This window comes from Galbibacter sp. (assembly GCF_035306585.1).
GTDB lineage: Bacteria > Bacteroidota > Bacteroidia > Flavobacteriales > Flavobacteriaceae > Galbibacter.
On sequence record NZ_DATGNU010000129.1, the window covers coordinates 1 to 57,671 of the forward strand.

56 protein-coding genes (1 of these 56 running past the window's edge) are annotated in these 57,671 nt (G+C 38.2%); 28 read left to right on the plus strand and 28 right to left on the minus strand.

Annotation, left to right across the window (positions count from 1 at the left end; genetic code table 11):
• Positions 1-97: 97 nt before the first annotated feature.
• The 3 genes from VKY50_RS11520 to VKY50_RS11530 all read left to right on the plus strand — a co-directional run bounded on the left by VKY50_RS11520 (position 98) and on the right by VKY50_RS11530 (position 3,288).
• Positions 98-577, plus strand: a complete 480-nt coding sequence (locus tag VKY50_RS11520; RefSeq protein ID WP_324301974.1) for an IPExxxVDY family protein — start codon at positions 98-100, stop codon at positions 575-577.
• The gene (pyk, locus tag VKY50_RS11525; RefSeq protein ID WP_324301975.1) at positions 570-1,997 is read left to right on the plus strand and encodes a pyruvate kinase; all 1,428 of its coding nucleotides are present in this window, start codon (positions 570-572) and stop codon (positions 1,995-1,997) included. Before VKY50_RS11520 ends, pyk begins: the two co-directional genes overlap by 8 nt.
• A gap of 130 nt (positions 1,998-2,127) precedes the next feature.
• On the plus strand, positions 2,128-3,288 hold the full coding sequence (locus VKY50_RS11530) for a beta-ketoacyl synthase N-terminal-like domain-containing protein (protein ID WP_324301976.1): 1,161 nt from the start codon (positions 2,128-2,130) through the stop codon (positions 3,286-3,288).
• A gap of 58 nt (positions 3,289-3,346) precedes the next feature.
• Here VKY50_RS11530 and tyrS read toward each other — a convergent pair whose 3' ends face one another.
• Positions 3,347-4,660 (minus strand): tyrosine--tRNA ligase, encoded by a 1,314-nt coding sequence (tyrS, locus tag VKY50_RS11535; protein WP_324301977.1) that lies wholly within the window; start codon positions 4,658-4,660, stop codon positions 3,347-3,349.
• A 135-nt stretch (positions 4,661-4,795) separates the two neighbouring features.
• Between tyrS and VKY50_RS11540 the strand changes: the two genes are divergently transcribed.
• A complete protein-coding gene (locus tag VKY50_RS11540) occupies positions 4,796-5,800 on the plus strand; it encodes an NAD-dependent epimerase/dehydratase family protein (protein WP_324301978.1) in 1,005 nt (334 codons plus the stop codon).
• On the opposite strand, the gene VKY50_RS11545 is transcribed toward VKY50_RS11540, so the two are convergent.
• From VKY50_RS11545 to VKY50_RS11555, 3 genes are read right to left on the minus strand one after another with little or no spacing between them, the layout of a single operon-like run.
• The gene (locus VKY50_RS11545) at positions 5,797-6,180 is read right to left on the minus strand and encodes a DUF4296 domain-containing protein (RefSeq protein ID WP_324301979.1); all 384 of its coding nucleotides are present in this window, start codon (positions 6,178-6,180) and stop codon (positions 5,797-5,799) included. The two genes, VKY50_RS11540 and VKY50_RS11545, sit on opposite strands and share 4 nt — an antisense overlap.
• Positions 6,181-6,206: 26 nt before the next feature.
• Positions 6,207-7,541, minus strand: a complete 1,335-nt coding sequence (locus tag VKY50_RS11550; protein ID WP_324301980.1) for a dihydroorotase — start codon at positions 7,539-7,541, stop codon at positions 6,207-6,209.
• 1 nt (position 7,542) lies between these two features.
• On the minus strand, positions 7,543-8,277 hold the full coding sequence (locus VKY50_RS11555; protein WP_324301981.1) for a polyprenol monophosphomannose synthase: 735 nt from the start codon (positions 8,275-8,277) through the stop codon (positions 7,543-7,545).
• A 234-nt stretch (positions 8,278-8,511) separates the two neighbouring features.
• Between VKY50_RS11555 and VKY50_RS11560 the strand changes: the two genes are divergently transcribed.
• From VKY50_RS11560 to VKY50_RS11580, 5 genes are all read left to right on the plus strand, one after another.
• Positions 8,512-10,125 (plus strand): ArnT family glycosyltransferase, encoded by a 1,614-nt coding sequence (locus tag VKY50_RS11560; protein ID WP_324301982.1) that lies wholly within the window; start codon positions 8,512-8,514, stop codon positions 10,123-10,125.
• A gap of 55 nt (positions 10,126-10,180) precedes the next feature.
• The gene (locus VKY50_RS11565; RefSeq protein WP_324302044.1) at positions 10,181-10,783 is read left to right on the plus strand and encodes a DUF4271 domain-containing protein; all 603 of its coding nucleotides are present in this window, start codon (positions 10,181-10,183) and stop codon (positions 10,781-10,783) included.
• A 15-nt stretch (positions 10,784-10,798) separates the two neighbouring features.
• Complete coding sequence (locus VKY50_RS11570) at positions 10,799-11,545, plus strand: uroporphyrinogen-III synthase (RefSeq protein WP_324301983.1); 747 nt, start codon at positions 10,799-10,801, stop codon at positions 11,543-11,545.
• A gap of 142 nt (positions 11,546-11,687) precedes the next feature.
• Positions 11,688-13,466 (plus strand): 1-deoxy-D-xylulose-5-phosphate synthase, encoded by a 1,779-nt coding sequence (locus VKY50_RS11575; RefSeq protein WP_324301984.1) that lies wholly within the window; start codon positions 11,688-11,690, stop codon positions 13,464-13,466.
• Positions 13,467-13,520: 54 nt separating this feature from the next.
• Positions 13,521-14,540: a DUF3078 domain-containing protein gene (locus VKY50_RS11580; RefSeq protein ID WP_324301985.1), complete on the plus strand. Its 1,020-nt coding sequence runs from the start codon at positions 13,521-13,523 to the stop codon at positions 14,538-14,540.
• Here VKY50_RS11580 and VKY50_RS11585 read toward each other — a convergent pair.
• Positions 14,537-15,880, minus strand: coding sequence for a deoxyguanosinetriphosphate triphosphohydrolase (locus VKY50_RS11585; RefSeq protein ID WP_324301986.1), 1,344 nt, complete (start codon positions 15,878-15,880; stop codon positions 14,537-14,539). The genes VKY50_RS11580 and VKY50_RS11585 overlap by 4 nt on opposite strands.
• 411 nt (positions 15,881-16,291) lie before the next feature.
• Between VKY50_RS11585 and VKY50_RS11590 the strand changes: the two genes are divergently transcribed.
• Positions 16,292-17,494: a porin gene (locus VKY50_RS11590; protein ID WP_324301987.1), complete on the plus strand. Its 1,203-nt coding sequence runs from the start codon at positions 16,292-16,294 to the stop codon at positions 17,492-17,494.
• Positions 17,495-17,537: 43 nt separating this feature from the next.
• On the plus strand, positions 17,538-19,829 hold the full coding sequence (locus tag VKY50_RS11595; RefSeq protein ID WP_324301988.1) for an inorganic phosphate transporter: 2,292 nt from the start codon (positions 17,538-17,540) through the stop codon (positions 19,827-19,829).
• Positions 19,830-19,981: 152 nt separating this feature from the next.
• Here the strand turns inward: VKY50_RS11595 and VKY50_RS11600 are convergent, their stop codons facing one another.
• The gene (locus VKY50_RS11600) at positions 19,982-20,551 is read right to left on the minus strand and encodes a DUF3109 family protein (protein ID WP_324301989.1); all 570 of its coding nucleotides are present in this window, start codon (positions 20,549-20,551) and stop codon (positions 19,982-19,984) included.
• A 253-nt stretch (positions 20,552-20,804) separates the two neighbouring features.
• Between VKY50_RS11600 and VKY50_RS11605 the strand changes: the two genes are divergently transcribed.
• From VKY50_RS11605 to VKY50_RS11615, 3 genes are read left to right on the plus strand one after another with little or no spacing between them, the layout of a single operon-like run.
• Positions 20,805-21,377 (plus strand): MarC family protein, encoded by a 573-nt coding sequence (locus tag VKY50_RS11605; protein ID WP_324301990.1) that lies wholly within the window; start codon positions 20,805-20,807, stop codon positions 21,375-21,377.
• A gap of 11 nt (positions 21,378-21,388) precedes the next feature.
• The gene (locus tag VKY50_RS11610) at positions 21,389-21,598 is read left to right on the plus strand and encodes a hypothetical protein (protein WP_324301991.1); all 210 of its coding nucleotides are present in this window, start codon (positions 21,389-21,391) and stop codon (positions 21,596-21,598) included.
• Positions 21,591-22,199 carry an FAD-dependent oxidoreductase gene (locus VKY50_RS11615; protein WP_324301992.1) on the plus strand — a complete coding sequence of 203 codons (609 nt, stop codon included), beginning with the start codon at positions 21,591-21,593 and terminating at the stop codon, positions 22,197-22,199. Before VKY50_RS11610 ends, VKY50_RS11615 begins: the two co-directional genes overlap by 8 nt.
• Positions 22,200-22,214: 15 nt before the next feature.
• Here VKY50_RS11615 and VKY50_RS11620 read toward each other — a convergent pair whose 3' ends face one another.
• From VKY50_RS11620 to VKY50_RS11635, 4 genes are all read right to left on the minus strand, one after another.
• The gene (locus VKY50_RS11620; protein WP_324301993.1) at positions 22,215-23,834 is read right to left on the minus strand and encodes a S41 family peptidase; all 1,620 of its coding nucleotides are present in this window, start codon (positions 23,832-23,834) and stop codon (positions 22,215-22,217) included.
• Positions 23,835-24,269 carry a deoxycytidylate deaminase gene (locus VKY50_RS11625; protein ID WP_324302045.1) on the minus strand — a complete coding sequence of 145 codons (435 nt, stop codon included), beginning with the start codon at positions 24,267-24,269 and terminating at the stop codon, positions 23,835-23,837. It lies immediately after the preceding gene.
• Positions 24,270-24,419: 150 nt separating this feature from the next.
• Positions 24,420-25,007 carry a HupE/UreJ family protein gene (locus VKY50_RS11630; RefSeq protein ID WP_324301994.1) on the minus strand — a complete coding sequence of 196 codons (588 nt, stop codon included), beginning with the start codon at positions 25,005-25,007 and terminating at the stop codon, positions 24,420-24,422.
• A gap of 138 nt (positions 25,008-25,145) precedes the next feature.
• Positions 25,146-25,874: a TerB family tellurite resistance protein gene (locus VKY50_RS11635; RefSeq protein WP_324301995.1), complete on the minus strand. Its 729-nt coding sequence runs from the start codon at positions 25,872-25,874 to the stop codon at positions 25,146-25,148.
• Between the two features lie 205 nt (positions 25,875-26,079).
• On the opposite strand from VKY50_RS11635, the gene VKY50_RS11640 reads away from it, so the two are divergent.
• The 4 genes from VKY50_RS11640 (at position 26,080) to VKY50_RS11655 (ending at position 28,399) form a co-directional block, all read left to right on the plus strand.
• A complete protein-coding gene (locus VKY50_RS11640; RefSeq protein WP_324301996.1) occupies positions 26,080-26,490 on the plus strand; it encodes a BrxA/BrxB family bacilliredoxin in 411 nt (136 codons plus the stop codon).
• A gap of 64 nt (positions 26,491-26,554) precedes the next feature.
• Positions 26,555-26,989, plus strand: coding sequence for an arsenate-mycothiol transferase ArsC (locus VKY50_RS11645; protein WP_324301997.1), 435 nt, complete (start codon positions 26,555-26,557; stop codon positions 26,987-26,989).
• 16 nt (positions 26,990-27,005) lie between these two features.
• On the plus strand, positions 27,006-27,740 hold the full coding sequence (locus VKY50_RS11650; protein ID WP_324301998.1) for a lysophospholipid acyltransferase family protein: 735 nt from the start codon (positions 27,006-27,008) through the stop codon (positions 27,738-27,740).
• Between the two features lie 2 nt (positions 27,741-27,742).
• On the plus strand, positions 27,743-28,399 hold the full coding sequence (locus VKY50_RS11655; protein ID WP_324301999.1) for an HD domain-containing protein: 657 nt from the start codon (positions 27,743-27,745) through the stop codon (positions 28,397-28,399).
• Positions 28,400-28,406: 7 nt separating this feature from the next.
• Here VKY50_RS11655 and VKY50_RS11660 read toward each other — a convergent pair whose 3' ends face one another.
• The 7 genes from VKY50_RS11660 to VKY50_RS11690 all read right to left on the minus strand — a co-directional run bounded on the left by VKY50_RS11660 (position 28,407) and on the right by VKY50_RS11690 (position 35,410).
• A complete protein-coding gene (locus VKY50_RS11660) occupies positions 28,407-29,183 on the minus strand; it encodes an enoyl-CoA hydratase/isomerase family protein (protein WP_324302000.1) in 777 nt (258 codons plus the stop codon).
• A gap of 11 nt (positions 29,184-29,194) precedes the next feature.
• Entirely contained in the window at positions 29,195-30,631 is a 1,437-nt protein-coding gene (locus VKY50_RS11665; RefSeq protein WP_324302046.1) for a sensor histidine kinase, read from the minus strand.
• Positions 30,632-30,716: 85 nt separating this feature from the next.
• Positions 30,717-31,262 (minus strand): CopD family protein, encoded by a 546-nt coding sequence (locus tag VKY50_RS11670; protein WP_324302001.1) that lies wholly within the window; start codon positions 31,260-31,262, stop codon positions 30,717-30,719.
• A 5-nt stretch (positions 31,263-31,267) separates the two neighbouring features.
• A complete protein-coding gene (locus VKY50_RS11675; protein WP_324302002.1) occupies positions 31,268-32,626 on the minus strand; it encodes an MATE family efflux transporter in 1,359 nt (452 codons plus the stop codon).
• A gap of 4 nt (positions 32,627-32,630) precedes the next feature.
• Complete coding sequence (hemH, locus tag VKY50_RS11680; protein WP_324302003.1) at positions 32,631-33,659, minus strand: ferrochelatase; 1,029 nt, start codon at positions 33,657-33,659, stop codon at positions 32,631-32,633.
• 140 nt (positions 33,660-33,799) lie between these two features.
• Positions 33,800-34,543, minus strand: coding sequence for a ThuA domain-containing protein (locus VKY50_RS11685; protein WP_324302004.1), 744 nt, complete (start codon positions 34,541-34,543; stop codon positions 33,800-33,802).
• A 12-nt stretch (positions 34,544-34,555) separates the two neighbouring features.
• Positions 34,556-35,410, minus strand: coding sequence for an AraC family transcriptional regulator (locus VKY50_RS11690; RefSeq protein WP_324302005.1), 855 nt, complete (start codon positions 35,408-35,410; stop codon positions 34,556-34,558).
• A 235-nt stretch (positions 35,411-35,645) separates the two neighbouring features.
• Here VKY50_RS11690 and hemA point away from each other — a divergent pair, with 235 nt between their 5' ends.
• From hemA to hemB, 7 genes are all read left to right on the plus strand, one after another.
• A complete protein-coding gene (gene hemA, locus VKY50_RS11695; protein ID WP_324302006.1) occupies positions 35,646-36,896 on the plus strand; it encodes a glutamyl-tRNA reductase in 1,251 nt (416 codons plus the stop codon).
• The gene (gene hemC, locus VKY50_RS11700; protein WP_324302007.1) at positions 36,893-37,813 is read left to right on the plus strand and encodes a hydroxymethylbilane synthase; all 921 of its coding nucleotides are present in this window, start codon (positions 36,893-36,895) and stop codon (positions 37,811-37,813) included. Before hemA ends, hemC begins: the two co-directional genes overlap by 4 nt.
• Before the next feature lie 80 nt (positions 37,814-37,893).
• Positions 37,894-38,544, plus strand: coding sequence for a uroporphyrinogen-III synthase (locus tag VKY50_RS11705; protein WP_324302008.1), 651 nt, complete (start codon positions 37,894-37,896; stop codon positions 38,542-38,544).
• A 12-nt stretch (positions 38,545-38,556) separates the two neighbouring features.
• Positions 38,557-39,585, plus strand: a complete 1,029-nt coding sequence (gene hemE / locus VKY50_RS11710) for a uroporphyrinogen decarboxylase (protein WP_324302009.1) — start codon at positions 38,557-38,559, stop codon at positions 39,583-39,585.
• A complete protein-coding gene (locus VKY50_RS11715) occupies positions 39,586-40,101 on the plus strand; it encodes a DUF6973 domain-containing protein (RefSeq protein WP_324302010.1) in 516 nt (171 codons plus the stop codon).
• Between the two features lie 33 nt (positions 40,102-40,134).
• The gene (hemF, locus tag VKY50_RS11720; protein WP_324302011.1) at positions 40,135-41,037 is read left to right on the plus strand and encodes an oxygen-dependent coproporphyrinogen oxidase; all 903 of its coding nucleotides are present in this window, start codon (positions 40,135-40,137) and stop codon (positions 41,035-41,037) included.
• Positions 41,038-41,076: 39 nt separating this feature from the next.
• Entirely contained in the window at positions 41,077-42,072 is a 996-nt protein-coding gene (gene hemB / locus VKY50_RS11725) for a porphobilinogen synthase (protein ID WP_324302012.1), read from the plus strand.
• Between the two features lie 68 nt (positions 42,073-42,140).
• Here hemB and VKY50_RS11730 read toward each other — a convergent pair whose 3' ends face one another.
• Both VKY50_RS11730 and VKY50_RS11735 read right to left on the minus strand, forming a co-directional pair.
• Positions 42,141-44,648 carry a S8 family serine peptidase gene (locus tag VKY50_RS11730; RefSeq protein WP_324302013.1) on the minus strand — a complete coding sequence of 836 codons (2,508 nt, stop codon included), beginning with the start codon at positions 44,646-44,648 and terminating at the stop codon, positions 42,141-42,143.
• Positions 44,649-44,862: 214 nt separating this feature from the next.
• Positions 44,863-45,846, minus strand: a complete 984-nt coding sequence (locus tag VKY50_RS11735; protein WP_324302014.1) for an endonuclease/exonuclease/phosphatase family protein — start codon at positions 45,844-45,846, stop codon at positions 44,863-44,865.
• A gap of 51 nt (positions 45,847-45,897) precedes the next feature.
• On the opposite strand from VKY50_RS11735, the gene hflX reads away from it, so the two are divergent.
• Positions 45,898-47,109 (plus strand): GTPase HflX, encoded by a 1,212-nt coding sequence (gene hflX / locus VKY50_RS11740; RefSeq protein WP_324302015.1) that lies wholly within the window; start codon positions 45,898-45,900, stop codon positions 47,107-47,109.
• Between the two features lie 118 nt (positions 47,110-47,227).
• Here the strand turns inward: hflX and VKY50_RS11745 are convergent, their stop codons facing one another.
• The 5 genes from VKY50_RS11745 to VKY50_RS11765 all read right to left on the minus strand — a co-directional run bounded on the left by VKY50_RS11745 (position 47,228) and on the right by VKY50_RS11765 (position 50,827).
• The gene (locus VKY50_RS11745; RefSeq protein WP_324302016.1) at positions 47,228-48,136 is read right to left on the minus strand and encodes a DUF3078 domain-containing protein; all 909 of its coding nucleotides are present in this window, start codon (positions 48,134-48,136) and stop codon (positions 47,228-47,230) included.
• A gap of 93 nt (positions 48,137-48,229) precedes the next feature.
• A complete protein-coding gene (locus tag VKY50_RS11750; protein ID WP_324302047.1) occupies positions 48,230-48,736 on the minus strand; it encodes a DUF2480 family protein in 507 nt (168 codons plus the stop codon).
• 39 nt (positions 48,737-48,775) lie between these two features.
• Positions 48,776-49,099 (minus strand): SUF system Fe-S cluster assembly protein, encoded by a 324-nt coding sequence (locus VKY50_RS11755; RefSeq protein ID WP_008990008.1) that lies wholly within the window; start codon positions 49,097-49,099, stop codon positions 48,776-48,778.
• A gap of 6 nt (positions 49,100-49,105) precedes the next feature.
• Positions 49,106-49,528, minus strand: a complete 423-nt coding sequence (locus tag VKY50_RS11760) for a SufE family protein (protein ID WP_324302017.1) — start codon at positions 49,526-49,528, stop codon at positions 49,106-49,108.
• Positions 49,529-49,612: 84 nt separating this feature from the next.
• The gene (locus VKY50_RS11765) at positions 49,613-50,827 is read right to left on the minus strand and encodes an aminotransferase class V-fold PLP-dependent enzyme (RefSeq protein WP_324302018.1); all 1,215 of its coding nucleotides are present in this window, start codon (positions 50,825-50,827) and stop codon (positions 49,613-49,615) included.
• 191 nt (positions 50,828-51,018) lie between these two features.
• Between VKY50_RS11765 and VKY50_RS11770 the strand changes: the two genes are divergently transcribed.
• Positions 51,019-52,374 carry a serine hydrolase domain-containing protein gene (locus VKY50_RS11770; RefSeq protein ID WP_324302019.1) on the plus strand — a complete coding sequence of 452 codons (1,356 nt, stop codon included), beginning with the start codon at positions 51,019-51,021 and terminating at the stop codon, positions 52,372-52,374.
• Here the strand turns inward: VKY50_RS11770 and bioA are convergent.
• The 3 genes from bioA to VKY50_RS11785 all read right to left on the minus strand — a co-directional run bounded on the left by bioA (position 52,371) and on the right by VKY50_RS11785 (position 55,577).
• Positions 52,371-53,639, minus strand: a complete 1,269-nt coding sequence (bioA, locus tag VKY50_RS11775) for an adenosylmethionine--8-amino-7-oxononanoate transaminase (RefSeq protein WP_324302020.1) — start codon at positions 53,637-53,639, stop codon at positions 52,371-52,373. The genes VKY50_RS11770 and bioA overlap by 4 nt on opposite strands.
• Before the next feature lie 112 nt (positions 53,640-53,751).
• The gene (gene bioD / locus VKY50_RS11780; protein ID WP_324302021.1) at positions 53,752-54,402 is read right to left on the minus strand and encodes a dethiobiotin synthase; all 651 of its coding nucleotides are present in this window, start codon (positions 54,400-54,402) and stop codon (positions 53,752-53,754) included.
• Between the two features lie 44 nt (positions 54,403-54,446).
• On the minus strand, positions 54,447-55,577 hold the full coding sequence (locus VKY50_RS11785) for an aminotransferase class I/II-fold pyridoxal phosphate-dependent enzyme (protein WP_324302022.1): 1,131 nt from the start codon (positions 55,575-55,577) through the stop codon (positions 54,447-54,449).
• 90 nt (positions 55,578-55,667) lie between these two features.
• Between VKY50_RS11785 and VKY50_RS11790 the strand changes: the two genes are divergently transcribed.
• Positions 55,668-57,449, plus strand: coding sequence for a M61 family metallopeptidase (locus VKY50_RS11790; RefSeq protein WP_324302023.1), 1,782 nt, complete (start codon positions 55,668-55,670; stop codon positions 57,447-57,449).
• A gap of 86 nt (positions 57,450-57,535) precedes the next feature.
• Here the strand turns inward: VKY50_RS11790 and VKY50_RS11795 are convergent, their stop codons facing one another.
• A protein-coding gene (locus tag VKY50_RS11795) for a F0F1 ATP synthase subunit delta/epsilon (protein ID WP_324302024.1) crosses the window boundary here: on the minus strand, positions 57,536-57,671 show its 3' portion. It continues 143 nt past the right edge of the window; only the last 136 of its 279 coding nucleotides appear in the window; its start codon lies beyond the right edge, outside the window; its stop codon occupies positions 57,536-57,538.

A 57,671-nucleotide genomic window follows, 5' to 3' on the forward strand; every position in this document is an offset into this window, starting at 1 on the left:
CTATATCGTTTTCGTATTAAAATCAATAGAATCAGTGTTCTAAAAGTTGTGAAGTCATAGTTATAATCATATATTTACATTCCTGTGCACATATGATATGGCAGTCTATAAACTATTAGATGAAGATTTTGAACATGCATACACCTTAATCGCTATTCACGCATCTTTAGAGGATTACAGGTTAGCATATTTTATAAATTCAGTTTTAAATTTAAGACTAAAGCGAATGGATCGCCGAGATGTGGCGTCCTATAATGCGAACGTAATTGCTTTTGAATGGTATGATGAAATTCATCAAGTTTTCTGGGGGTTGTTAAAAAACAAAACGACCGAAAAAACACTACCGTCAAATTCAGGACTGTTCGAGGATAATGAAACCACACGTACGGAATATGTAGTACCGGAATATAATCGTGCTGATTATTTATTAAAAATTGATGACCAGCAAGGTGCCTATAATGCGACAGAAGAAGTAGTACGTGAATTAAAAAAAATACCAGGTATAATAACGACCTATACCATTGAAGTACAAGAATTAAAATCAAAAAATAATTTAATTTTTCTTACGAATGCCTAACAGGAAAAAGACAAAGATTGTTGCAACGCTTGGCCCCGCAACAAGCACCAAAGAAATCATAAAACAGATGATGGAAGCGGGTGTGAATGTATTTAGAATTAATTTTTCACATGCCGATTATGATGATGTAAAGGAACGAATCCAAATAATCCGTTCGCTTAATAAAGAATACAATTACAACACTGCTATTCTCGCTGACTTACAAGGCCCGAAACTTCGTGTAGGGGTTATGAAGGAAGATGTAATAGTGAGTAAAGGTGATCAGATCACCTTTGTTACTGGAGAACCTTTTGAGGGAAATCTCGAAAGAGTTTATATGAATTACAAGGAGTTCCCTAGGGATGTAAATCCAGGAGAACGCATTTTACTTGATGATGGAAAGTTAATTTTTGAAGTTGTATCCACCGATAAAAAAACAGAAGTTAAAGCAAAAGTTCTACAAGGAGGGCCTTTGAAATCTAAAAAAGGAGTCAACCTTCCTAATACAAACATCTCTTTACCTGCTTTAACGAATAAGGATATTGCAGATGCTATTTTTGCCATAGAGCAAGAGGTCGATTGGATCGCTTTATCATTTGTTCGCCACAGCGAAGATTTGATGGATCTTCAAAACCTTATTAAGGAACATTCGAAATACAAAATTCCGATTGTAGCCAAGATTGAGAAACCAGAAGCAGTGGAGAATATCGACAAAATAGTTGCGCATTGTGATGGACTTATGGTGGCTCGTGGTGATTTAGGGGTGGAAATTCCAGCCCAAGAAGTACCACTAGTACAAAAACAATTGGTTCTTAGAGCTAAGAAAGCAAGAATACCTGTTATTATTGCTACCCAAATGATGGAGACCATGATCTCTAGCTTAACTCCAACAAGAGCAGAAGTAAACGATGTGGCAAACTCCGTTATGGATGGAGCTGATGCCGTAATGTTATCTGGGGAAACCTCCGTCGGTGCTTATCCAGTTCAGGTAATCGAAAAGATGACCAGCATTATCAATAGTGTAGAGCACTCTCATCTGATTAAAGTTCCTCAAGAGCCCCCACATATTAAAACTAAAAGATATATTACCAAGTCGGTTTGTTTTCACGCAGCTAGTATGGCCAATGAAATCAATGCAAAGGTTATTACTACCCTTACCAATAGCGGCTATACCGCTTTTCAGATTTCAGCATGGAGACCGAAGGCGCACATCTTAGTATTTACTTCTAACCAAAGAATAATGACTCAGCTCAGCCTTTTATGGGGGGTTAAAACTTTTCATTATGATCGTTTTGTAAGTACGGATCAAACCATTGAGGATGTCACTGAAATGGCTTGTGATAAGGGATTCTTAGTCAAAGGAGATATGATGATCAGTCTTGCCGCCATGCCGATCCAACAAAAAGGGATGGTCAATACACTAAGGGTAACCGAAATCTAATGAAGAACCCTTTGAAATGAATATAAAACAAAAGACCTCTACAGCAATGATGAGGTTTTTTGTTTTAAACACCTTTATTAAATTACATCGAAGTATCAAATGCTACTTTTGCCATTTATAAAAATACGCTATGAATACAAAAATAGCCATTAGCGCCCTGTCCTCACTATCAGCACTCGGGAGTGATCCAAAAACCATTTGGAAGAATTACAATTCGGATATGCACTTTCTATCCCCCGGTATTTATGGCGACTACCAAGCCATTACTGGTGCACTAAAGGTAACTGATATTGATAAAATAAAAGCTCTTAGAGAAGAAGATCCTAAATATAAACCCCTTGACAATTCGGTTCTTTATGCCATGTTAGTTGCTAGAGATGCTTTGAAAGCAAGCCGATGGCAAAAAGGCGATTTATTTGGAGTAAATATCGGTTCATCGAGAGGAGCTACTTCACTTTTCGAAAAATATTACGGAGACTTTCTCAAAGATGGAAATTCCTCTACCCTAGCCTCTCCAACCACAACCCTTGGAAATATATCTTCATGGATCGCCCATGATTTGCAAACGAAAGGTCCCGAGATTTCACATTCAATCACCTGTTCCACGGCATTACATGCAGTGGTAAATGGTGTTGCTTGGATAAAAAGTGGAATGTGCGATAAGTTTATGGTTGGCGGTAGTGAAGCTGCCCTAACTCCCTTTACGATCGCTCAAATAAAAGCTTTGAAAATATATGCCGAGTCCAATGACAACTATCCTTGTAAAGCATTGGATTTGGATAAAAAAAGAAACACTATGGTCCTAGGAGAAGGGGCTGCCGTAATTTGTATGGAAGAAAACCCAAAGGTGACTCCTCTGGCTTATATCAAAGGCATTGGATACGCTACCGAACTCTTAAAACACAACATCTCAATTTCCGAAGAAGCGGATTGCTTTCAGGACTCCATGAGAATGGCCTTAAAAGATGTTGACAGATCAGAAGTAGATGTGATCGTTATGCATGCTCCTGGAACCATTAAAGGAGACCTCACTGAACTTAGAGCCATAAAAAAAGTTTTCAAGGAGAAGGTACCAGCCCTAACTACCAATAAATGGAAAATCGGCCATACTTTTGGCGCTTCTGGAGTGCTAAGTTTAGAGTTAGCAATCCTGATGCTACACCATCAACAATTCATTAAGGTTCCCTATATAACATATGATACAACGCCCAAAAACATAAAAAACGTACTCATTAATGCTGTAGGCTTTGGCGGAAATGCCGTTAGTATCCTTGTCGGTCTTGAGGTATAAAAAACTTAGGCTTTCAAGTTGAAAGCCTAAGTAAATATTTTTGTATTCGATCTGTTTTTTAAACCGCTTTAATCAGGAAATAATTCTTTTTCCCGCGTTGTAATAAAACAAATTTATCACTTAAAAGGTCCTTCTCAGTAATGATATAACGCTCGGTAACTTTATCTTTGTTAACAGAGATAGAGTTTTCTTTTAGAGCTCTTCTAGCTTCTCCGTTGGATTTTAGAAAGTTTGAGGCGGAAGACAATGCAGCAATAATATCCAATCCATCTACGATGTCTGAACGTTTTATTTCTGCTTGTTTTACCCCGTCAAAAACATCTAAAAAAGTAGCCTCATTCAATTGCCTTAAATCCTCAGCCCCCCCTCCAAATAAAATATTAGAAGCCTTTACTGCATTTTCATATTCTTCTTGACTATGCACAAATATTGTTACTTCTTCAGCTAATTTCTTTTGTAGAAGTCGCATATGCGGCGCTTCTTTATGTTGAGCGATTAGCTGATCTATTTCATTTTTACCTAAAAAGGTAAAGATCTTAATGTACTTTTCTGCGTCCTCATCAGTGGTATTTAACCAGAATTGGTAAAATCTATACGGGGATGTTTTATCAGCGTCCAGCCAAATGTTCCCTCCCTCTGATTTCCCGAATTTAGAACCATCTGCCTTGGTAATTAAAGGACAAGTCATGGCATAAGCTTTGGCAGGTTCTCCATCACTTTGAGTAACATTCATTCTACGAACCAACTCTGTTCCTGTAGTGATATTCCCCCATTGGTCACTGCCTCCCATTTGCAACAAACAACCATAATGCTTGTTTAAATGGTAGAAATCATATCCTTGAATTAACTGATACGTAAATTCAGTAAAAGACATCCCAACCCCAGAATCTGCACTGAAACGCTTTTTTACAGAATCCTTGGCCATCATATAGTTAACGGTAATTCTTTTTCCTACGTCTCTGGCAAAATCAATAAAGCTAAAATCCTTCATCCAATCGTAGTTATTCACTAAAATCGGAGCATTTTCTTCTTTAGAATCAAAATCTAGAAATCTTGACAATACGGCGCGAATTCCAGCTACATTTTTTGCTAGGGTTGCCTCATCCAATAGATTGCGCTCATCGGATTTACCCGATGGGTCACCAATCATACCTGTAGCACCTCCAACTAAAGCGATTGGCCTATGGCCTGCCTTTTGTAAGTGAACTAGCAAAATAATCGGAACCAAGCTTCCAATGTGTAGGGAATCTGAAGTAGGATCAAACCCTATATAGGCGGTAGTCATTTCTTTATTAAGTTGTTCCTCGGTACCAGGCATGATATCGTGAATCATTCCTCGCCATCTTAATTCTTCTACAAGATTTACTGTCATTATAAAGCTGCTTTTGCAGGGGCAAAGATAACATATGTTACATTGCGACAAAAGCATTGTTATATGGATTTACGCAAGGAGTATAATTTTTGCATCATCGATCCCAATTTCAATAGATAATTGTATTTTAGTTCCATGATATTAATTAGTGGAGGTACTGGTTTAATCGGCGGGCATTTACTGCTTTTACTTTCCAAAGCAAAGGAGCCAATACGAGCAATTTATAGGTCGCAATCTAAGTTGGAGAATGTCAAAACCTTGTTTAAAAATCAAAACAATGATAATTTTGATAAGATTCAATGGATAAAAGCCAACCTATTAGATTTGCCTTCTTTAGAAAGGGCATTTGAAGGCGTCACAAAAGTTTATCATTGCGCAGGCCTTATTTCGTTTGATCCCAATAGTTATAAACAACTGCGTAAGGTCAATATTGACGGTACTGCCAACCTAGTTAATCTATGCATTGCCAATAAGATTGAAAAACTTGCTTTTATAAGTTCTATTGCTGTTTTCGGAGGTCAAACCCTCGAGAAGGAAATTAATGAGACTTCTTATTGGAATCCCGAGGCAGAAAACAATGTATATGCCATTGCAAAATACGGCGCTGAAATGGAGGTCTGGCGAGCTACCCAAGAAGGAGTCCCTGTGGTTATAGTCAATCCTGGTGTTGTACTAGGAGAAGGTTTTAAGGACTCAGCTAGCAGCACCATTTTCAAACATATTGAAAAAGGATTATCATATTATCCTCCAGGGAGCACTGGATTTGTGGATGTCAAGGATGTTTGTCGAGCCATCCATTTACTTATGGAATCCACCATCTACAACCAGCGCTACATTTTGGTTGGAGCTCTTTTAAAATACAAGACTGTTCTTAGCCAAATCGCAGCGAAACTAGGCCGCAAAGCCCCTGGGAAAGAACTCAAGAAATGGCAACTAAAATTGCTCTGGCGCTTGGATGCTTTGGTTACATTTGTTTGTCGAAAAGAGCGATTACTCAGCCGACATTCAGCACAGTCCTTATGGAGTACATCCCAATACTCATCTAATAAAATTATCAAGGATTTGAAATTTGAATTCACCGATATATCCACCACCATTGAGCGGATTTGTAACACTCTAAAAATAGAAAAAGAAAATTAGCCCTTTTTATCCGCAGGCATTTTAGTGGGTCTATTTTCATCCCTTCTTAGCTGTTCGCGTTTATTTCTGCGAGTCTCTACGGTATCCTTCAGACGCTGTAAACGCTGCTCTACCTCCGTAAACATTTCAAGTTGTAGATTTGCATTTGAAGTATAATAAATACTGCTTTTAGATAATTGGGTGCTATCTATACCATACTTTTCAAAAAGAAATTCATCTGGTTGTAAATCAATACTTTCCAATTTATCTGCCCCGGTGGATTTGAGGCTATTCAGTATGGAGATATCATAGTAGATATCAATCATAAGATCCTTTTCAATCAAATTCTCAGGCTTTTCCACTACATCTCTTCCGCAACTTATAATGCACAGAGCTGTCAAGACCAATATGTATCCTTTTTTACCCATTACCTTTCAAAAGTAAGTCTTTTTGCATTTCTAACGGCAGAAAATCGCCCATTTTCATATCCCAGGTGCCCGTTTACAAAACAATGCGTCACCGCAGAGCTGAACTCAATACCTTCAAAAGGGGACCAACCACACTTGTATGCAATATTCTCTTTAGTAACTTTCCAGCTTTTACTAGGATCGACTAAAACCAAATCCGCATAATACCCTTCTCGTATGAATCCACGCTTTTCTATATTAAATAGAATAGCTGGATTATGGCACATTTTTTCAATTAAACGCGTCAAAGAAATTTTTCCTTCCTTCTGTTTTTCCAAAAGAGCAACAAGGCTATGTTGAACCAGTGGTCCTCCAGAGGGCGCGGAGGTATAAACATTATTTTTCTCTTCAAGGGTGTGAGGGGCATGATCGGTAGCTAACACATCAATCCTATCATCATTTAAGGCTTCCCATAAGGCTTCTCTATCCTGGGCTGTTTTCACTGCTGGATTCCATTTTATAAAACTACCCTTTTCTGAATAATCTTCGTTGCAGAACCACAAGTGGTGCGTACATACCTCCGCAGTGATGCGTTTCTCTTTCAATGGAATGTCATTTCTAAAAAGGGTCGTTTCTTTTGCTGTCGACACATGAAAAATATGCAAGCGAGCTTTGGTTTTTTTAGCCAAAGCAATTGCGTTAGAAGAAGAGAGATAACAAGCTTCTGCACTACGAATCAGCGGGTGAGAACTCATCGGAATATCCTCACCATATCGCTCCTTATAAAGTTCCATATTGGTTCTTATAATTTGCTCATCCTCGCAATGGGCTGAAATGATCATTTCGGTACTTTTAAAAATACTTTCTAATACCTGCTGATCATCCACAAGCATATTCCCCGTAGAAGAGCCTAGGAATAATTTGACTCCAGCACAGGCCTTTTTATCCAACCGCTTTAATTCTTCTAAATTATCGTTAGTACCCCCAAAATTAAAGGAGTAATTGGAAAAAGACGATGCATTTGCTATGGCCATTTTATCTTCCAAAGCAGTGATGGTAACAGTTTGCGGAATTGTGTTGGGCTGTTCTATATAACTAGTAATACCTCCTGCTAAACCAGCTCTGCTTTCAGTGGCAATAGTGCCTTTATGAGTAAGTCCTGGTTCTCTAAAGTGTACTTGGTCATCAATCACACCAGGAATTAAATACTTTCCTTGCGCATCAATAACCTCGGCGTTAGGATGGGATAATGCGTTCCCGATAGATGAAATATATTCACCTTCCACCAGCACATCTCCCTCTAGTTGCGACCCCTCATTGACAATGGTAGCGTTTTTGATTAGTATCTTTTTCATTTTAAAAATGTTTCTTATTCCACAAACTACGCCACTTGAGTTTTAGCACTCCAAAGATGGCTTCATTAATTATTTTACTATTCATTTTGGATTTTCCTCTTGTACGGTCCTGAAAAATAATTGGTACCTCTAGCAATTTAAAATTCTTTAAATATGCTTTAAATTTCATTTCAATTTGGAAGGCATAACCCACAAACTTGATAGCATCTAGGTTTAAAGATTCGATAACCCTTCTCCTATAACACACAAATCCAGCGGTAGGATCTTCAATTTGCATTCCGGTAATTAATTTCACATAGACCGAAGCTCCATAAGACAGCAATACCCGACGCAATGGCCAATTCACTACATTAACTCCTTTGATATAACGAGATCCAATCGTGAGATCTGCATTCTGGTTCACAGCTGCATTGTAGAGACGGACCAAATCTCTTGGGTTATGTGAAAAATCAGCATCCATTTCAAAGATAAATTCATAGGGACGCATTAACACCCATTTAAATCCATGTATATAGGCGATCCCAAGCCCCGATTTTTCTTGACGTACCTCTAAATGCAAACGGTTTGGAAATTGCACTTGTAATTCGCGTACCTTATCAGCAGTCCCATCAGGGGAGTTATCATCCACAATGAGAATATCAAAAGGTCTTTTAAGTTCAAAAACGGCAGAAATAATTAGCGCTATATTCTCTATTTCGTTGTAGGTAGGGATTATAACTATACTATCTGATTGCATGCTATCTTTCATAATTGCACAAAAATAGCATTAAATAAAAGTATTTACCTTAAGTTTTAGTTTTTTAGGTTGATTTTAAGGATTTTTGCAAATAAATATTTCCGTAATTTTAGATTTTACGATCCACACGTTGACCAAGAGAGATGAAAATAATAACAATAACTTATGGTAACTAGAGAACGTTCGCACAAGATCCTGTTCAGCTTTATAATTTTTGTACTTTTTTTAAATTTGGTGCAAAGTGCATTAACGGATATCATTTTTGACGAGGCCTACTATTGGTATTATGCACAAAATCTTAGTTGGGGGTATTTCGACCACCCTCCATTAGTCGCCTTTCTAGTTAAAATCGGTCTCTCGTTATTAGATGGTGAATTAGGTGTTCGGTTTATGGCCCCTTTTTTATACGGTGTTAATGTGCTACTAGTATGGGTTTTAATTGACAGTGAAAAAAAGCATCACTTTATCTGGCTTTTTATAGCCTTTGTAAGCAGCGTTGGACTGTTAACAGCATATGGATTCCTGATGGTTCCAGATACCACTCTTATTACTTGTGCACTTATTTTCCTGTGGGGTTATAAACGATTTTTAATAAAAAACGACGCCATAAGCATTATGGTATTAGGCGTAGGAATGGCCCTTGTAATGTATGCGAAATACCATGGAATATTAATCATTGGATTTACGATATTATCCAACCTTTCCTTACTGAAAAATGGTAAGTTTTGGTTAGCGGTCCTACTAGCGCTTATACTCTTCACCCCACATCTATATTGGCTATACGAAATGGATTTTGTCTCCCTGAAATACCATTTTTTTGGTAGGGTGAAAAGTTCTTGGAAACCTAGATACACGCTGGAATATCCGCTACATTGCCTCGCTGTAGCTGGTCTTTGTGCACCATTAATGTACTGGGCTTTATACGCCTTGTCTTCAAAAGATAAATTTGATAAAGCGCTGAAATTTATCTGTTACGGTATTATTATCTTCTTCTTTATCTCCAGCTTCAACAGGGGTACGCAGGCACAATGGGTTGTATTAGCTGTTATTCCATTAATTATTTTCTCCCTAAGATATGCCTACATCCATGCTAAATACAGAAAGTGGTTAATGGGAATTAGTCTGTTTTCTGCGGTAGTGATCCTATTTTTAAGACTGGCTCTAATTTTCCCTTCCCTATCTCCAATCCAATATGAAGCTTTTGGTAACAAGGAGTGGGTTGCGCAATTAAAAAAAGAAGTAGGTGATAAACCTGTGGTATTTCACAACTCATATAGGGATGCTTCCATGTATGCTTTCTATTCTGGTAGCACCGTGTTTTCTTCCAATGATATTATTGCTCGACAAAACCAATTCGATATTGATAGCTCTGAATTCAAAGTAAGAAACAAATCGGTGGCCTATATCAGTGGTACACTCGAATACCGATTGGATTCAGTTATAAAACTTACCAGGCCTTTTGGAAATCATTATATGCGAGGTCATATCATAGATAGCTTTACCAGTTACCGAAAAATGAAATTGAATATCGATAAGGATCAATTCGAAAACCAAATACCAAGAGCATTTAATGCTGAATTATCAAATCCATATAGTGATAGCATCAATGTGAGCCAGCTAAAATTTGAAGGGGCGAGTATGAATTCCCATAAGACCATTATTAAAATTTATCCCTTGACAACGGACCTTCCCAAAAATACTTATATAGGACCAAAGGAAACTATTAAATTAAACTTTGAAATTCCAGATACTGTACAACTACCTGAGAGCGCAAAATTCAGAGCAGGTATCTTGGAGTATGGAATACATCCCGGATTCCAAGGGGAGATTATCAAAATAGCGGATTAATTTGGAGCAAACACTTAGAAATATTGATCACCATTCCATAGAAACTTTATTTCTTATGATTGCTCTGGCATGTTTAACAATGGCAAAGTTTAAGAATGAACAAAAGTTTCATTCCTTCCTCATGCTATTTGTTAACTACAAATACTTGAAGATTTATAGTAAAGAGCCAGGTCAAATTACTTCTATATTTAACCTATTATTATTTATCCCACAACTAATCACATTTTCACTAGTACTATGGATCTCGCTCCCTTATTTCGATCCAGCACATGAGGTTAATTTCTACCTCATCCTTCCTTTTTTAATTCTATTTATTCTCTTCAAATTCTATTTAGAAAAACTAATAGCTACCATTTTTGACATCAATAAGTTTACAGAAAGTTTTCATTTCCATAAAGTAACTTATAGAAATCTATCGTCATTATTACTGCTTCCATTGATTAGTTTATTCATTTACAGTAATTTAAGTAGTAAAATTGCATTATACGCAATACTTCTTTGTTTTGGCTTATTAAATATCATCGCTTTTCTTCTAACTTTAAGAAATCATCAAAAATTGATTCAAAAATATTTATTTTATTTTATTTTGTATCTTTGCACGCTAGAAATAGCACCCTATTTATTAGTAATAAAATTTTATTTTGTAGATAAGGTATAAACGAATCATATATTTATGAAAGTTAAGACAATTCTGGTTTCTCAACCTGAGCCCAAGGTAGAAAATTCACCGTATTTGAGATTGGTAGAAAAGCAAAAAATTAAGGTTGACTTTCGACCATTCATTCATGTAGAAGGATTAAATGCAAAAGATGTAAGACAACAAAAAATTGACTTAACACAGTTTACAGCAATTATACTTACTAGTAGAAATGCTGTAGATCATTTTTTTAGAATTGCAGAAGACATGCGATTCAAAGTTCCTGATTCCATGAAGTATTTCTGTCAGTCAGAAGCAGTTGCTTATTATTTACAAAAATACGTAGTATACCGCAAAAGAAAGATTTATGTAGGAACACGTACCTTTCAAGAGCTTGCTCCACTTATTAAGAAGTACAAGGATGAGAAATTCCTATTACCATCATCAGACGTTTTAAAACCAATCGTGCCTGAGACTTTAGATGACTTAAAAGTTAATTGGACAAGAGCTATCTTGTATAAAACAGTCATTAGTGACCTATCTGATTTGAGAGATGTTTATTACGATATCTTAGTGTTTTTCAGCCCCTCAGGTATTGAGTCCTTATTAAAGAATTTCCCTGATTTTAAGCAAAACAACACTCGTATTGCTGTTTTCGGAAACACGACAGTCAAGGCTGCTACCGAAGCAGGACTTCGCATCGACATTGAGGCCCCAACACCAGAAACACCTTCGATGACCATGGCTTTGGAGAAATATATTTCCAAAGTAAATAAGAAATAACAACCTTAGAACAAGATGATACACAAGAGGCTTTGGAGTAAAACCCAAGGCCTTTTTGTTTGTAACTATCACAACTAGTTTGGAAATCTTTAAAATACAGCAAAAATTAATTTAAACTTAAAAACAGTTGTATTTTTGTATCATGAACCCGTATGCTTTGTTAGAGACCATTAATGACCCCGCCGATTTGCGGAATTTACCTGAAGTACAATTGGGTGAACTCGCAAAACAGCTCAGGGAATATATTATTGATATTGTCTCCACCAAAGAAGGCCATTTGGGAGCGAGTCTTGGGGTCGTTGAATTGACTATTGCTCTTCATTACATTTTCAACACTCCTGATGATTTATTGGTTTGGGATGTAGGGCATCAAGCTTATGGGCATAAAATCCTAACAGGGCGTAGGGAGCAATTCCATACCAATAGACAACTCAATGGCATAAGCGGTTTTCCAAAAAGAGTGGAAAGTATATTTGACACCTTCGGCACAGGACATAGTTCCACCTCAATTTCCGCAGCCTTGGGAATGGCCATGGCTTCCAACTTAAAAGGAGAAAAAGAAAAACAACATATCGCCGTAATAGGTGATGCATCCATTGCAAGCGGAATGGCTTTCGAGGCTTTAAATCACGCAGGTGTAAGTCATGCGAATCTCCTCATTATTCTAAATGACAATGCCATTGGAATTGATCCTAGTGTAGGCGCCTTAAAGGAGTATTTAACAAAGGTTAAGGTTGATCGTAATCTAGCCAAGAACAATATCATACGAGCGTTGAATTTTGATTACAGTGGCCCCATAGATGGACATAATTTGCCAAAATTGCTCAAAGAATTAAAGCGGCTAAAGAAGAAAAAGGGTCCGAAGTTTTTACATATTATTACCACCAAAGGAAAAGGATTACGACAAGCAGAGCAAGATCAAGTTCGCTACCATGCCCCTGGTAAGTTTGACAAAAACTCAGGAGAGTTACTGCCAAAACCTAAAGGCGTCTTACCACCAAAATATCAAGATGTATTTGGTCATACGATAGTTGAGTTAGCGGAAAAAAATGAAAAAATCATTGGTATTACCCCTGCCATGCCAACTGGAAGTTCGCTTAAATACATGATGGAAAAATTCCCAGAGCGTGGTTTTGATGTTGGAATTGCCGAGCAGCATGCTGTAACACTTGCAGCAGGAATGGCTACACAAGGTTTCCATGTCTTTTGTAATATCTATTCCACTTTTTTACAAAGAGCGTACGACCAATTGATTCACGATGTCGCCCTTCAAAAAATTCCGGTGATTTTTTGCCTGGATAGAGCTGGTCTTGTAGGCCAAGATGGAGCAACGCACCACGGTGTATTTGATTTAGCCTTTTTGCGATGTATTCCCAACCTTATTGTATTTGCGCCCAAGGATGAAATAGCACTAAGAAATATTATGTTTACTGCCCAATTAGGGCTTTCACATCCTATTGCTATTCGTTACCCACGAGGCAGAGGAAAAAACCTTAATTGGAAAAAACCGTTTTCACAAATCACCATCGGAAAAGCAAGACAATTAAGTCAAGGCGACAAGATAGCCGTCCTATCTATTGGAACCATTGCTGAGAATGTACATCAAGCCATTTCGATGCTTTCTGCAGAGGAACGAATTGCACATTATGACCTTCAGTTTTTAGCACCTTTAGACACCGCGCTTCTTCATGAGGTATTTAAAAAATATCAGGTGATATTCACCGTGGAAGACGGTGTATTAAATGGCGGTATGGGAAGTGCAGTTAGCGAATTTATCACCAAGCACAGCTACAACCCTCAAAAGGTAATATCTTTGGGCATTGGTGAACAATTTATAGAGCATGGAACCGTTGAAGAATTACAACAAATTGTGGGTATTGACCCAAAATCAATGGCCAAACAATTTGAAAGATTTTTATAACATAACTATTTTTAGCACTTTTGTAAAGTATAAAAACCTATTATTCAGCTAATAATGAAAGGATATCTTATCATTTTTTGTGCTTTTTGTTGTTTTATTAGCCTAGCTCAAGAACAAGAAGTCTATACAAACCCTAGAACACAAGAGGTGTTTATTATCAAAGGAATAGACACCATCAATCTCACCAAGGTAATCAATGAATATAAGCCAATCCCTCCTCGATGGAAAAGGGTTAATAAGGTAGGAATGAATATCAGTGAGATCGCTTTTGTCAATTGGAGTGCAGGGGGAAATAATTCTATTAGCGGATTGGCTAATGCGCTCTTTGAGCGTAACTATAAACACGAAAAATTACAGTGGAACAATGAATTAATTATGCGCTTTGGGCTAAACATTCAAGATGGGCAGAAAATTAGAAAATCCGAAGACGCATTGGCGATAAATTCGACTTTGGGTTTTAGAATGGATAACTTATCCGATTGGTATTTCTCTGCAAAGGCGAATTTTAACACCCAATTTTCCAAGGGATATAAGTATCCAGATCGTGACAATCCAATCTCTCAATTTATGGCTCCTGGCTATTTTCTTTTTGGTTTTGGTAGTGAGTTTTCTCCTGAAGGCAAGGATCTAAAGCTTTACCTTTCACCCATTACACAAAAGTCAACCTTTGTATTGGATCAAGATTTGGCTGATCAAGGAGCTTTCGGTGTGCGCAAAGCGGAATATGATGCCAATGGTATTAAAATACGCAATGGACAAAATGTGGTAACTGAAATTGGAATCCTGGTAACCAATTCTTACCAAACCAAACTCTACGATAATATGTTCTTATCTAACCGTATTACCCTCTATACAGATTACCTGAACAGTTTTGGAAATATCGATATCAACTGGCTAGTTGATGTTGAGTTAAAGGTCAACGAATACGTGGTAGCCAATGTAGGGACACAATTAATCTATGATAACGACATTAAGTTTGAAGAGCGAACCTTAGCTAGCGGGGAGAAATTCTCTTATAGCCCAAAGGTACAGTTCAAGCAATCTTTAGGTGTTGGTGTGGTCTATAACTTCTAGACCACTTTGGCATTTATTTTATTATAAATCAATAAGGCATTTCCATCAGTTAAACCAGCAACAAACTGGGCAACGGCCATGAGTGATCTATAGATACCCTGATCGAATATGATGTACTTCTTTGGAATTAAATTTATCACTAAATTATCGTAATTGGTGCTTCGATTTTCAGTAGCTCGAATAACTGCGTCACAGAAGGTATCTAACAATTGATTGAGGATCTTATAACCGGCTAGTTCCTTTTGGATAACTTCATCACTTTGATAAATATTCTTAACACTTATATTAATAATATCTTCAATTTGAGCCTTATAAGACGACTTTTCCAAAAGAGAAGTGTGAAAATCACCATTCAAGATGGCTGTTTCGTTTTCTAAAAACACCCTGGTTGCATCTTGTATTAGGGTGCTGATGGATAGCGCTCTTAAATAGCCTAATCGATCCTCTTTGGTACTTAATTCGTGGTATTTTTTAATATTAATGCTATCTTTTACCAGCTTTATTAAGTATTCTAAGGCAAACTCTTCTTGAATCAAACCTAAATTAATACCGTCCTCAAAATCGATGATTGTATAACATATATCGTCGGCTGCCTCCACTAAAAACGTCAGCGGGTGTCTGGCAAAGGAAACATCTTCCCCCGTACGTGTTTGTTTTAAACCAAGCTCTCTAGCAACATCTATGTACAATTCTTTTTCTGATTGAAAAAAACCGAATTTCTTATCAGAAATTTGTGATGTTGAACGCTTAGGAAGTGATTCTTTAGGGTACTTCATAAAAGCTCCTAAAGTAGCATAACTAAGGCGAAGTCCTCCTGTGATTCCTTGGCGGGTCTCTGTCAAAATTCGAAAACCATTAGCATTTCCCTCGAAATCAATTAAATCTTGATACTCTTTATCGGTTAATTGATCTCTATAAGCCACTCCTCTGCCAGATTTAAAATATTCACCGATGGCCTTTTCCCCAGAGTGTCCAAAAGGCGGATTTCCGATATCGTGTGAGAGTGCGGCAGCAGCAACAATAGCACCAAAATCATTAAATCGATAACCATGGACTTCACTTAAGTAAGGGTGTTTTTCAAGCACCTTTTTTCCTACAGACCTCCCTAGGCTACGACCAACTACCGAAACCTCCAGACTATGGGTAAGCCGTGTGTGTACAAAATCCGTCTTGGAAAGTGGAATTACCTGTGTTTTATCTTGAAGACTTCGAAATGCGGAAGAAAAGATAATCCTATCAAAGTCTACTTCGAACCCTAATCTAGTTTCATCTTGTTCTTTGCGAAGTCTTTTATTTTTATCTCCATGACGTTTTAAAGAGAGTAATGAGTCCCAATTCATCCTAATTATTTATTTGTTCTGCAAGATACTGCTAAGATTACTTAAAATTAAAAATCCCTTTGAAAAACATGTCTTATGCACCCTTAAAAGGTTAATAATTTTTTAAACTTTAATTCACACTATGTTTATCTATATAACAAACCTTTGCATTGGTAAAAAACAACCGATATTTCACCAACTTTTAGTTTTTGTCGACTTAAGTTCTGAAATAGAAAGCTGTCTGGTAAAACGGGCAGCTTCACTTTTTTTAGTTCCAGTTTGTTATGAAGAAGGACGACTAGGTTATTGAATTCAAAATGTGTGTTTTAGAATAAAAAGTTAACGTAATTATTTTTGTTAACTTAACATACAGGAAACAATTTCTTAACTTTATATACTGTTCTTTGCAGCGACAAAAACTAAAACATTGGAATGAAAAATTTGGTAAGGGCTTTTTTGCTTGGTTTACTTGTGTGTTTCTTTAGTAATGCACAAGATATCCAAGGCCCGCATTTTGGAAAAGGTATTTTAAATATAAGCGGTGAAGACAGCACTTGGAGTATGAATTTCACTACCAGATTCCAATTATTAGGAAGTGGCACATGGCAGGAGAATGAAAGTGGAAGCACAGATTTTAACAGTGATTTTCTCGTTAGAAGGGCGCGATTAAAATTCAAAGGTTTTGCTTTTACTAAAGACCTGACCTATAAACTAGAAATAGGACTTGCCAATAAAGATATTGATGGCGCTTCGTATTACACAGATTACACTGATAAGTTTATACTTGATGCGTATCTTCAGTGGAACTTTTATAAAAGCCTAAGTATAAGGGTTGGGCAAGCAAAATTACCTGGAAACGTCGAACGATTAATTTCTTCAGGGAGCCTACAGTTCGTGGACCGCTCTCTTTTAAATGCTGAATTCAACATCGATCGAGATATCGGACTACAGTTACTCAACGAACATTATTTAACACCTACATTTTTAATCCGCGAACAATTTGCCTTCTCTCAAGGAGATGGTCGTAATGTAACGGTGGGAAATATGGGAGGATATCAATATACAGGACGAGTAGAATTGCTCCCCTTAGGCGCCTTTAAAAATGACAATGAACTGGAAGGATCAGCCTTAGAGCGTGAGGACAAGCCTCGATTAATGGTTGGAGTAGCTTATGATTATAATGATGATGCAGTAAAAACCAAAAGCAACAAAGGAGACTTTATGGAAACTCAACAGGGGCTATATCAAACGGACATCACAACCTTATTTGCTGATGCTGTTTTTAAATACAAAGGTATTTCCTTGCTAGCCGAATATGCGAATCGTTCTGCCGAGGAGGCTATCGCCATTGACCACCAAGGCATTCCAACAGGGGATGTGGTTGATACTGGAAACGCATTCAATATTCAGGGAGGATATCTATTTGAAAATAATTGGGAAGTAAGTGGACGATACACCCATCTAGATTTTGATCAGGAAGTTCAAAGCACTATGGAAGAAAATCAATACACCCTAGGGATATCAAAATATATCGTGGGACATAACTTAAAATTACAAACAGATATCAGTTATGCCACATTTGCCAATCAAAGCGACGTAGTAATGGCGAGGTTACAATTGGAATTACAATTTTAAAAAAACAGGTTGACTAAGAATTTGAATATTTTATTTTAACACTATGGAAAATATCTATTTACTTATGATTGTTGCCTTGGCTATTCTAGCTGTTGGCGATTTAATAGTTGGGGTGAGCAATGATGCTGTAAACTTTCTCAACTCAGCGATTGGTTCTAAAGCCATTCCTTATAAAACCATCCTAACCATCGCTTGCTTTGGTATTTTTATCGGTGCTGCATTTTCTAGTGGAATGATGGAGGTTGCTCGAAAGGGAATCTTTTTACCTGGTGAATTCATGTTCAACGAGATCATGGTTATTTTTATGGCCGTTATGATTACCGACATATTACTTCTTGATTTTTTCAATACGCTTGGGATGCCTACTTCAACCACTGTTTCAATAGTATTTGAACTGTTAGGAGCAGCTGTGGCTGTGGCATTAATAAAAATCGCAGGTAATGAAAGTGAAAGCATTTCAGACCTTTCTAAATATATCAACTCTGAAAATGCTATACAAATCATCGTCGGAATTCTTCTTTCGGTAGTAATTGCATTCACTGTCGGCGCATTGGTTCAATTTATCTCAAGACTTGCATTTACATTTCAATTTGAACGGAAAATGAAATATGCTGGTGCAATATTTAGTGGAATCGCATTAAGTAGTATCACTTATTTTATTTTCCTTAAAGGTTTAAAAGGTACACCTTTCTATGACTCTATCGCATATCTAATAGAGGGAATCGAACTGTACATTTCATTAGGGTGTCTTGTGGTATGGACCTTATTTTCATATATATATCTAAATGTTTTCAAAAAGAACGTATTGATCATTGTGATTGCTGCAGGTACATTTGGACTAGCTTTAGCTTTTGCTGGAAATGACTTGGTGAATTTTATTGGTGTGCCGATGGCCGCCTGGCATTCTTATGAAGCATGGGTGATCTCAGGAATCCCTGCAGATCAATTTGCCATGACCTCCTTGGCTCAAAAAGTGCCAACAGAGCCACTATTATTATTTATTGCTGGTGCTGTAATGGTATCAACACTTTGCTTTTCCAAAAAGGCAAAAGCAGTAACTGAGACTGAAATCAACTTATCAAGACAATCAGAAGGTAAAGAGAAATTTCAACCAAATTTATTGTCGCGATTAGTGGTACGGCTATCCACTAAAACTGCCAATGGTATAAATTATATTTTACCAAAGGAAACACAGACGAAAATTAATGAACGTTTTTCTAAGCCAGAATTTGATGATAAAAATGTCGCGCTAAAGGATGCCCCTGCTTTCGACCTTATTAGAGCATCGGTAAACCTTATGGTGGCTGGGATATTAATTGCCATTGCAACCACCCAAAAATTACCACTCTCCACTACCTACGTGACCTTTATGGTGGCCATGGGTAGCTCATTAGCTGATAGAGCATGGGGGCGAGAGAGTGCAGTTTACCGCGTAGCAGGAGTATTCAATGTTATTGGCGGTTGGTTCTTCACGGCCATTATAGCTTTTGTCGCCTCCGCGACCATGGCCTATTTGATTTACATAGGAGGTTCAACAGCCATCGCCATCCTTCTCTTTGTTGCAGTTTTGCTTTTGGCAAGAAACTATATCAGTTACAAGAAAAAAACAAGCACGACCAAAGAAGAAGATAGTTTGAACAAGGCTGAGAGTAGTTCTATTCAAGGCGTCATTGAAGAAAGTGCGGATAACATTGCAGCTGTAGCTAATCGCGCGAAAAAAATATACAATAGTTCTATGATTGGGCTCTCAAGAGAGGATCTTCCGCTTCTAAAAAAATCTAAAAAAGGGAATGCTAAACTCAGCGCAGAAATTGATGATCTTCAAGAAAGCGTCTTTTATTTCATTAAGAACCTGGATGAGTCAAGTGTGATGGCGAGCCATTTTTATATCAATATTTTGAGTTATCTCCAAGATATGTCTCAATCTCTTGAATACATCGGAAAAGCATCCTACAAGCACGTCAACAACAATCACAAAAAGTTAAAATTCAATCAAACCCGTGAATTGTTGGATACTCAAAATGAAATTGAATCTTTATTCAATAACATTAAAAAAACATTTGATAAAAGAGCTTTTGAAGATATTCATGAGTTAATACTAACGAAAGATATCTTATTAGTGAGTATCAATAAAAAGATTGAAAAGCAAATCTCTAGAACTAGAACGGAAGAGTCCAGTCCGAAAAACACTTCTTTGTACTTCAACTTACTCACAGAGACTAAGGATCTTGTGGTAGCCACTATGAATTTACTGGAACTATATCACCAGCAATATATAAATGCTACTGGCGCTGTAGAGGCTCCACTACCAGAGAGTACTGAAGAGAGTATATAAAACTCGACTCCTTAGAACATTACAAAAGGGTAGCTATAGGATCGATATCAGATCCCAATAGTTACCCTCTATTTTTTGTAATTTTATAATTCCTTAGGTGTCCCAGTAAAATTTATGAGTACTACTGACTACTAATTTAATAATGAAGATTCTTAGCGACCCATATCTTTTGCAGCCTTTTCAAGTTCATCATACCAGGATTGGCCAAATTTTTCAATCAAAGCTTGTTTAACAAACTTGTACACTGGAACTTGCAGTTCCTTACCCAGGCTACAAGCATCATCGCAGATATGCCATTTATGATAATTAACCGCAGCGAAGTCCTGATACTGTTTGACCCGGACAGGATAGAGATAACAGGAGATAGGTTTCCTCCACTGAACTGCCCCTGCATTATACGCCTGTTCTATGCCACAAAGTGCGGTTCCATTTTCTGAAAAGGTCACATAAGCACATTCGCTTCCCTCAACCAATGGAGTTTCCCACTCTCCATCCAGTCCTTTTACAAAAGTACCCTGCGATTCAATAGCCGCAATTCCTTCAGGACGAAGAAAAGGTTTAACTTTCGGATAAATTTCAGCTAAAATTCTTGTTTCCTCATCTTCCACTGGAGCGCCTGCCTCCCCATCAACACAACATTCGCCTTTACACGCAGTGATATTACATACAAAATCATTTTCTATGATTTCTTCCGACACTATGGTTTTACCTATCTGAAACATGCTGCAAATATACTTCTTTTTACAAACAAAAGATGTTCTAGCTCATTTGAGCCATTCCCTGCCCTATGAATTAAACAGAAGTGGCAAGAACACAAAACTACCACCCAAGGAATACTAAGTATTTCTAGATATACTGAAACTGACCTGGTTACCTTGAAGTAAAAGAAAAAATTAAAAAATAATTTCATGATAAATGTTCATAATAATCGAAATGTTGTTATAGCTTTGCATCGTTTTTTAAATAAGGGAAACCATGAACTTTGATTTTAAAGAAATAATAACTGCAGGAATGATCCTTTTCGCTGTTATCGATATCCTAGGTAGTATTCCTATCATTATCGATCTACGTAATAAGGTAGGGCAAATTCAATCAGAAAAAGCATCTATCATTGCAGCTATTTTGATGATTGCTTTTCTGTTTATCGGAGAGACTATCCTAAATTTAATCGGGATCGATGTCAGCTCCTTTGCCGTTGCTGGTGCCTTTGTCATATTTTTTCTAGCCATTGAAATGATATTGGGTATTTCATTATACAAAGATGATGCACCCTCTACGGCATCTGTAGTTCCCTTGGCTTTCCCGCTAATTGCAGGGGCAGGGACTATGACTTCCCTTTTATCTCTTCGAGCAGAATATTATGTGGAAAACATCATTGTTGCCATCCTTTTAAATGTCATCATTGTATATATAGTGTTAAAGTCTTCGACAAAAATAGGAAGATGGTTAGGAAAATCAGGTTTGGCTGTGATACGAAAAGTATTTGGCGTAATTTTGTTGGCCATTGCAGTAAAGTTATTTGCAAGTAATGTAACTGGTTTATTTTAAAATTTTTACACATGAAAACCTTTGTCATAATTCTCGTTCTCATTGCCGTTGGCATGATTGGTGTAAACATCAGCATGTTGGATTTTGAGAATCCTTTAGAGGGTGATAGTCTAGTGGCTGTTATTGGAATTGGTGCTGCTCTTGCAGCGGTATTACTATTGGCCATTTTCTGGCAATCCAAAAGAATACAACAACTTATTAAGGAGAAAAGCAATGTATGATGCATTGATTGTTGGGGCAGGCGCAGCAGGCCTTCAATGTGCATTGGTATTAGGATCCGCCGTAAAAGCACCTTATGCCAGTGGTAAGCGCATTGGCATTATTATGCATCAGAAAGCTTCGCATTTGCAATCAGCACTTTTAAATAATGTACTCGGTGTGCCCTCAAACACCTCTGGAAAAGAAATTTTAGCCACTGGTAAAGCTCAATTATCCACAAATTACCCACATGTAGAGCAAATCCCTACCCAAAAAGTCCTTGCAGTTGAGGGTCAGGCAGGGGATTATACTATAACCACAAACAAAGGAACTTACCGATCAAAAGTTGTGGTAATCGCATTGGGATATACCAATGTATTCGCTATCAAAGGCCTTATGGATTTCGTCGAGCCACATGCCCTTAGTCCTGCGGACAAAAACCGTATTCAACTTAAAAACCTTCAGCATAAGATTAAAGAGGGATTATATGTTGCAGGAACATTGGCTGGTTGGAGAAGTCAATTTGCTATCGCAGCTGGTAGTGGCGCTCAGGTTGCCACCGATATTCTAACGCAGTGGAATAACGGAAAACACACCAAGGTACACGACAAAATAACCACCTAAAGATCCAACAATTTTTTAGTGATCAGCAGCCACTTCTTCCGGGGCGATCTGTTTTTCAATTAGGTGTAGTACCGCCTCTAACATGGGATCATTCTGGCTAAGGATTTGTTGTTTGATATTCTCATCAAATAACTGCTCGGCAAGTATGGCTTTGATGTGTAACTTAAGATCTTCTCGATAAGGCTCTAAATCAATTTTAAGCCCTTTTTCATCGGCGTAGTAAATAAAATCGTCAACAGTTTGATCATCGATAAAAACAGTGTACTGAAATTCATCCGATGTAAGGTCATCGTATAAGCCACGATGGCTATCTAAATACTCAAAAACATAAAACGACATAAAACCTGAGTCCATTAACGTATTAACCCACCCATCCATTTGTGAGGACCCAAGTGGCACAAATACATCCGGGATAATTCCTCCTCCCCCATAAACGATCTTACCCTTGGGCGTTTTATACACTAAAGAATCGTCTACTTTTATGCTGTCCGCAGATCGCAATTCCCCGTTCTCATATCGTTTATAAAACTGATTGTAGTAGTCCTTTGTACCGTTATCATAGGAACGTTGAATGGACCTTCCTGTCGGAGTATAGTATCGAGAAACAGTTAAACGAACTGCCGAACCATCTCCCAGACTCATCTCTCGCTGGACCAGTCCTTTTCCAAAGGACCTCCTACCTACAATGATCCCACGATCGTTATCCTGAATAGCCCCAGCGATGATTTCACTAGCCGATGCAGACTTCTCATTGATTAACACATAAATATCCTCCTGCTCAAAGGTCCCCTTTTTAGTTGCATAGGACTTGTTAATAGCACCGCTCTTATTTTTTGTAAATAATATAAGCTTTCCATCTTCTAAAAACTCATCCGCCATCGCTTCAGCAATTCCTAAATATCCTCCTGGATTATTGCGAAGGTCTAAGACCAACTTGTTAACACCGCCTAATTCAAGAGCCAACAAGGAAGCTTTAAACTCCTCATAGGTACTTTCTGCAAATCGATTCACTCGGATATAGCCAATAGAATCTTTAATCATAAAGGTAGCATCCACACTGCGAAGAGGTACTTCAGAACGCTTAATTTTAAGTTCAATGGTTTTATCCTCTATCGGACGATAAATGGTCATATTCACCGGAGTATTTTTATCACCCTTTAAAATGTCTACGATTTCATCACTGCGAAGTCCACGGCCATATAGCGTGTCTTTATTGGCAATTAGAATACGATCACCCGAACGAATTCCTGCAACTTTACTTGGACCACCTGCGATGGGACGAATCACTACCAGGCTGTCCCTATACATTCTAAAGCTGATGCCTACACCAACAAAATCACCTTTCATATTCTCAGCAACTTGTTCTGCTTGTTGTCTTGGTATGTAAACCGAATGGGGATCGAGTTTTTCGAGTATGTTGTTTACTGTGACATCAACAATACTGTCGGTATTCACATCATCCACGTATTCATACTCTATATAATCTATTAAACGATTAAGCTTATCTTTTTCTGAATTCGTTGAAAAGAGTTTCTCCCCTTTATCACTGTAATTTAAATTACCTCCAATATAAATTCCTGCGGCTAAAGTTGCTGCTAAAATAAAAGGCAATAAATAACTTCTCTTTTTAAACATTTAGTCATCGTCTATATTAGCCAAATGCAGCAATTCCACACCTGCCTTTTTTAAAAATTTCAGGCCTTCACTATCCTTATATGCATTTAAATACACCACTCGTTTAATCCCAGCTTGGTGAACTAGTTTACTACACTCCTTACAGGGGGAAAGGGTAATGTACAGGGTAGCACCTACACAGGACTGCGTTGAAGAAGCGACTTTCAAAATGGCATTGGCCTCAGCATGCAAAACATACCATTTTGTATATCCTAATTCATCCTCACAGTAATTTTCAAATCCAGTTGGTGTCCCGTTATATCCATCTGATATAATCATTCTATCTTTTACAATAATCGCGCCAACTTGTTTGCGTTTACAATGTGACAACTTGCCCCATTCTAAGGCCATTCTCAAATAAGCTCGATCATAACGTTTTTGTTTCTTATCAACCATAGGTATTGAAGTCAAAAAAAGCAACGTATTTCGTTGCCACCATATCTCTAGGCTAAGATAACGGCTTTATCATTTAATCACAACAAGTTAAAGAGATAAGAAAATAATTTTAACACTTAAGTGGAAATCCATAAAGTGCATGCTGTATTACTAACCCCTAAGGCATGTTTCTAATAGTAAAGGGATTACCACTCCTATAACTATCGAGGCAACCACTAAAATCCAGTCTCTTTTGTTAAACCTAAAAATAGTCTGTAAAATAAAGGCCGCTAAAAGCACTAAGAAAACGACAATTAACTGAGCTGCTTCGATTCCTAAAGCAAACTCAAGAAGAGGTATAAGTTTATTAGAACTAGACGCTACTACTTGCCTAAAATAGGAAGAAAAACCAAGGCCGTGAATCATTCCAAAAAATAAGGTGACAAAAAAATGGAGGCCATAGGATTCTTTATAGTTCTTTCTTCCTGCTGTAAAGACATGAAATAAAGCTGTAATAAATATGGTAATTGGAATGAGACATTCCACAAGACTGGAATTTATATGGACCACACCATAGGTGGCCAAAATCAGTGATATTGTATGCCCAATGGCAAACAAAGTAACTAGCCAGAAAGCTCGCTTCCAATTAGCAAAGGTATAGGGGACAATGAGTGCAATAAAGAACAACAGATGGTCGTACGCATTCAGGTCAAATACATGGTCAAAACCAAGTTTAAAATAGAACCAAAACTGATCCATATTGATAGATTTACGGGTTTATCAAACTTACGATTTATTTAAGGCAAATCAAACTCTAAGTAATGATTTAAACCTGCCTTTCACAAGAGCGTTGTGTTACCTACTTTTTGGATCTTGTACAGCATCCACTTCATTGCTTTACATCCCGCGTTCTTGTTGGATTTGTTCGTAGGCCATTTGTACTTGTTTAAACTTTTCTTCGGCGCCTTTTTTAATGGCTGTATCATCGGTAATTACCTTATCAGGGTGGTACTTTTTAACCATTTTTCGATAGGCCGATTTCACCTCCGAATCACTAGATTCTGGCGGTATTTCAAGTATTTTATAAGCATTATTTGTACTCTTGACAAACATGGCCATAATACTTTCAAAATCCCTTGGATACACTCTTAGGAATCCTGCGATTTCTCTAATCTTTTGTAATTCCGCGTCGGAGATGCTCCCGTCCGCATTGGCAATACCAAAAAGGAAATGCAATAATTGAAGCCGAACCTCATAACGGGTGCGTTGATTAAGAAAGGCACATATACGTGGCGCAGAAACCAAACGGTCCTTTACCACTTCATTAAAAGTTCTAAAAATGGCATTCGCTTTATCCTTACCATAGGTAGCAATAAAATAATTCCGAACATACTGCAATTCGTTTTGATTTACAGTTCCGTCGGCTTTGATAACTATAGAACACAAGGATAATAGGTTCAATTCGAAATCGGCAGGCGAGACTTGTGGGCGGTTATTGATGATCGTTTGTACGTGAACTCCTCCTCCAAACATACGATCGATCACACTTCCGACAATAAATCCGATGACAAGCCCAGGTAAACCAAGAAAAAAGAACCCTCCAAGGGTAAAAATCAATTTAAACATCCATTTTTATTTTCGCTTGCCAAATATAAGATTAAAAATTATCAGGTTAAAAAATCAACCATTATCGAATGTAGTACTTCAGGAGGATCCATTCTGGATCAAAACCCTCACCATTTCGGGAAATTCATAAGTGAAAAGTGTAGGTTTTTAATTATCTTTACGACTTATAATTAGAGACAATTTTTAATTTAAAATAAAAACAACTATGTACCCAGCGGAATTAGTTAAACCAATGAAAGATGACCTGGTAAATGCAGGTTTTGAAGAGTTATTGACATCGGAGGCTGTCGATCAGGCAATGAAAAAACAGGGCACTACACTTGTAGTTGTAAATTCAGTTTGCGGTTGCGCTGCAGCTAATGCCAGGCCAGGTGCAAAAATGAGCTTGAATAACGGTAAAAGGCCTGATAATCTATATACAGTATTCGCAGGATTTGATAAAGAAGCAACAGAGAAGGCAAGATCCTATATGATTCCTTTCCCTCCGTCTTCACCATGTATGGCACTTTTTAAGGATGGAGAATTAGTTCATATGCTAGAGAGACATCATATTGAAGGACGACCAGCAGAGGTGATCGCTGATAATTTAGCTGAAGCATATAACGACTTTTGCTAAACCAAGGCAAGTTACGATCTAAATCGAACCACGTATTATACGTGGTTTTTTTAATTCAACTATCATGAACAGTAGAATCTTATTTGTTTGCACTGGAAATTACTATCGTAGCAGATTTGCTGAAATTTTATTCAATTCCTTATCTGAGAAGCAACAACTAAACTACCATGCTTTTTCAAAAGGCTTAAGACTATCCAAAAACAACAAGGGTCCGATATCGAAACATTGCATTGCTTTCTTCAAAGAACGATACCCTGAGATGACCTACGATCTGAGAATGCCGATGCCATTTGATCAAGGTGATTTTGATTATTATGACAAAATCATCCTTATGGACCGTAGCGAACACGCTCCGATGATCAATAAACTATATCCAGGAAAACATCCTGAGTTAGAGTATTGGGATATTGTTGATGATTATATCCGAGCACCAGAGGAAGTCCTTCCCATACTTGAAAAAACGGTAATCGAACTGATAGATGAATTAAAAAACCACTAATAATCAAAAGTATCCCATGAGAAAAATAGTAGCGTATCCACTCTCGGTTATCTACATAGTGTGTTTTGCACTACTTCTTGTTATTTTCCATCCAATACAAGTAATCTGCCATAGAATATTTGGTTATAATGCCCACAAGAGATCTGTTGAAATTCTCAATTTGTTGCTCATGCGAAGTCTAATGATCTTGGGCAACCGGGTGCACTTTAAAAACCCGTATAATATTTCAACAGAAAAACCGTGTATTATTGTAGCCAATCATCAAAGCATGTATGATATCCCACCACTGGTTTGGCATATGCGCAAGCACGATCCGAAGTTTATCAGTAAAAAAGAACTCGGAAAAGGCATCCCTAGTGTATCCTACAACCTACGTCACGGAGGCGCGGCACTAATTGACCGTAAAGATAAAGAGCAGGCTTTTAAAGAAATTCTAAAACTCGCAAAGTACGCCAATAAAAACGGCCGATCTGTAGTTATATTTCCAGAAGGCACCCGATCTAGAAATGGCATGCCTAAAAAATTTCAACAAGGGGGGCTAAAGATCTTACTCAAAAAAATGCCTGATGCGACCCTAGTACCTGTTAGTATAAACAATTCATGGAAGACGCTTCGCTATGGAAAATTCCCTTTTGGAATCGGTTATAACTTGGAATTTGAAGTTCACCAACCAATCACCAATCGAGACCTTCCCCCCGAGGAGTTAATAGACAAATTAGAGCAAACTATATCCAAGGCCGTAAACCAATAACAATGGACAATACACAAATCACAGAAAAAACCATCAGTTTTGTCAAGCAAACCCTTAAGGATGCCGAAGGAGGACACGACTGGTTTCACATACAACGTGTCTTTAAAAACGCCATGCTAATTGCGAAGGATTACCCCCAAGCATCTCCGCTAGTGGTGGCTCTTGGCGCTTTACTTCACGATATCGCTGATTCGAAATTTCACAAAGGAGATGAAACTGTTGGCGGGAAAATGGCAGAAGACTTTCTCACTTCATTATCAGTGGAGCCCAACGTAATTACTCAGGTGGTTGCAATTATTGATAACATTTCTTTTAGAGGAGGCAATTTCAAACAAACCTTTCGATCTATAGAACTAGATATTGTACAGGATGCCGATCGTCTCGATGCCATAGGAGCTATTGGAATTGCCCGATGTTTCAACTACGGCGGTTTTAAAAACAGAAAGCTCTATGATCCCGCGATTTCCCCTAATCTTCAAATGACCAAAGAAGAGTATAAGAAAAGTACAGCTCCAACAATCAATCATTTTTACGAAAAACTACTCCTACTAAAAGACAGAATGAACACCGATACTGGCAAAAAACTTGCACAGCGCCGTCATGAATTCATGGAGTTATTTCTAGAGCAATTTTATGCAGAAATTGACGGTGAACGTTAAACCCTTATTAATTCCCAGTAAATTGGGCTTTTCTTTTTTCTAAAAATGCTTGAGTACCTTCTTTAAAATCCTCAGTTGCAAAGCATGCTCCAAATGTCTCGATTTCTTTAGGATAACCTTGATCAGAGAATCCTGAGTTGACAGCAGATATTGCTGAAGCCACTGCGGTGGGGGAATTATTTATAATTTTGGTAGCAATTTTTTCACAAAGGGGCAGTAACTGTTCTAAGGCTACCATATGATTGATCAGGCCCCACATAAGGGCTTGTTCTGTACCAATCATACCAGCGGTGAGAATCATCTCCAGAGCCCTTCCTTTACCAACGAGTTGAGGCAGCCGTTGCGTTCCACCGTATCCAGGAATCAGTCCCAAGGAAGTTTCTGGAAGTCCCATCCTAGCATTATCGCTAGCAACTCTAAAATGACAAGCCATTGCTAGTTCTAAACCTCCACCTAAGGCAAAGCCATTGATTGCTGCAATAACTGGAGTATGGAGATTTTCAATTAAATTAAATAATAGCTCTTGACCTTTAGCTGCCAATTGAGAACCCTCATAAACCGAAAAATTCGCAAACTCAGAAATATCTGCTCCTGCCACAAAAGCCCTATCGCCAGCACCTGTAACAATAATAACTCGCACTCGGTCATCCTGATCCAAGTCGACAAAAGCTTGATGCAGCTCCTCTATAGTAGCCTTGTTGAGCGCATTTAATTTCTTTGGACGATTAATTGTTATGGTCCCTATTTGCTCTTTGATCTCAATAATAATGTTTTCAAAATTCATGCTAAAATCATTTAATTATCTTTTTCGTTCGTTTCTTTAAATTTAGGAAAAGTAATAGTGAATACGGTTCCTATACCCTGCTCAGAATCCATTTCAAGGCTTCCATGAAAGGCTTCAACAATATTTTTCACCATCCCTAATCCAAGTCCCATGCCGCTTGTCTTGGTGGTAAACCTTGGCTCAAAAATCTTTTCATGATTTTCTTTGGAAATCCCTATTCCATTGTCTTTCACTGTTATTTTGATATCATCTCCTTGGGTAAAAACTGATACCTCAATTTTTGGTAGTTTATCTTCTGGAACCGATTGCAAGGCATTTTTTACCAAATTTGTCATCACTCGTATGAGCTGCGTACGATCTAATTTCGCAATAATTTCCTTTTGTTCGCTTTTAAATTCAATAGATTCTTCATTAAAAATTTCAACAGAGAGATGAACAACCTCTACCACATTGAGCAATTCATTTTGCTGGGCAGGCATATTGGCAAAACTACCAAATGCAGATGCGATATTACTCATTGTGTCTATTTGCTGAATCATAATCTTGGCAAACTCATCGACCTTTTCATTTATCTGAGAATCCTGAGGATCAAACTTTCGTTGAAAGCTCTGAACACTTAATCGCATAGGTGTTAGTGGGTTCTTAATTTCATGCGCCACTTGTTTGGCCATTTCTCTCCAAGCTTGTTCCCGTTCACTCTTAGCTAGTAATGCCGCGCTTTTATCCAATTCATCGATCATACCATTATAGGCCTCCACTAAAGCACCGATTTCTTCACTGGGCCGATCTAGGTATATCTTTTGATTTTGTTTGGTCAATCGGGTCTGATCTAATTTATCTCCAATGGCCTTTAACGAACGTGTAATATAAGTAGAGATAAGATAAGCTAACATTACTGCAATTATTAGCAGTATGACATAAACAGCAGAGAGTCGAATTAAAAATTGTCCCAACTCCCCTTCGTTAAAGGTGTCATCTTCATAATATGGGATATTTAATATGCCTATTGGCTTGAACTTGGGGTCTAGAATGTAACTATAAGAAGAACGGAAACGATCTCCAGCGGCCTTCGTTCTTTCCACATAACGTTTGGTCAGACTGTTAGCTAAGCCATGAAGCACGCTATTATCCAGGTTTCTAACACCGTTATCGTATGCCATTCTTGGCTTTGAACTAATAATGAGATTTCCCTCTAGATCAAAAATATTAAAGTTAATATCCAATACATCGGAGGCTTCGAAAATAGCATTTTTGTACTCCAGTATGTAGCGCAAGTTTTCCGTTTTTACTTCCCAAGTAGTATTTTTAAGAATGTAATCTATTTGGGCATTGAGTTGTTCCTCTTTTCGCTCAAGATAAACTTTGTGATAATCCTCCGCCTGTCCTTTATATTGAAAAATAGTCACTCCCGCGATGAGCACCGATGCGAATACCACAATAAAGATCATTGTAATAAAGATACGTGTTCGAAGCGATAGTTTATTGTACACCTTACATTTGGATTTTATTAAATATAACAATAATTAAGCCAGCTTAGCTATTTTTGTCACGTATTCGCTTATACAAACGGATACCGAGCATAAGGGCAGTGGCGAGTAGAAAAATCCCAACTACTCCAAAAACCCAGTTTAAACTATCTTTTAGGATTACAAGAAAGACTACAGAGAACAAAATAATCGTCGTAACCTCGTTCCATATCCGCATGAATTTAGAAGTATAATTAACCTGATCGTTTTGGAGTTGAGTAAAGATTTGATGCGTTTTCAGATGATAAAGGATCAGTAAAACAACAAAAAATAACTTGATATGCATCCAGCCTTGGGTAAGCCAACCTGGGATAATGATAAGTAACATAATTGCAAACAAAACAGCAAGTATCGCAGAAGGCCACGTAATAATAAACCAAAGCCTTTTGGCCATAATTTTAAGTTGATCACCTAAAATTTCCTTCTCTGGTGAAGGCTTGGCATAAGCCTCTATTTGGTAGATAAACAATCGAGGGATGTAAAATAATCCCGCAAACCAAGTAATGACAAAAATCAAGTGCAATGCTTTGATATAATTGTAATATTCTACCATATGTTCTATGATTCTATGGGTTTGGTCATTAATTTATGTCGAATTTCTCGATTTAAAAAATAGCCAGTTACCACGGTGGAAAGTACATCCGATAGTGGAAATGAAATCCATACGCCTAACTCTCCATAGTACCTGGGCAATATGAGAATTAAAGGTATAAAAAAGATTCCTTGTCTGGTGAGGGTTAATAAAAAAGCAGGTAATGCTTTTCCAACGGCCTGGAAATAAGCCGAACCGATCAGCTGAATAACCACTATTGGGGTGGCAGCGAACACCCATCGCATTGCCTTTGGAGCATCATTCAACACCGTTGAATCATCGGTAAATACTGCTGTAATACCCCCTGGAAAAATCATTATCAATAAGAAAATACAAAAGCCCAGTAACATTGCATATTTTATGGCTGTGTAGATGGTTTCTTTAACACGATAGTATTTATTGGCCCCATAATTAAAGCCTGCAATAGGTAAAAATCCTTGGGTAATCCCCAGAACAGGAAAAAGTGCAAACATCAACATCCTACCTATTATGGCATAAACCGTTACCGAAGATGCGCCCCCTAAGTTGTACAATATATTGTTTAAAAGCAGGTATGTTACACTAACGATTGCTTGCCTAGCTAGAGTGACACCTCCCAGGGCAGCGATTTCAGATACGGTATTTCTTCTTAAAACAAAATCGGTAACGCTAAGTTTTAACTCTGAATTATTCGATAGAAAGTACCACAGAATATAGCCAAGACAGAGCACATAAGAAGCTGTGGTAGCCCACCCTGCGCCTAACATTCCATAATCCAAAACATATATAAAAATGTAATCCAAGAAAAGGTTTCCAACGGAGGGGATTATCATTGCGATCATGGCAAACTTAGGTTTACCTTCCGCCCTAATGACTGTATTTCCCATCATACAAAGAGCTAAAAAAGGAACACCATATAATACCACTGTATAGTAATCCTTTGCTGGATCAAAAATGGCACCTTTACCACCAAACCTTGGGATGATATCGTCTATAAACCAGAGTCCAACCACTATGAGCACGACCGTGAGCAGTACCGTCAGGGTAATTTGGTTTCCAAAAGTAATAAGCGCTTTGGAGCGATTATCCGCCCCAAGGGCGCGGGAAATAATGGAAGACCCTCCAACCCCGATAGCCATCCCTAGAGCAGCGATAAAAAAAGAAACAGGCAGCACCACGTTGATTGCAGCAATGGCAATTGAACCTATCCAATTCCCTACAAAAATGGTGTCCACCAAAATATTTAAGGACATCACCAAAATACCGATGGAAGCTGGAACAGCTTGTTTTACTAATAAACTACCGATACTGTCCTCTCCCAGAGCTTTGGATGAATTTCCACTCATAATGCTATGCGTTTTGCTCAGCTAATGCCCACTGATCAATCCAACGCGCCAGTACTTTTATCCAATCTGAGTCATCATTTAAGCACGGAATCACATGCAATTCTTCTCCACCGTTCGCGATAAATTCTTCTTTCGCCTGGATCCCTATTTCTTCGAGTGTCTCAATACAATCAGCCACAAAAGCTGGCGTGACCACTGCAAGTTTTTTGATTCCTTGTTCAGGCATTTTATTGATGGTTTTATTGGTTGCTGGCTTTAACCAAGGGTCAATCCCTAAACGCGACTGAAATGAGGTAGAATAACTTCCTTGCTTTAAGCCTAGAAATTCTGCTACCTGTTTGGTGGTCTCATAACATTGATGCCTGTAACAAAACTGGTGCGCAGGGGATGGCGTTTGACAACAACTTCCATCAATTTTACAATGGGATTTGGTGATATCCGATTTTCGGATATGTCGTTCCGGGACACCGTGATAGGAAAACAACAGATGATCCCATTGTTGCGCCTGTAAAGAGCGCTGAATAGAATTTGAAAGCACCCGAACATAATCAGGATGGTTATAAAAAGCCGGGATGCTGGTAAACTCCATCTCAGGGAAGTGCGCTTGTCGCAACTCTTCGGCTAATACCAGTATCGTTTCTGTAGTAGCCATCGCAAACTGAGGATAAAGCGGTATTAGCAATACCTCCGTGACACCTTCTTCTTTTAGCGCTTGCAAACCAGATTTTATGGAAGGATTACCATAACGCATTGCCACGGCACTTGGTATGGAGGAAAACTTATCGATTCCTTCCTTTAATCGCTCCGAAATGACAATTAAAGGGGACCCTTCTTCCCACCATATTTTTTCATAAGCTTCCGCGGATTTTTTAGGACGTGTGTTAAGTATTATACCCCTGACAATAAAACTGCGTAACCAATATGGAAAATCAAACACGCGTTCATCCATTAAAAACTCATCCAAATACCGTTTTACATCCTTAGGATCTGTAGAATCTGGTGACCCTAAGTTGATGAATAAAACTCCCTTCATATATATTTTTCTAAAGTATTCTTTGCAAAAGTACACAATTGCGGTTCATAAAAACTTCGGGTAGACTTAACTTTGAAGATAATGCTATTTAAAAAATCGATTGCTCTTCATTGAAACAAAACCTAGCTCGTTTAACAAATCTAATCTCTTTTTAAACAATAGTTTATTCCCCCTAAAAGATGGGCAACAAACAAAGGCTCACTATAAGACTCTTTGGTATGTCCTCCCCCTGTGTAGAAAACCCTGGCACCTTCGAACTCATGATACCATGCAATAGGATGATGCGCTCCATTAGTTCCCCCTTCGTATGTGGATTCATCCAAATTAAGAAGTACCCGTATATGCTCACTAATGTCTCTATAATTATACCACTCATCTTTACGTATCCAAGTAGCACTAGGCAACATCTTAGTGGAGGCGTGCTCGGCATCGATTACCTGAATTTCAGCCTTTCGAACATTTGGATTATTAGGGTGATCTACAAAATAAGCTCCTATCATTCTTCCATACCAAGGCCAATTAAATTCTGTATCTGTGGCAGCATGTATTCCCATAAAACTCCCGCCATTATGCATAAAATCTTGAAGAGCCTTTTGACCTGATGGGCCAAGTACATCATTGGTGGTAGAGAGGAACAACACCATCTTATATTTTTTTAGATTCTCCTTATTAAAGGCAAGCGAATCTTCTGTATGAGTGACTTTAAAGTTATTTTGATTTCCTAATTTTTCAATCAAAGCGACTCCAGTTTCTATAGATTCATGACGAAATCCACTGGTTTTTGTAAAAACTAAAACTTGATCATCTGGGTTGGATTGCACTTGCTGAGCCATCCCAACAAAGAAAAAGCATAAGAAAAGAGGTAGTAAGAATATTTTTTTCATTGACTGAGTTATTTAATTAAGCGCCATGGTATATTTTTTAGGCGTGGTTCCATATTTCTTTTTAAAAGCTGCAATAAAATGACTCGCAGTGCTGTAACCGACCTTTAATCCCACTTCATTGACGTTCATGGTCCCTGCCTCTAGTAGCTTTCTGGCATATTCCATTTTATAATCGAACAAAAAGCTATAAACAGAATCACCATAGACCTGCTTAAATCCTTCTTTTAAACGTTTTAAATTAAGTCCAATCTCATCAGCCAATTCCTGAAGGGAAGGTGGTTCTGACATTCTTGATATCACAATATCCTTCGCCTTTCGTATACGACGAACATTATCCTCATCTGCTAAAAACGGGCATTGTTCGAAATCAGTATCCTCAGGTTTGTTAAAATACAAAGCCAATAATTCATATATCTTTCCTTTTAAATACAAACGCTCAATAGCACTGTGCATGTTAAAATTCAACATTTGACTAAGCACCACAGACATGGCAGGATTAATCTGCTTGGTCCCATAATACTTTTTATCAATATTCTCTTGATCTAAAAAGTGAATATAATCGGCCTCTTCTGAGAATAAAGCGTGGAATTTCTTTATCGGGATAACCACAGATAGGATCCACGTTTTTGAGTTCACCTCTAGATTAATCGGTAGATCACGCCGTGGATTATATAACAACAAGGCCTCATCTTCTTTAATATCGATGGCATAATTCCCTTGGTTATAATGAAAAATAGCACGCCCTTTCAAGCAAAAATGAAACTGAATATAACTGCTGTCAATTAGCTTGCTAATATGTTGAATATCATTCGATTCGTTTTGTGTCTTTAGCACTAAAAACCCTTCTTCAATTCCAATTTCTTGCATTGTCCTTTTCGCGTTACTTTTTAATTTAAATCGGTGCAAATGTCGTTCGTTTTTATTTAGAATCGTTCTAAACTTCATAGAGCATTGCACGCTACAATCCCCCAAATATACAGCTATTTAGAAGAATTTTAGGCAAAAAAATATGCCTTTTTCAAAAAACGACATAAAAAGTACCTAGAGCGTTACTTTCTTACTGGCTTTAGGTTTACTTTTGTAAACGATTTTCGGAGAGTGAATGGAAGCTTATAATATTTCTAAACATAATACATTTTACGCTATAGGAATCAGTTATAAAAAAGCTGATGCTGCAATTCGAGGTAAATTTAGCCTGAGTGAAACAGCCAAGATTGGTTTGCTCACCCAAGCCAAAAATGCTGGGATGGACGCAATAATGGCTACCTCTACCTGTAATAGAACAGAGATATACGGATTTGCTCAGCACCCTTTTCAACTCATTCAATTACTATGCGATAATTCCAATGGTAGTCTTGAAGATTTCCAGCGCATTGGTTTTGTGTATAAAAACAAGGACGCAATTGACCATCTTTTTAAAGTCGGTACTGGCCTAGACAGTCAAATTCTGGGAGATTTTGAGATCATCAGTCAGATTAAACAAAGCTTTACCATTTCAAAAAAAATCGGACTTACAAATCATTTTTTAGAGCGTCTTTGCAACTGCGTAATTCAGGCTAGCAAACGTATTAAAAATGAAACAGAACTGTCATCTGGTGCCACCTCTGTGGCTTTCGCTTCGGTACAATACATTTTAGCTAGAGTACCAGAGGTGTCGGAAAAAAACATCTTACTGTTTGGTACTGGTAAAATTGGGCGAAACACTTGTGAAAACATGGTTAAGCACACCAGAAACAATCATATCGTACTGATAAATAGAACCAAGGATAAGGCAGAGAAAATTGCGGGGAAGTTCAATTTGATTGTCAAAGATTACAGCAACCTACAAGAAGAAATCAGCCAATGTGATGTCCTCATTGTGGCTACTGGTGCTCAGAAACCAACCATCACCAAAGAATTAATTCATTCCAAGAAAGAATTATTAATCTTGGATCTTTCCATCCCACAGAATGTGGATCCTAGTGTTAAGGAGATGCCAAATGTCACCTTGGTTCATCTAGATCAATTGTCGCAAATGACCAATGAAACACTTAAGAGAAGAGAGCAATTTATCCCCCAAGCTGAAGAAATTATTCAGCAGGTCACCCAGGAATTCAAAAGCTGGTTGGAAACCAGAAAGTTTGCGCCCACCATTAAGGCTTTAAAGAAAAAACTAAATCACATGAGGGATGCAGAGATTGATTTTCAGCGTAAAAAGATTGATGGATTTAACGATCAACAAGCGGAAATTATCAGTGATCGTATAATTCAGAAAATAACTACGCAATTCGCCAATCACCTAAAAGACAGCTCAGACACCTCAACAGAAAGCATTGAACTTATTAAAAAAGTGTTTCAACTAGAAACCCTATGAAAAAAACTATAAAAATTGGAACTCGCGATAGTGAATTAGCACTATGGCAGGCAAATCGTGTTAAATCCTTATTGGAGGCCGATGGTTATCAGACTGAAATTGTTGCTGTAAAATCTCAAGGAGACTTATTTCTCGACAAGCCTATACATCAATTGGGCATAACTGGTGTTTTCACCAAAACCTTAGATATCGCCATGTTAAATGGTACCGTGGATATCGTCGTTCATAGTATGAAGGATGTGCCTACGCAGCTCCCTAATGGCATTGTAAAAGGAGCTGTTTTAAAACGAGCCAATCCAAAAGATCTATTGATTCAAAAAGAGAAATCAAAAGTCCTTCCTAAACAGGCTACCATAGCCACAGGGAGTTTAAGAAGAAAGGCGCAATGGCTCAACAAATACCCACAACATGAGGTGGCAAATATTCGTGGAAATGTTCAAACACGTTTGCAAAAACTTCAAGACAGCCAATGGCATGGTGCCATTTTTGCAGCCGCTGGACTTGAGCGCATTAACCTTCGTCCTGAGACAACTATAGAACTAGATTGGATGATACCAGCGCCTGCTCAAGGAGCCATGTTAGTGGTGGCTTTAGAGCATGACGATTATTCTAGAAAGGCACTTGAGGGTCTAAACGATTATCAAACCGATATTTGCACCACTGTAGAACGGGAATTTTTAAGAACCCTCGAGGGTGGCTGTTCTGCGCCTATTGGAGCCCTAGCTACCATAGATATCGATTATCTAACGCTTGTGGCTGGACTATTCTCCCTTGATGGCAAGCAAAAAGTTACCGTCGAGAAAAAAGTATTGATTGAAAACTGCGAAGGACTAGGGCACCTAAGTGCTTTAGAAGCTCTAAAACAAGGAGGTGAAGCCATCATGAAAGTGATCAGAAAAGATCTAAACCTCAAATAAATACGCAAGGCATCCATCAATTGAAGGATTCGGTTTAAGGTTAGTTTTAAATCATTTCGCAAAATTTTCAAAAAAGTAACATGACAGAAGTATTAAGCACAAAAGAACTCCACATTACCCAAAGGAATATTTTACAAGAGGCTGGTATTGTTTGTTATGAGCACAACTTTATAGAAATCGTGTCCATAGACTTTAAGCCAGTCGCACCTATTGAAAATGCCATTTTTACCTCGCAAAATGCGGTAAGAGCTATTTTAGATAAAAACATACAAATCACCAATTGTTTTTGTGTGGGTGATAAAACAGAAGCGCTTTTAAAACACCACAAATTTAATGTAGTTGAAAAGGCTTATCAGGCCCGTAAACTGGCCAAAATTATTGTGGAAAAATACCGGGAGCGATCCTTTGAGCTTTTCTGCGGAAACCTTCGTCGTGAAGAGCTCCCTGCTTTGCTGGAAAAACATAAAGTTACCTTGCATGAAACCCAGGTATACAAAACCAAACTTAACTCAAAAAACATGCTTCGTAGCTATGACGCCATTTTATTTTTCAGCCCAAGTGCTGTAGAAAGCTTTGCTCAAAGGAATTTATTTGATAATACTATTGTCTTTTGTTTAGGTAAGACCACAGAAGCCGAGGTCAGAAAACACACCAATAATCTCATTACTGCAAATAGAACGACCATTGAAAATGTTCTAGTTCAGGTAATTAAACACTTTAATGGACTTTAAAAGTATACTATTATGATAAAAAACGATCTTTTCTTAAAAGCTTTAAAAGGCGAATCAGTAGAAAGACCGCCCGTGTGGATGATGAGACAAGCAGGTAGGTACTTACCTGAATTTATAGCAATAAAGGAGAAATACGACTTTTTTACCCGTTGTAGAACCCCTGAATTAGCAGCGGAAATTACCGTGCAACCTATTCGGATCGTAAAGCCCGATGCGGCCATACTTTTTTCTGACATCTTAGTGATCCCACAAGCGATGAATATTGATGTAGAAATGAAACCAGGGTTAGGACCTTGGGTACCGAATCCGATTCGATCGGCCAAAGATGTTGACCAAGTTGTCATTCCTGAGATCAATGAAGAGTTGGGTTATGTAATGGATGCCATTAAGCTTACAAAGCAAATGTTAGATGACAGTGTTCCCTTGATTGGTTTTGCAGGGTCGCCTTGGACCATTTTATGTTATGCTGTGGAAGGACAAGGATCTAAGAGTTTTGATACCGCAAAAGGATTTTGTTTCTCTCAACCAGCGGCCGCTCATTCCTTACTACAAAAAATAACCGACACCACCATTCTTTATTTAAAAGAGAAGGTTAAAAACGGTGTGAATGCCGTTCAGATATTTGACTCCTGGGGAGGCATGCTTTCTCCAGTGGATTACCAAGAATTTTCTTGGAAGTACATCAATCAGATCGTCGAGGCCCTCTCTGAGGTTACGGAAGTTATTGTCTTTGGAAAAGGGTGCTGGTATGCCTTAGGAGAAATGTCCACGAGTAAGGCTTCTGCCATAGGAGTAGACTGGACCTGTTCTGCAGAAAATGCGAGAAAACTAACAGGTGGTCAGATTACCCTACAAGGTAATTTCGATCCATCAAGATTGTTATCGCCTATCCCAGAAATCAAAAAAATGGTTCATCAAATGATTGATGCCTTTGGAAAGGATAAGTACATCGCCAATTTAGGCCATGGAATACTTCCTAACATTCCGGTGGATCATGCAAAAGCATTCGTAGAAGCTGTCAAAGAATATCAAGCCAAATAAATGAATTTTGGTCGTATCATAAAGTCCCTTTCCCTAAGACAAATAACGACCATAATAGGGAAGGTTATCTCAAGTCCTGTGATGTTCTATTGCTTTGTGAAGGCTACAAAAGAATGTGTCCAATTATGTGATCAGCATTTTGGTAAAGCACATCATAAAAATAACAAGGCAAATGCTTATCGTCATGCACTTTGGAATATGTTTATAGTACACTATTGCCTTAAGCGCGGAAAGGATCTTGAAAGCGCTATTAAATGGGCTAAAGATATCACCGATTGGCACGAAAGAGCCTTTGTGAATAATCCGTTGGAAACACAAATGGATTTGCACAACAACAAAATGGGTCGCCAATTGATTAAACGAATGCACGTAAAGGATCCAGCAAAAGTTAACCAAGTTGCAATAGATCAATATTTGATGGAAAAATTACAACATGCCAAAAAACTAACCAACAACACACCTCTAATTCAGGTCAATGAGGAACAACTTGTTTATCTTGAAGATTTCAACAACTAGCGATTTTAAAGCAATACGGTTAAAAAAGCAAATATGAAAAATAAATTCTACCAATACATTGTATCGCTTCAAGATACCATTACATCTAAATTGGAGCAAGTAGACACCCGAGCTAAATTCCAGGAAGACCTATGGGAGCGTCCTGAGGGAGGCGGAGGAAGAACCAGAGTTATTGAAAAAGGAAAAGTGTTTGAAAAAGGCGGCGTTAACATTTCAGCTGTGCATGGCCCCCTGCCAAAATCAATGCAAGCCTATTTTAAAGTGGGTGATTGTGATTTTTTTGCCTGTGGTTTGTCGTTAGTGTTACACCCAGCCAATCCCTTCATTCCTACCGTTCATGCCAATTGGCGCTACTTTGAGATGTATGACAAACAAGGAAACACCATTGATCAGTGGTTTGGTGGTGGTCAGGATTTAACGCCCTATTACCTCTTCGAGGAGGACGCCCAGCATTTCCACCGTATATGTAAACAAGCCTGTGACAAACATGATGCGAGGTTCTATAATGAATTTAAAACCAAATGTGATCAATACTTTTGGAACACCCACCGAAACGAAGCCAGAGGAATTGGAGGTTTATTTTTCGATTACTGTAAAGCAGAGCAAGGAAAAAGTATTGAGGATTGGTATAATTTTGTAACACAAGTGGGTGATAGCTTTTTGGATGCCTATATTCCAATTGTTGAAAAACGAAAAGATATCCCTTATTCACCGCAAAACAGACAGTGGCAAGAAATCCGTCGAGGACGCTATGTAGAGTTTAACCTTGTCCATGACAAGGGAACCTTATTTGGTTTAAAGACCAACGGAAGAATAGAAAGTATTCTGATGAGCTTACCTCCACATGTTCAATGGGTCTATGACCATAACCCAATGAAGGGAAGTGAGGAAGAAAAATTAATAGCGGTTTTAAAAAACCCTAAAACTTGGGTATAGGTTCCCTAACTTCAAGTAAATTATTTAAAAAACATATCGATGTATCCATTAAGAAGAAATAGAAGATTAAGAGCAACGCAAGCTATAAGAAGCTTAGTGCAAGAGACGACCATTAGTCCAAATGATTTCCAAACACCGTTATTTGTGGTGGAGGGAAAAAATATTAAAGATGAAATTTCATCCATGCCTGGATATTACCGTTTTAGCCTGGACCGCTTAGTTGAAGAAGTTAAACTAATCTGGTCTCTTGGAATTAAGTCTGTATTGTTATTTGTCAAGGTGGAACACCACCTAAAAGACAACAAAGGTACCGAGGCTATCAACCCCAATGGGCTTATGCAACGGGCTATAAAAACAGTCAAAGACGCCGTGCCAGCAATGCTCGTTATGACCGATGTGGCTCTTGATCCCTATTCTATTTTTGGCCACGATGGTATTGTAGAGAAGGGAAAGATACTCAATGACGCCTCTGTCAATATACTGTCGCAAATGGCCTTGTCTCATGCCCAAGCAGGTGCAGATTTTGTCGCACCAAGTGATATGATGGATGGTAGAATCCTAGCCATTCGAGAGACACTTGAACATGAAGGATATTACGACACCGGAATTATGAGTTATAGTGCTAAATACGCATCCGCTTTCTATGGTCCTTTTAGAGATGCCCTTGATTCTGCCCCAGTAGATACCCAGGATATTCCTAAGGATAAAAAAACCTATCAAATGGATATTGCCAATAGAACAGAAGCCATTAGAGAAACACAAATGGATATCGATGAAGGAGCGGATATTGTGATGGTAAAACCAGGGCTTTGTTATTTAGACATCGTACGCGATCTTAAAAACACCTTTGATATCCCTATTGCAGTTTATCAAGTCAGTGGAGAGTACGCCATGATCAAAGCAGCTGCCCAGCGAGGTTGGCTGGATGAAAACGCAGTGATTATGGAGCAATCCATGGCCATCAAAAGAGCGGGGGCAGATATTATATCGAGCTATTATTCCAAAGACATCGCGAGGCTAATTGCGAATTTATAACCCTTTGATAAAACTTCTAATTCAAAACAGTTTAGGAATTAGTAGGTTCCCCTACTGGTTCCTAATTGTTAGTTTTTTAAGAATTTTGCTCTAGAACCTTTGCTTCCGTCTGCAATAGCAACTACATACAATCCTGGAGGAAAAGTAGAAACATCGATCATTTTATTATACCCATTCCCATAGGCCACTCTATTCCCTGAGGCGTTAAAAATTTGGTATCCATCGTTCTGAGAAGTCAGTCCCTTAATTTTAATGGACGATACAGCTGGGTTAGGATATACTAAAATCCGATTAGAATCCTTGTTTAAATTGTCCTGGTTGTCAAGACCTATCTCCGGAGCAATAGGGTGTTTTTTATGAGTTTTCACTTGGTAAACATCACTTTCTAACGAGCGATTCCCAGCAGCATCCATTGCCACAACTACAAACTCATAAGAATGATCAGGTAAAAGTCCTTCAACAGTAACTTGAGTGATACCATAAGATCCAATTTTAATGCCATCTTGATATAGCTCATAGGCGATTGTCCCCACATTATCCTGCGAAGTCTCCCAATTAAGAATAAGTGATCCAGTAGTAACCTCGGTTGCCATCAACCCCAAAGGAATACTTGGAGCTTGGGTATCTACAAACTTGGTTCTAAAACTAACCACTTTGCTAAAATCAGATTCCGCTAGTTCTGAACATAAGGTTCTCACCTTCCACTGATATACAGTATTCTCTTGTAATTTTGTCAATTCAAGGTTGTTTTCCGTCACTAGCACGGTATTCCACTCTTGGATACTTCCTTTTTTATTGGACTGTGTTCTATATGCAACCTCGTAAATAGCATCATCAACAGACTCCCATACCAAATTTACCTTTTCTTCTTCTATGGAACCTATTTTAAGATCAGCAGGTGTTTTCAAGACACAATCACTCCCTTTAACTCCAGTAACGATCAAGGAAAAATCTTGGTGATCTTTCAGCAGTGTTCCTTTGTGGCTTACCTGGATAATATAAGTTCCTGAGGCATTTAAAACCTCTACTTTTTCAAAAGGATCCACATTATTGATCCCTTGTACTGCCATCTGGTAACCATTAGAAGCAGTAAGTTTCCATGGGAAAAATTCACCATCTTCACCCTCTTTATACACCACAATATCTAAATCATTGACCAACACCGAGGTCGCATCATTTAGGTTTCCTTTATTATCACTGTTAAATGCAGGATCAGTCCACGAAATAGAAGCCATTAAGGTTTCACCTTCTTCTACTTGGTAAGTATATTGTAAGGTTTCCCCATTAGAAAGTGAAGTCTCCTTAATAGCACTGTTAAGACCAACATTTGAAATAGTATTCGCAGCTCTTTTAGTGTTGATAATTCCCCAACCAAATCGGGCATCAGGACCTGGAAACTCTCCAGCCTCATCAGCGGTATGTAAACTCAAGCCTTTTAAGGTAGCTGCTTTCATAAAATCACCATGGGTTTCTTTGTAATATTGTTGTAACAAAAGTAAGGCACCCGTAACACCAGGAGCAGCCATAGAAGTTCCAGACTGTGCCAAATAGCTTGTTTCGCTATCGCTATAGGCCGAATACACATTGACACCTTCTCCAGTAATATCTGGCTTAATACGTCCGTCATCAGTAGGGCCAAAATTACTGAAAGAAGCAATTTGTGCATTAACGATATTTTGATCTTGGTCAAACGCTACATTGTCTGCGGCAGCAACGGTTAAACCGTTTTTAGAAACGGCATAACCCAATAAAAGATCATAAGCATCCGAAGGAGTACCCGTAATTGGTTGCTCATTGTATTGTAATTGCTGAGTATTCCCTGCGGCGGTTACCATTAAATAATAAGGCGCATTGTACATGATTTCATCCCAATCTTTGGATTGGTAGATATAAGCGCCAAAATACCAATCTGGAATCGTTTTAGCACTGATCCCATAAGAGTGATTTGAAAGTAATAACCCTTGAGAAGCAGCTTGTGCTACCTCAGCCTCATCATTGGACCAGTCATAACTTACACCCTCTGCATTAAAAGCGACTCCCTTAGCCTTTGGATCAACACCAGCAGCTAAGATCGTACCTAAGACATGTGTAGCATGTCCACTGACTCTTTTTGCATCATCCCCAGTTTGCACACGACCATTTAATTCTTGGTGAGAAAGTAAGGCTTTACCACTATCCCATACCCCAACATACATTCCCAAACCATCCACGTCCAAATGTAAATCACCATTTTGATAGAGCGCATTGGACCTTGAGGTATAAACTACGTTGTCATTATAAGTAGTATAGTAGATTGGGGCACCGTCAGGTCCAAGTTGCTCTAATTCTTCATAACCACCGTTTGAAAGTTCGGTAGAGATCGCCCAACCCTTGGTCAAGGCAACACGACGCGCCTCAGCCTTATTACGCTGGCTTACCTGCTTATATCTATGAGAAAGAGTTTTTAATTGTTCCGAATGTTTAAGCTTATAGTATGCGCGACCATGATGTTGCTGAGCAACTAAATTTGAAGGATTAACAAATAACCCAGTTACCATTGCTAAAAGTAAGATCGATTTAAGTAGTTGTGCTTTCATAACATTTGGGATTGTTTTGCTTTATAAATGTAGGTTGAATACAAAACTTTCCCGATGAAATGCACGATTTATTCGATGAAATGCAAAGGATTATTCGATGAACTGCATAAAAGAAGGTAAAATGTAAGTAATAAAGTAATTTCTCAGTAGGAATATTCTTTAGCGTAAAGTGTATTTCATCGATGATTTTTACACTTAATGGATAAACTAACTTCTAAATCACTGTTTTTTTCCCAAATGTCTTACTGCGGGAATTTTTAAGCACAATATAAACTGGAAAATGGTCACTGTACCCTCCTATATATTTACGGCCAGCATAGGTTCGAAATGGAAATCCTTCGAAACGCTCATTCCAGTCTTCAAGGAAGCGTTCGCTGAGAATTTCAGCGCGGTCAAACTTCAAACCTTCTTCTTGGGTAGCAAAAAAGTTGGTAGAAATGATTATTTGATCAAATAGGTTCCAACGTCCTTTATAGGTAACACTACCTTGTTTGGTTGGTATTAACATTGGAGTCATCGGATTAAATAAACCATCAACAATCAAGTGGTCCTTTACACTCTCAGAATTTGGATTGTCGTTAAAGTCTCCCATTATGATAAACTTCCCTTGTGGATAGGCCTCTTTAACGCCTTTTAGGTGTTTAATAAGAGTCTTGGCCGCGGTGATGCGCTTATAATCGGTCTTTTGATCGCCATCCCTGCGAGAAGGCCAATGATTGACGTATATATGAACCATTTCTCCAAAGAGATTTCCTCGAACATAAAGAATGTCTCGTGTAAAATCACGTTCATCTTCTGGATTATAAACCATTACAGTAACCGTAGCCGATTCCAGAGGCTCAAAATCCTCCTTTCGATATAACAGTCCAGTATCTATGCCGCGTTCATCAGGAGAATTGTGATGAACAAAACTATAATTAAGTTCCTTTAATCCATTGTAACTTACAAGATCTGCCAACACCTTTTTATTCTCCACCTCTGCAACACCGACAATTGAAGGCGGACGGTCAATGGTCTCCATGCCAATCTGCGAAATGGCTCTGCTTAATTTAAACAGTTTATTCTCATAGCGTTCCTTGGTCCATTGTAAAGTTCCCTCTGCCGTAAAGTCATCATCTAGGATGTGTGGATCGTCTACGGTATCAAAAAGGTTCTCCAAATTGTAAAATGCTACAGAGATCATACTGCTGTCTGCCATATTATTTATTTAAAAAATCATTTGTTTACCTTTGCAAAATACAAATAATATATGCTAGAGAGAAAACAAATAGATTATGAGAAGGTCGTGCTTGTAGGGATCATCACCAAAGAGCAGGATGAGGAGAAATCTCAAGAGTACCTGGATGAGTTAGAATTTTTAGCTTTTACCGCTGGTGGCAATGTGGAGGCTAGGTTCACGCAAAAAATTGATTTTCCCAATCCGAAAACTTTTATCGGAAGTGGTAAAATGGATGAGATCTATACCTTCGTGGAAGAAAACGAAATCGGAACGGTTATATTTGATGATGAACTAACGCCAGCACAACAGAAAAATATTGAACGAATTTTGAAGGTAAAGGTCTTGGACCGTACCAGCCTAATTTTAGATATATTCGCGCAACGTGCACAAACAAGTTATGCCAGAACCCAAGTTGAATTGGCACAATACCAATATTTATTACCACGTCTGACAGGACTTTGGACGCACCTTGAACGCCAACGAGGTGGTATCGGTATGCGTGGTCCTGGGGAGACAGAAATTGAGACCGATAGACGTATTGTAAGAGATCGGATTGCGTTACTTAAAAAGAAGCTCGCAAAAATTGACAAGCAAATGGAAACCCAAAGAGGTAACAGAGGGACCCTTGTCCGCGTGGCGTTAATTGGATATACCAATGTAGGGAAATCTACTTTAATGAACGTCATTAGTAAAAGTGAGGTGTTTGCAGAAAACAAATTATTCGCGACGCTAGACACCACGGTTCGCAAAGTCGTGATTGGAAATTTGCCATTTCTACTCACTGACACGGTGGGATTCATTAGAAAACTACCAACGCAATTGGTAGAGTCGTTTAAAAGCACCTTGGATGAGGTGAGAGAAGCTGATTTGCTTTTACATGTGGTAGACATCGCTCATCCTAGCTTCGAGGACCACATCGATTCTGTGAACCAAATTTTGGATGAAATCAAAAGTGCGGATAAGCCAACAGTTTTGGTATTTAACAAAATTGACAACTACAAGCATAAAACCATCGATGAAGATGATCTGGTTACCGAGCGTACCACCAAGCACTTTACCCTAGAGGAATGGAAGAATACTTGGATGAACCGAATGGGTGACAATGTGTTATTTATTTCAGCTTTGGAGCGAGAGAATCTAGAGGAGTTTAGAAAGAAGGTTTATGAAGAAGTGCGGCGAATTCACGTCACACGCTTTCCATACAATAGCTTCTTATACCCAGAATACCATGAAGAAATTTAGTCTAGTATCTCAACTAAAACATTATATAAAGGCCTTTGAACTTGGAACAGATCAAAGGCTTTTATTTTTTAAGGACTAATTCTTATCCTACTTTGTTACTTTTTATACGATAAATTTTTTAAAATCCAACGTTTACACCTAAACCAAATACCTCACGAAGCTGTAACGCGCTCACTGCATTATCATCATATACAGTTTGAACGGTAAAATTGGTAGAAAGGTATTCGTTGATTTTCATTACCACATTGAGCGTGTAATCCAAATCTACATTCTGAGGATCCTCCAAATAATTTGAATACAGGTTTAAAATGTTCTCAACAGATACATTTTCCATCAAGTTAAATTTATAATACCCAGATGCGTAAAAACCGAGCTCATAACGAGATTGATCACCTGGGTCAATGCCATAGGCACTAAGGTTGTTGATGTTATCGGTGCCTGAATGCTGAACAAAATCACCCAAGACACTATCATAGATCCACAGATCATCTGATATAAAGGTAAGTTTAGAAGTAGCAGGGGCTAAATTAAATTTCAAGTTTTCACTTTCTTTCCATTCTAAACCTGGACCAAAGGTTAAATATCCAGGGTTAAAAAATCCGGAGGTATGAAAATCAGTGTCCTCATCATGGCTATAGTCAAACCCCTTGGTCATTTGGGTTTTTAAATTCAAAAAGAATGAATAATTCCAGTTGCCAAAGGCCTTTTTACCCACAAGTGAATTAAATTCAAATCGGTCATCCGATTTACGTGTCCCTTGATCTTTGGTTTTGGTGAGCCCATAAGATATTAAAAGTTTGTTGTCCCAAGTCCAATCCCCTTTTAGATAGTTAAAATCGTAATTGATGTTTCCGGTACCAGATATATTGTTTTGACCTCCGGCTACCCAATTGCTAAAAGCAGCTTGGTTTAACAAAAATGTAAAAGTACCACCTCTTGTCCAACCTTCTGTTGGTGCCTCTTCATCTTGAGCATAAGTAAATGAAATTCCGAATAAAAGTGCTCCAAGCACAAGTAATTTTCTCATTTAGTTTAAATTTAAATTCACAAATTAAAAATAGTAATAATCATTTTCAATTGTAGATAGTTAGGGGAAGATTAAAATTCGATAATAAATATATTATTTTCTTTTATACAGTGGAACGGAAGAACAAGCCTCTCCAAACATCACACTTTTAGCCACCTTTTGTAAGCGCCAAGTAATAAAAAGATAGGCATCCTCAGGAACCGGTTTTTTGGAACACCCTTTCACAATCACTGGTTTATCCTTAAACATAGAGAGATCTAGCTCTTGAATCACCTCACGATATACGACTGTTTCTAGGGTATCTAACGTTCCAAGAACTACTTTCTTACAATAGGGATTCAATTTTGTGGTAATAAGCATATATGCCCAAGTGGGCACAATGGCATCAGTAGAACAGTACACGGCAATATACGCATCCTGATACTGCTCCCAATTATGGTTATTAGCCAAGGCTCTGAACTCCTTTTCTTTTAAAATAAAGCCCTGATCAAGCCAATCTTTTATATCGAAAAGAACACGCTTGCCTTCAGGATACACTTCTTCTAAGTTAAAGGTCTCCAGTTTGCTCTCGGCTACTCTGTTTCTAATTTCTTGTGGCATAGAATTCTCCAATGCGGGGTTAAATATACCTAAATCTACTTATAGCAATCCTAGTTCTAACTTCGCTTCCTCACTCATTAATTCCTGACTCCATGGTGGATCAAAGGTAATTTCTACTTCGGCATCCTTAACCTCTTCGATTGTTTTTACTTTCTCTTCCACTTCAACAGGGAGGGTTTCGGCAACAGGGCAGTTTGGTGTGGTAAGGGTCATTAGGATCTTAACCTCGTAATGGTCATTTACAAACACATCATATATTAAGCCCAACTCGTAGATATCTACTGGGATTTCTGGATCGTATACTGTTTTAAGAACTCTGACTATTTTTTCTCCAAGTTCAACGGTATTAATAGTTTCACTCATAACTTTTTAATTTAATTGGGTTTGATAAGCCACCGCATACAATTTCAATTGTTTAATCATACTGACTAGACCATTGGCACGTGTGGGCGACAAATGTTCTTTTAATCCGATTTCATCAATAAATTTTGTATCGGCATCAATAATTGCTTGGGGACGCTGATTTGAAAAAGCACGTACTAAAATAGCAATTATTCCCTTGGTGATAATGGCATCACTATCCGCCGTAAACACTAGTTTGTCATCTTTAAGTTCGGCATGTACCCATACTTGACTTTGACAACCTTTAATTATATTGGCTTGTGTTTTATATTGCTCTTCAATAAGCGGTAAGGACTTTCCAAGCTCTATCATATATTCATACCGCTGCATCCAGTCGTCAAACATAGAAAACTCATCAACGATCTCGTTTTGGATTTCTTGTATTGTCATTGTTTATAATTTATTAAGCAAAAGTACAACAACTATATTGCCTATTCAACTGTTTTTCACTCTGTTTTAAAAACCACAGTACCATCAAGACAACATTTTCTGCGCTAGTTTAACAGCAGATACCAAGGTATCTATTTCTTGTTTTGTGTTATAAAAAGCAAAGCTTGCTCGCACCGTTCCCGGGATTTTAAAATAATCCATTATCGGTTGCGCACAATGGTGTCCTGTTCTCACGGCAACTCCTAATTTATCCACTATAGACCCTACATCGTATGGGTGTATCCCCTGAAGGTTAAATGAAATTACAGCCGCTTTATGAGCTGTTTCCCCATAAATTTTTAATCCAGGAATCTTTTTAAGCTCAGCGGTTCCATAGTCTAAAAGCTCCTTTTCATAGTCGTGAATTTGATCAAAACCTATCTCATTCAAATAATCGATGGCAGCTCCAAAGGCAATACCTCCACAAATATTCGGAGTTCCTGCTTCAAATTTATGCGGTAAATCTGCATAGGTGGTTTTTTCAAAAGTCACCTCAGCAATCATTTCTCCCCCACCTTGGTAGGGTGGAAGTTTGGATAGCCATTGTTCTTTACCGTATAACATACCCACCCCTGTAGGTCCACACATTTTATGTGCGGAGGCGACATAAAAATCAACATCCAATTCTTGAACGTCGAGCTTGATGTGTGGCGTAGCCTGCGCTCCATCAATTAGAACAGCTGCGCCCGCTTTATGTGCTTTTTCAATGATTTCTTTAATAGGGTTGATAATCCCTAATGCGTTGGAAACGTGATTACAGAACACAAGCTTGGTGCGCTCTGAAAGCAACTCATTATATGCCTCCATCTCTAATATCCCCTGGTCATTGATAGGAATCACCTTTAGGGTTGCTCCTGTAGCTTCACATAACATCTGCCAAGGCACAATGTTGGAATGGTGTTCTAAGGCTGAAACAATTAATTCATCACCTTTTTTTAGAAAACTAGAGAATCCGTGAGCCACAAGATTAATACCATCTGTCGTACCTGAGGTAAATATAATTTCGCGGGTGAATTTAGCATTAAAATGTGCTCTTATTTTCTCTCGTGCCTGCTCGTATTTATCAGTTGCTTCTTGGGATAAGCTATGTACTCCTCTGTGGATATTGGCATTGTAATTTGAATAATAATCAACAATACAATCGATGACCACTTGAGGTGTTTGAGAGGTCGCTGCATTGTCAAAATACACCAAAGGGTGATCATTAACCTTCCGATTTAAAATAGGAAAGTCTGAACGTATTTTTTGTATATCCATCATAACAATTCTTTACTACAAAAATACGCAACTCCTCTCTAAGATTAAAGGCTAATAGGCTTAATTTAAATATCTTTTACCTTTGCTTCATTAAGCCTCTGTTATGGATCGCTTTTATAGTACACTACTTAAAACAAATATTTGGTAGCATTAAAATCATTAAATTAGTCTCTAAACTAAAACTTAAAAATACTGTGAAGAACCTTAAACGCATCCTCCTGCCCGTCCTATTAATTTGCCTTCTAATTTTCGGCTATCTATTCTACAACTTTTATCCAAGACTCGAACTCATCAGTGGATTTGCTGCTAAGAACATTTGTTCTTGTATGTTTTTGGATGGTCGAGGCCAAGAGTTCACACAAAACCACGATAATAATTTCACTCCTATAAATAGCGCGCGAAGCAGTATTGATACCACGTTAAAAACCGCCACTGCAACGGTCTATGGGTTAAAAACTCGAACCGCGGTCTATAGAGAAGGTCTGGGATGTGTACTGATTCCACCTCACATGTCCATTGATGATTTTCTTGAAGTAGAAAAACCCCTGCGTACACCTGCATCAAAGACACTAACATACCCTTATGGTAATGCTCCTCAAAAAGATACCGTTTTCGCCACGGTAGATTACCAGCAATTAAACCAGGTAGTGGAGCGTGCTTTTAAAAATAATAGTGTTCAAAAAACCAGATCAGTCCTGGTAATTTATAAAGATCAAATCATTGCGGAACGCTATAGTGATTCTCTAGATCACAACAGTAGACTTCTAGGTTGGTCTATGACTAAAACAGTGCTAGCTACGCTCTATGGAATTTTATCATACGAACGTGGATTTGACATCTATCAACCCGTTAAAATAGACACTTGGAATAAGGATGAGCGTGCGAAGATCACTTACGCAGACTTACTTCACATGGGTAGTGGATTAGAATGGGACGAAAATTATGAACAAATATCAGATGTGACTAAAATGCTCTTCCAAGCAGATGACATGACTAAACCTATCATTGAAAAGCAGCCCGAATATCCTCCAAACACCCATTTTAACTATTCCTCTGGAACCACTAATTTACTTTCAGGCTTACTACTTAAAGAAGTAGGCTCCTATACTGAATATTTGAATTTCCCATATCAAAAACTAATTGATCGTATTGGCATGGAAAGTATGATAATAGAGACCGATGCGTCAGGGAACTTTATAGGTTCTTCTTACGGATGGGCTACCACTAGAGATTGGGGGAAATTTGGCTTGTTGTATTTGCATGAAGGAAACTGGAATGGCGACCAACTTTTCGATAAGAAATGGGTGGATTTTGTCACCAGACCTGCTCCTGGATCAGATAGTGCATACGGAGGTCACTTATGGCTAAATACACCCACCAAACTACCAGACGCCCCTCAAGACACTTATTACGCAGATGGTTTCCAAGGGCAACGGGTATATATTGTACCTTCCAAAGACTTAGTCGTGGTTCGTCTTGGTCTAGCCTCCACAGAGGCTTTTGATTTTAATGCCTTTTTAAGTGGTATTACCCAGGCCATTGACAACTAAACGACCGTGTCTAATAGATTCTCAATGCCTTGGTAAATACACTCAAGCTGCTGATTAGTAATCACATAGGAGGATGCGATATAAACTGTATTGCCCAAGGGACGCATAAAAAGGAAATTGGCTAAAAAATAATCAAGCATTTTCTTTCGTAAATCTCCATAACGCTCCATATTTACCGCTAAATCGATCGCATAAATGGTTCCGCACTGCCGAGTGCTGGCCACCTTTGGGTGATGCTTGATTCTCTGATCAAATGCTTTATGAGATCTTATGACCCTTTGAATGTTTTGTTGCATCTCCTGACTCTGTAGTAAATCGATCCCAGCGATTGCTGCAGCACACGCTATGGGGTTTGCACTATAGGTATGCCCATGAAACAATCCCTTGCTCATATCATCACTATAAAAGGCGTTGTACACCTCCAAGGTACAACTGGTTATAGCCATGGGTACCATTCCACCGGTTAGCGCTTTACTCAGGCAGATAATATCAGGCTGATTCTCTAAATGCAGTGAAGCAAAGTTTTTCCCTGTTTTTCCAAAACCAGTCATAACCTCATCAGCTATGGTCAATACGCCTTGTTTATGACACTCACCTATCAGTGCATCAAGACCGTGAGCATCATGCATTTTCATAGCCGCAGCTCCCTGTACTAATGGTTCATATATAAAGGCTGCCACAGCATATTGCTCTAAAATGGTTTTTAACTGATCTAAAACCGCTTGTTTATTTTCACTTGTAGGTACAGGAATTCTTTTGACATCTAAAAAGAAATCTTCGAATGGCCCGTTGTAAACAGACAATCCAGAGACGGACATCGCACCGAAAGTGTCTCCGTGAAAACCCTCTTCTAGTGCAATCAACACTTGCCTCTTCTCTCCTTGGTTAAAATAATACTGTAAGGACATTTTTATAGCCACATCAACTGCTGTTGATCCGTTGTCTGAGAAGAACAATTTTTGCTGTTTACTAGGTAGAATAGCGACCAGTTTTTCTGAAAGTTCAACCGCAGGCTCATGAGTAAGACCAGCAAACACCACTTGATCTAGTGTTTCTACCTGTTTTTTAACCTTCTCGACAATCACTGGATGACAATGACCGTAGGCCGAGGTATACCAAGAGGCGATCCCGTCGATGTATTCTTGACCCTGATCATCGTATAATAAAGCGCCTTTTGCCCGCGTAATAGCAAGACTATCAGGACTAGTTTTATGCTGGGTTAAGGGGTGCCAAAGATATTTTTTATCGCGTTGAGAAAGTGTCATTATTTTTCATTTACATTAATAGAAATATTATACAAAGATGGGGTATAGCCAAGGTAAATCAAAACTAAAATAATCAATTAAAAAGAGGGCTTGAACGATCCTAAGAGTAATTTTAAGGGATCTGCTCAATAGGTGGCCTTTTAGAAAATTGAATTAAGTTTTTTCTAAAGCGCTCCGCGTAATTCGAGATAACTTCAGGGGTGAATTCCTGTTCTTGTTCGATTCTACCAATCACTGGAACCTTTGTCATAGTAGCAATGATTTCTTCGGTAGTCGGATGCTTGTTTCCACTAAAAATAAGCGCCACATCAAAACCCTGCTGCTTTAGTAAATTCACTGTTAGTAAAGTGTGATTAATACTACCTAAATAATGCCTAGAAACCACAATTATCTTATAATTTTTAGACATTATATCCAATATAGTATGCTGATCATTAAGAGGAACTAAAAGCCCTCCAGCGCCTTCAGCCACCAAATAATTGTCAGTTTTAGGCGGTTGAATGGTCTCAATATCAATGGTAACACCATCGATTTGCGCAGAGGCATGTGGACTCATCGCCACAGTGAGGGCATAACTATTGGGATGAAACTTCGATACACTATTGGAAACTAAGGCTTTTACTTTATGGGTATCAGAATAATCCAAATCCCCAGACTGAATGGGCTTCCAATAATCCGCTTTTAAGGCTTCTGTGATAATTGCTGATGCAATGGTTTTCCCTACTTCAGTGGAAATACCAGTTACAAAAAAAATGGGTTTCATGAGTAATCGCTTAGTAATATGACTGTCCTAAACAGCGTCAATTATTAATGAATAAGATGTTTTAAAACATCCGTTATCTGGTCAAAAGTATTAAAACTGTGTAAACAAAAACGTATTCTTTCGTGATCTTTTGGAACCGTTGGAGATAAAATAGGCCTCACATCAAATCCTGCGCTTTGTAAAGTGCCCGCTACTGTTTTTACATTCTCATTTCCAGGAACAAGGATGCATTGTATAGCAGAATCACTTGGTACATAATTTTCCTTATCCAGACCCAAAGAGTTTAGCGTAGCTTTAAAAAATTTAATATTACGAAGTAATTGTGCACGCTGTTGTTGATAAAATGAATCCGGACTATGATGATTTAACATATTATAGCGATTCTCAATGACCTTTATACTATGCGGTGAGAGCGCGGTGGTAAAAATAAAGCTTCGTGCAAAATTATAGAGATACACCTTTAAGAACTCGCTTCCTAGTATAGCAGAACCGTGGCATCCCAGTGCTTTTCCAAAGGTGATGATTCTTGCAAATACACGATGTTGCAAATTCAAGCGCTGTACTAGCCCTTCCCCTTTTTCTCCAAAAACCCCAACACTGTGAGCCTCATCGATTACCAAATAAGCATCATAGCGCTCGGTCAATTCGACCATAGCCTGTAGATCGGGAGTATCACCATCCATAGAAAATACTGATTCCGTGACAACGTATAAGTTTCCAAGGTGAGATTTATGGGTGTTGAGCACCTTTTTAAGATCCTCTAAATCGTTATGTTTAAATTTATAACTCTTAGCATTACTAAGCTGAATTCCATCTCGAATACTGGCATGAGAAAATGCATCATAAATCACAATGTCCCCTCTTTGAGGAACCGAACTAAAGAACCCCAGATTAGCATCATAACCAGAATTAAACACCAACGCAGCTTCTACTTTATGAAATTCACTTAAAAAGCGCTCAAGATTGTGAAAATATTGATGATTTCCCGTTAAAAGCCGCGATCCCGTTGACCCGTCTGACACCCCAGCGTGCTGCTGGAAACGTGTCTTAGAAAAACCCAAATAATCATTGGACGAAAAGTCCACCTTGGCATAATTACTACCCAGAGATCGAAGTGCATTTTCCTGCTTTCTTTTTAGAATTTTAGCAATGAGATTTTCGGGAAAAGCTGTCATGACTCTTTAATTTAACACTGTAAATGTACATTACAATTGGTTAAATTTGGTAACTTCAGCCCTAAATCTAACTTGGAAAAATTATTTGTTTTGAAAAAAATCATTTGTTTTTACGCGCTGTTGTTAAGTGCTGGATTGGCATTTGCGCAACAGGAAGTTCGCTACACTATTTCTTTTGAAAAAGCCAATCATCATCTAGCAAAGGTGAGTGTAACCTTTCCACAAACAAGCTCCGATACCCTTTATATTCGCATGAGCCGAAGTTCACCTGGCCGTTATGCCTTACATGAATTTGCCAAAAATGTGAACCATCTCAGTGCAGTGAATCAGCAAGGGGACACGATTGAGGTATTAAGAAAAGATCCACATCAATGGATGATTCCAAATCCAAAGGGAACCACTACGGTCAACTACACCCTTTTTGCCAATAGAGGCGATGGAACTTATGCACAGATCGATCTAAGCCACGCACATTTAAACATCCCAGCTACTTTTATGTATGCAGAGGAATTTTTTAACAATCCTGTGGAGGTCACCTTTGTGCCTAGAAAAGATCTCAATTGGAAAATTGCAACACAGATGCCTTTAAAGGAAGGAACGACCTATACAGCCCCAAATTTTCAATATTTCTTTGACAGTCCTACCGAACTTAGCAACTTTAGAAAACGCTCGTTTGAAGTGGAATCCAAAGGCAAATCATATACCATTGAATTTGTACTACACGATCATAGTCCAGATGATATGCTAGATGCCTATTTCGAGCAAGTAAAGGGGATAGTGCTATCTCAAAAACAGGTTTATAAAGAACTACCCGAGTTCGATTACAAGAGGTATACCTTTATCGCATGTTATATAGAAAATGCGAGTGGTGATGGGATGGAGCATCGAAATTCGACCATACTAACTGATAAAGAAGGGCTAGCCAATGGCGGTATGGAGAATAATATAGGAACGGTAGCCCATGAATTCTTTCACGCATGGAATGTAGAACGACTTCGTCCAAAAGACTTAGAACCTTTTGATTATGCAAAGGCAAATATGACAGGTACCTTATGGTTTGCAGAAGGCTTTACCAGCTATTATACCAATCTTACATTGTGTCGCGCTGGAATTATAGACCAAAAGGAGTATGTTAAACGCTTAAATGGTACTTTCAATTATGTGTGGAACTCTCCAGCCAGGGAACTCTACAATCCGATTGAGATGAGCTATCAAGCACCTTTTGTGGATGCGGCTACAGCGGTTGATGAAATCGACCGCGGCAATACCTTTGTTTCATATTATTCATATGGTAGTATGCTTGGTTTGGCTTTAGATCTTTCGCTTCGTCAAAATGGTTTAACCCTTGATGACTTTATGAAAGAAATGTGGGAGGCGCAAGGGAAAAGTGAAGATCCTTATACTATTGACGATTTACATTTTAACCTCAGCTTATATGCCGGAAAGGATTTCGCTGATCATTACTTCAATAGCTATATTTACAAAGGCGCAATGCCTGATTTTAAGACGCTATTTGAAAGTGTAGGAATCTTGATGGAGCGTCAAAAAGATAAACCTTATACTGGAATTCGTTTAAGCCAAAATAGGGTGGTTTCGTACCCCTTAAATGACAGTCCTGCACATGTTTCAGGACTCACTAAAGGAGATCGTATTGTATCCATCAATGACCTGGAGTTAGGACAAGATGCAAATCTTGAAGAATTACTGTCAAATTTTAAGGCAGGTGATTCTTTAAATATTAGTTTCTTACGCTTTGGAGCAAAGCACAGCACCCAGCTAATTATAGAGAGTGATCCGACTTATCACATTAGCTTGGATCCTCGTGCCAAACGTAGAGTAGAAAAGCATCGAGATCATTGGTTAAAGAATTAATCGTGTAATTTAAATTACATCATAAAAAAAGCGTCAATTCCTTTACCAGGTAGACGCTTTTTTTATATCTAAAGTATCGGCTTTACTTAATCCGCCAATACAATTACTTTATTATTATTCATCTCCACAGTACCACTGTTGATTGGTAAAAGAGTAACTCCTTTTTCATCTTTAGAAAATCTAGAGGAAACAGCTTTATCTAATTTAATTTCCCCATAAATT

Excerpts from the sequence above, each read along its gene's own strand:
- hflX (WP_324302015.1), top strand. The coding sequence starts at position 45,898 with ATGCTAGAGAGAAAACAAATAGATTATGAGAAGGTCGTGCTTGTAGGG.
- VKY50_RS11610 (WP_324301991.1), top strand. The coding sequence starts at position 21,389 with ATGAAAACCTTTGTCATAATTCTCGTTCTCATTGCCGTTGGCATGATT.
- VKY50_RS11640 (WP_324301996.1), top strand. The coding sequence starts at position 26,080 with ATGTACCCAGCGGAATTAGTTAAACCAATGAAAGATGACCTGGTAAAT.
- VKY50_RS11685 (WP_324302004.1), bottom strand. The coding sequence starts at position 34,543 with ATGAAAAAAATATTCTTACTACCTCTTTTCTTATGCTTTTTCTTTGTT.
- hemE (WP_324302009.1), top strand. The coding sequence starts at position 38,557 with ATGATAAAAAACGATCTTTTCTTAAAAGCTTTAAAAGGCGAATCAGTA.
- VKY50_RS11715 (WP_324302010.1), top strand. The coding sequence starts at position 39,586 with ATGAATTTTGGTCGTATCATAAAGTCCCTTTCCCTAAGACAAATAACG.
- VKY50_RS11575 (WP_324301984.1), top strand. The coding sequence starts at position 11,688 with ATGAACCCGTATGCTTTGTTAGAGACCATTAATGACCCCGCCGATTTG.
- VKY50_RS11745 (WP_324302016.1), bottom strand. The coding sequence starts at position 48,136 with ATGAGAAAATTACTTGTGCTTGGAGCACTTTTATTCGGAATTTCATTT.
- tyrS (WP_324301977.1), bottom strand. The coding sequence starts at position 4,660 with ATGACAGTAAATCTTGTAGAAGAATTAAGATGGCGAGGAATGATTCAC.
- hemB (WP_324302012.1), top strand. The coding sequence starts at position 41,077 with ATGTATCCATTAAGAAGAAATAGAAGATTAAGAGCAACGCAAGCTATA.
- VKY50_RS11580 (WP_324301985.1), top strand. The coding sequence starts at position 13,521 with ATGAAAGGATATCTTATCATTTTTTGTGCTTTTTGTTGTTTTATTAGC.
- VKY50_RS11520 (WP_324301974.1), top strand. The coding sequence starts at position 98 with ATGGCAGTCTATAAACTATTAGATGAAGATTTTGAACATGCATACACC.
- VKY50_RS11675 (WP_324302002.1), bottom strand. The coding sequence starts at position 32,626 with ATGAGTGGAAATTCATCCAAAGCTCTGGGAGAGGACAGTATCGGTAGT.
- hemC (WP_324302007.1), top strand. The coding sequence starts at position 36,893 with ATGAAAAAAACTATAAAAATTGGAACTCGCGATAGTGAATTAGCACTA.
- VKY50_RS11650 (WP_324301998.1), top strand. The coding sequence starts at position 27,006 with ATGAGAAAAATAGTAGCGTATCCACTCTCGGTTATCTACATAGTGTGT.
- VKY50_RS11765 (WP_324302018.1), bottom strand. The coding sequence starts at position 50,827 with ATGATGGATATACAAAAAATACGTTCAGACTTTCCTATTTTAAATCGG.
- VKY50_RS11760 (WP_324302017.1), bottom strand. The coding sequence starts at position 49,528 with ATGACAATACAAGAAATCCAAAACGAGATCGTTGATGAGTTTTCTATG.
- VKY50_RS11540 (WP_324301978.1), top strand. The coding sequence starts at position 4,796 with ATGATATTAATTAGTGGAGGTACTGGTTTAATCGGCGGGCATTTACTG.
- VKY50_RS11670 (WP_324302001.1), bottom strand. The coding sequence starts at position 31,262 with ATGGTAGAATATTACAATTATATCAAAGCATTGCACTTGATTTTTGTC.
- VKY50_RS11605 (WP_324301990.1), top strand. The coding sequence starts at position 20,805 with ATGAACTTTGATTTTAAAGAAATAATAACTGCAGGAATGATCCTTTTC.
- VKY50_RS11630 (WP_324301994.1), bottom strand. The coding sequence starts at position 25,007 with ATGGATCAGTTTTGGTTCTATTTTAAACTTGGTTTTGACCATGTATTT.
- VKY50_RS11690 (WP_324302005.1), bottom strand. The coding sequence starts at position 35,410 with ATGCAAGAAATTGGAATTGAAGAAGGGTTTTTAGTGCTAAAGACACAA.
- VKY50_RS11755 (WP_008990008.1), bottom strand. The coding sequence starts at position 49,099 with ATGAGTGAAACTATTAATACCGTTGAACTTGGAGAAAAAATAGTCAGA.
- VKY50_RS11665 (WP_324302046.1), bottom strand. The coding sequence starts at position 30,631 with ATGATCTTTATTGTGGTATTCGCATCGGTGCTCATCGCGGGAGTGACT.
- VKY50_RS11570 (WP_324301983.1), top strand. The coding sequence starts at position 10,799 with ATGAAAGTTAAGACAATTCTGGTTTCTCAACCTGAGCCCAAGGTAGAA.
- hemF (WP_324302011.1), top strand. The coding sequence starts at position 40,135 with ATGAAAAATAAATTCTACCAATACATTGTATCGCTTCAAGATACCATT.
- VKY50_RS11530 (WP_324301976.1), top strand. The coding sequence starts at position 2,128 with ATGAATACAAAAATAGCCATTAGCGCCCTGTCCTCACTATCAGCACTC.
- VKY50_RS11600 (WP_324301989.1), bottom strand. The coding sequence starts at position 20,551 with ATGTTTCAGATAGGTAAAACCATAGTGTCGGAAGAAATCATAGAAAAT.
- VKY50_RS11655 (WP_324301999.1), top strand. The coding sequence starts at position 27,743 with ATGGACAATACACAAATCACAGAAAAAACCATCAGTTTTGTCAAGCAA.
- bioA (WP_324302020.1), bottom strand. The coding sequence starts at position 53,639 with ATGACACTTTCTCAACGCGATAAAAAATATCTTTGGCACCCCTTAACC.
- hemA (WP_324302006.1), top strand. The coding sequence starts at position 35,646 with ATGGAAGCTTATAATATTTCTAAACATAATACATTTTACGCTATAGGA.
- VKY50_RS11615 (WP_324301992.1), top strand. The coding sequence starts at position 21,591 with ATGTATGATGCATTGATTGTTGGGGCAGGCGCAGCAGGCCTTCAATGT.
- bioD (WP_324302021.1), bottom strand. The coding sequence starts at position 54,402 with ATGAAACCCATTTTTTTTGTAACTGGTATTTCCACTGAAGTAGGGAAA.
- VKY50_RS11705 (WP_324302008.1), top strand. The coding sequence starts at position 37,894 with ATGACAGAAGTATTAAGCACAAAAGAACTCCACATTACCCAAAGGAAT.
- VKY50_RS11750 (WP_324302047.1), bottom strand. The coding sequence starts at position 48,736 with ATGCCACAAGAAATTAGAAACAGAGTAGCCGAGAGCAAACTGGAGACC.
- VKY50_RS11595 (WP_324301988.1), top strand. The coding sequence starts at position 17,538 with ATGGAAAATATCTATTTACTTATGATTGTTGCCTTGGCTATTCTAGCT.
- pyk (WP_324301975.1), top strand. The coding sequence starts at position 570 with ATGCCTAACAGGAAAAAGACAAAGATTGTTGCAACGCTTGGCCCCGCA.
- VKY50_RS11565 (WP_324302044.1), top strand. The coding sequence starts at position 10,181 with ATGATTGCTCTGGCATGTTTAACAATGGCAAAGTTTAAGAATGAACAA.
- VKY50_RS11635 (WP_324301995.1), bottom strand. The coding sequence starts at position 25,874 with ATGTTTAAATTGATTTTTACCCTTGGAGGGTTCTTTTTTCTTGGTTTA.
- VKY50_RS11660 (WP_324302000.1), bottom strand. The coding sequence starts at position 29,183 with ATGAATTTTGAAAACATTATTATTGAGATCAAAGAGCAAATAGGGACC.
- VKY50_RS11785 (WP_324302022.1), bottom strand. The coding sequence starts at position 55,577 with ATGACAGCTTTTCCCGAAAATCTCATTGCTAAAATTCTAAAAAGAAAG.
- VKY50_RS11550 (WP_324301980.1), bottom strand. The coding sequence starts at position 7,541 with ATGAAAAAGATACTAATCAAAAACGCTACCATTGTCAATGAGGGGTCG.
- VKY50_RS11625 (WP_324302045.1), bottom strand. The coding sequence starts at position 24,269 with ATGGTTGATAAGAAACAAAAACGTTATGATCGAGCTTATTTGAGAATG.
- VKY50_RS11555 (WP_324301981.1), bottom strand. The coding sequence starts at position 8,277 with ATGCAATCAGATAGTATAGTTATAATCCCTACCTACAACGAAATAGAG.
- VKY50_RS11620 (WP_324301993.1), bottom strand. The coding sequence starts at position 23,834 with ATGTTTAAAAAGAGAAGTTATTTATTGCCTTTTATTTTAGCAGCAACT.
- hemH (WP_324302003.1), bottom strand. The coding sequence starts at position 33,659 with ATGAAGGGAGTTTTATTCATCAACTTAGGGTCACCAGATTCTACAGAT.
- VKY50_RS11585 (WP_324301986.1), bottom strand. The coding sequence starts at position 15,880 with ATGAATTGGGACTCATTACTCTCTTTAAAACGTCATGGAGATAAAAAT.
- VKY50_RS11645 (WP_324301997.1), top strand. The coding sequence starts at position 26,555 with ATGAACAGTAGAATCTTATTTGTTTGCACTGGAAATTACTATCGTAGC.
- VKY50_RS11735 (WP_324302014.1), bottom strand. The coding sequence starts at position 45,846 with ATGGCAGACAGCAGTATGATCTCTGTAGCATTTTACAATTTGGAGAAC.
- VKY50_RS11590 (WP_324301987.1), top strand. The coding sequence starts at position 16,292 with ATGAAAAATTTGGTAAGGGCTTTTTTGCTTGGTTTACTTGTGTGTTTC.
- VKY50_RS11730 (WP_324302013.1), bottom strand. The coding sequence starts at position 44,648 with ATGAAAGCACAACTACTTAAATCGATCTTACTTTTAGCAATGGTAACT.